Source organism: Curvivirga aplysinae (assembly GCF_009711445.1).
GTDB lineage: Bacteria > Pseudomonadota > Alphaproteobacteria > UBA8366 > Aestuariispiraceae > Curvivirga > Curvivirga aplysinae.
Map to the genome: position 1 here is coordinate 1 of NZ_SMMC01000216.1, position 57,671 is coordinate 57,671.

General features: G+C 42.4%; 51 protein-coding genes (1 of these 51 running past the window's edge). 25 read left to right on the forward strand and 26 right to left on the reverse strand.

Annotated features, from left to right (window positions below; translation table 11 throughout):
• The first annotated feature begins 220 nt into the window (after positions 1-220).
• Positions 221-1,564, forward strand: coding sequence for a D-alanyl-D-alanine carboxypeptidase family protein (locus tag E1160_RS16695; RefSeq protein WP_155157309.1), 1,344 nt, complete (start codon positions 221-223; stop codon positions 1,562-1,564).
• 94 nt (positions 1,565-1,658) lie between these two features.
• On the opposite strand, the gene E1160_RS16700 is transcribed toward E1160_RS16695, so the two are convergent.
• The 3 genes from E1160_RS16700 to E1160_RS17410 all read right to left on the reverse strand — a co-directional run bounded on the left by E1160_RS16700 (position 1,659) and on the right by E1160_RS17410 (position 5,791).
• Entirely contained in the window at positions 1,659-3,842 is a 2,184-nt protein-coding gene (locus E1160_RS16700) for a sensor histidine kinase (protein WP_155157311.1), read from the reverse strand.
• A gap of 97 nt (positions 3,843-3,939) precedes the next feature.
• Positions 3,940-5,328 carry an ABC transporter substrate-binding protein gene (locus E1160_RS16705; RefSeq protein WP_155157313.1) on the reverse strand — a complete coding sequence of 463 codons (1,389 nt, stop codon included), beginning with the start codon at positions 5,326-5,328 and terminating at the stop codon, positions 3,940-3,942.
• Positions 5,300-5,791: an ABC transporter substrate-binding protein gene (locus E1160_RS17410; protein ID WP_218048978.1), complete on the reverse strand. Its 492-nt coding sequence runs from the start codon at positions 5,789-5,791 to the stop codon at positions 5,300-5,302. The genes E1160_RS16705 and E1160_RS17410 overlap by 29 nt, the downstream gene beginning before the upstream one ends.
• A gap of 374 nt (positions 5,792-6,165) precedes the next feature.
• On the opposite strand from E1160_RS17410, the gene E1160_RS16715 reads away from it, so the two are divergent.
• A complete protein-coding gene (locus tag E1160_RS16715) occupies positions 6,166-7,566 on the forward strand; it encodes an FAD-binding oxidoreductase (protein ID WP_155157317.1) in 1,401 nt (466 codons plus the stop codon).
• An 18-nt stretch (positions 7,567-7,584) separates the two neighbouring features.
• On the opposite strand, the gene E1160_RS16720 is transcribed toward E1160_RS16715, so the two are convergent.
• Both E1160_RS16720 and E1160_RS16725 read right to left on the reverse strand, forming a co-directional pair.
• Positions 7,585-9,621 carry an ATP-binding protein gene (locus tag E1160_RS16720; RefSeq protein WP_155157319.1) on the reverse strand — a complete coding sequence of 679 codons (2,037 nt, stop codon included), beginning with the start codon at positions 9,619-9,621 and terminating at the stop codon, positions 7,585-7,587.
• 72 nt (positions 9,622-9,693) lie between these two features.
• Positions 9,694-10,470 (reverse strand): lysophospholipid acyltransferase family protein, encoded by a 777-nt coding sequence (locus E1160_RS16725; protein ID WP_155157321.1) that lies wholly within the window; start codon positions 10,468-10,470, stop codon positions 9,694-9,696.
• 163 nt (positions 10,471-10,633) lie between these two features.
• Here E1160_RS16725 and gloA point away from each other — a divergent pair, with 163 nt between their 5' ends.
• Positions 10,634-11,053 carry a lactoylglutathione lyase gene (gloA, locus tag E1160_RS16730; protein ID WP_155157323.1) on the forward strand — a complete coding sequence of 140 codons (420 nt, stop codon included), beginning with the start codon at positions 10,634-10,636 and terminating at the stop codon, positions 11,051-11,053.
• A 33-nt stretch (positions 11,054-11,086) separates the two neighbouring features.
• Here gloA and E1160_RS16735 read toward each other — a convergent pair whose 3' ends face one another.
• Positions 11,087-11,710 (reverse strand): LysE family translocator, encoded by a 624-nt coding sequence (locus E1160_RS16735; protein ID WP_218048979.1) that lies wholly within the window; start codon positions 11,708-11,710, stop codon positions 11,087-11,089.
• A 154-nt stretch (positions 11,711-11,864) separates the two neighbouring features.
• Here E1160_RS16735 and E1160_RS16740 point away from each other — a divergent pair, with 154 nt between their 5' ends.
• From E1160_RS16740 to E1160_RS16755, 4 genes are all read left to right on the forward strand, one after another.
• Positions 11,865-12,275 (forward strand): HIT domain-containing protein, encoded by a 411-nt coding sequence (locus E1160_RS16740; RefSeq protein ID WP_155157327.1) that lies wholly within the window; start codon positions 11,865-11,867, stop codon positions 12,273-12,275.
• Positions 12,265-12,813, forward strand: a complete 549-nt coding sequence (locus E1160_RS16745; protein WP_155157329.1) for a hypothetical protein — start codon at positions 12,265-12,267, stop codon at positions 12,811-12,813. The genes E1160_RS16740 and E1160_RS16745 overlap by 11 nt, the downstream gene beginning before the upstream one ends.
• Positions 12,814-12,942: 129 nt before the next feature.
• Complete coding sequence (locus tag E1160_RS16750; protein WP_155157332.1) at positions 12,943-13,758, forward strand: pyridoxine 5'-phosphate synthase; 816 nt, start codon at positions 12,943-12,945, stop codon at positions 13,756-13,758.
• 1 nt (position 13,759) lies between these two features.
• Positions 13,760-14,377, forward strand: a complete 618-nt coding sequence (locus E1160_RS16755) for a FecR family protein (protein WP_155157334.1) — start codon at positions 13,760-13,762, stop codon at positions 14,375-14,377.
• A 1-nt stretch (position 14,378) separates the two neighbouring features.
• On the opposite strand, the gene doeB is transcribed toward E1160_RS16755, so the two are convergent.
• The 4 genes from doeB to dgcN form a co-directional block, all read right to left on the reverse strand.
• Entirely contained in the window at positions 14,379-15,368 is a 990-nt protein-coding gene (doeB, locus tag E1160_RS16760; protein ID WP_155157336.1) for a N(2)-acetyl-L-2,4-diaminobutanoate deacetylase DoeB, read from the reverse strand.
• A gap of 4 nt (positions 15,369-15,372) precedes the next feature.
• The gene (gene doeA, locus E1160_RS16765; protein ID WP_155157338.1) at positions 15,373-16,554 is read right to left on the reverse strand and encodes an ectoine hydrolase DoeA; all 1,182 of its coding nucleotides are present in this window, start codon (positions 16,552-16,554) and stop codon (positions 15,373-15,375) included.
• Positions 16,555-16,718: 164 nt separating this feature from the next.
• Positions 16,719-17,702, reverse strand: a complete 984-nt coding sequence (gene dgcA / locus E1160_RS16770; RefSeq protein ID WP_155157340.1) for an N-acetyl-D-Glu racemase DgcA — start codon at positions 17,700-17,702, stop codon at positions 16,719-16,721.
• Between the two features lie 136 nt (positions 17,703-17,838).
• A complete protein-coding gene (dgcN, locus tag E1160_RS16775) occupies positions 17,839-18,837 on the reverse strand; it encodes an N-acetyltransferase DgcN (RefSeq protein ID WP_155157342.1) in 999 nt (332 codons plus the stop codon).
• 352 nt (positions 18,838-19,189) lie between these two features.
• On the opposite strand from dgcN, the gene E1160_RS16780 reads away from it, so the two are divergent.
• The 5 genes from E1160_RS16780 to recQ all read left to right on the forward strand — a co-directional run bounded on the left by E1160_RS16780 (position 19,190) and on the right by recQ (position 25,539).
• A complete protein-coding gene (locus E1160_RS16780; RefSeq protein ID WP_155157344.1) occupies positions 19,190-20,641 on the forward strand; it encodes a DUF1800 domain-containing protein in 1,452 nt (483 codons plus the stop codon).
• Positions 20,642-20,656: 15 nt separating this feature from the next.
• A complete protein-coding gene (locus E1160_RS16785) occupies positions 20,657-21,886 on the forward strand; it encodes a DUF1501 domain-containing protein (protein ID WP_155157346.1) in 1,230 nt (409 codons plus the stop codon).
• 101 nt (positions 21,887-21,987) lie between these two features.
• Positions 21,988-22,836, forward strand: coding sequence for a 3-methyl-2-oxobutanoate hydroxymethyltransferase (gene panB, locus E1160_RS16790; RefSeq protein WP_155157347.1), 849 nt, complete (start codon positions 21,988-21,990; stop codon positions 22,834-22,836).
• 21 nt (positions 22,837-22,857) lie between these two features.
• The gene (panC, locus tag E1160_RS16795; RefSeq protein WP_155157349.1) at positions 22,858-23,709 is read left to right on the forward strand and encodes a pantoate--beta-alanine ligase; all 852 of its coding nucleotides are present in this window, start codon (positions 22,858-22,860) and stop codon (positions 23,707-23,709) included.
• A 6-nt stretch (positions 23,710-23,715) separates the two neighbouring features.
• On the forward strand, positions 23,716-25,539 hold the full coding sequence (recQ, locus tag E1160_RS16800) for a DNA helicase RecQ (protein ID WP_155157351.1): 1,824 nt from the start codon (positions 23,716-23,718) through the stop codon (positions 25,537-25,539).
• Positions 25,540-25,565: 26 nt separating this feature from the next.
• On the opposite strand, the gene E1160_RS16805 is transcribed toward recQ, so the two are convergent.
• From E1160_RS16805 to E1160_RS16850, 10 genes are all read right to left on the reverse strand, one after another.
• Positions 25,566-25,913 (reverse strand): HesB/IscA family protein, encoded by a 348-nt coding sequence (locus E1160_RS16805; protein ID WP_155157353.1) that lies wholly within the window; start codon positions 25,911-25,913, stop codon positions 25,566-25,568.
• A gap of 88 nt (positions 25,914-26,001) precedes the next feature.
• Positions 26,002-26,514 (reverse strand): DUF59 domain-containing protein, encoded by a 513-nt coding sequence (locus tag E1160_RS16810; protein ID WP_235914204.1) that lies wholly within the window; start codon positions 26,512-26,514, stop codon positions 26,002-26,004.
• Positions 26,514-27,764 (reverse strand): aminotransferase class V-fold PLP-dependent enzyme, encoded by a 1,251-nt coding sequence (locus E1160_RS16815; RefSeq protein WP_155157355.1) that lies wholly within the window; start codon positions 27,762-27,764, stop codon positions 26,514-26,516. Before E1160_RS16815 ends, E1160_RS16810 begins: the two co-directional genes overlap by 1 nt.
• A complete protein-coding gene (gene sufD, locus E1160_RS16820; RefSeq protein WP_155157356.1) occupies positions 27,761-29,074 on the reverse strand; it encodes a Fe-S cluster assembly protein SufD in 1,314 nt (437 codons plus the stop codon). The genes E1160_RS16815 and sufD overlap by 4 nt, the downstream gene beginning before the upstream one ends.
• Before the next feature lie 12 nt (positions 29,075-29,086).
• Positions 29,087-29,839 (reverse strand): Fe-S cluster assembly ATPase SufC, encoded by a 753-nt coding sequence (gene sufC / locus E1160_RS16825; protein WP_155157358.1) that lies wholly within the window; start codon positions 29,837-29,839, stop codon positions 29,087-29,089.
• Between the two features lie 70 nt (positions 29,840-29,909).
• Complete coding sequence (sufB, locus tag E1160_RS16830; RefSeq protein WP_155157361.1) at positions 29,910-31,391, reverse strand: Fe-S cluster assembly protein SufB; 1,482 nt, start codon at positions 31,389-31,391, stop codon at positions 29,910-29,912.
• Entirely contained in the window at positions 31,391-31,897 is a 507-nt protein-coding gene (locus tag E1160_RS16835; RefSeq protein WP_328597172.1) for an SUF system Fe-S cluster assembly regulator, read from the reverse strand. The genes sufB and E1160_RS16835 overlap by 1 nt, the downstream gene beginning before the upstream one ends.
• A 200-nt stretch (positions 31,898-32,097) precedes the next feature.
• On the reverse strand, positions 32,098-34,116 hold the full coding sequence (locus E1160_RS16840; protein WP_155157363.1) for a mechanosensitive ion channel family protein: 2,019 nt from the start codon (positions 34,114-34,116) through the stop codon (positions 32,098-32,100).
• Positions 34,117-34,157: 41 nt separating this feature from the next.
• Complete coding sequence (locus E1160_RS16845) at positions 34,158-34,571, reverse strand: YHS domain-containing (seleno)protein (RefSeq protein WP_155157365.1); 414 nt, start codon at positions 34,569-34,571, stop codon at positions 34,158-34,160.
• 102 nt (positions 34,572-34,673) lie between these two features.
• Positions 34,674-35,567 carry a diacylglycerol/lipid kinase family protein gene (locus E1160_RS16850; RefSeq protein ID WP_155157367.1) on the reverse strand — a complete coding sequence of 298 codons (894 nt, stop codon included), beginning with the start codon at positions 35,565-35,567 and terminating at the stop codon, positions 34,674-34,676.
• Between the two features lie 166 nt (positions 35,568-35,733).
• On the opposite strand from E1160_RS16850, the gene E1160_RS16855 reads away from it, so the two are divergent.
• Positions 35,734-36,537, forward strand: coding sequence for a UDP-2,3-diacylglucosamine diphosphatase (locus E1160_RS16855; RefSeq protein WP_407923911.1), 804 nt, complete (start codon positions 35,734-35,736; stop codon positions 36,535-36,537).
• Complete coding sequence (locus tag E1160_RS16860; protein ID WP_155157371.1) at positions 36,525-37,643, forward strand: glycosyltransferase family 4 protein; 1,119 nt, start codon at positions 36,525-36,527, stop codon at positions 37,641-37,643. The genes E1160_RS16855 and E1160_RS16860 overlap by 13 nt, the downstream gene beginning before the upstream one ends.
• On the opposite strand, the gene putA is transcribed toward E1160_RS16860, so the two are convergent.
• Entirely contained in the window at positions 37,624-40,773 is a 3,150-nt protein-coding gene (gene putA, locus E1160_RS16865; RefSeq protein WP_155157373.1) for a bifunctional proline dehydrogenase/L-glutamate gamma-semialdehyde dehydrogenase PutA, read from the reverse strand. The two genes, E1160_RS16860 and putA, sit on opposite strands and share 20 nt — an antisense overlap.
• Before the next feature lie 130 nt (positions 40,774-40,903).
• On the opposite strand from putA, the gene E1160_RS16870 reads away from it, so the two are divergent.
• Positions 40,904-41,386 carry an Lrp/AsnC ligand binding domain-containing protein gene (locus tag E1160_RS16870; RefSeq protein ID WP_155157375.1) on the forward strand — a complete coding sequence of 161 codons (483 nt, stop codon included), beginning with the start codon at positions 40,904-40,906 and terminating at the stop codon, positions 41,384-41,386.
• Here the strand turns inward: E1160_RS16870 and E1160_RS16875 are convergent.
• From E1160_RS16875 to E1160_RS16890, 4 genes are read right to left on the reverse strand one after another with little or no spacing between them, the layout of a single operon-like run.
• Complete coding sequence (locus tag E1160_RS16875; protein WP_155157377.1) at positions 41,379-42,179, reverse strand: trypsin-like peptidase domain-containing protein; 801 nt, start codon at positions 42,177-42,179, stop codon at positions 41,379-41,381. The two genes, E1160_RS16870 and E1160_RS16875, sit on opposite strands and share 8 nt — an antisense overlap.
• Positions 42,176-43,132, reverse strand: coding sequence for a UDP-glucuronic acid decarboxylase family protein (locus tag E1160_RS16880; protein WP_155157379.1), 957 nt, complete (start codon positions 43,130-43,132; stop codon positions 42,176-42,178). Before E1160_RS16880 ends, E1160_RS16875 begins: the two co-directional genes overlap by 4 nt.
• A gap of 32 nt (positions 43,133-43,164) precedes the next feature.
• Positions 43,165-44,208, reverse strand: a complete 1,044-nt coding sequence (locus tag E1160_RS16885; RefSeq protein WP_155157381.1) for an NADP-dependent oxidoreductase — start codon at positions 44,206-44,208, stop codon at positions 43,165-43,167.
• Positions 44,209-44,219: 11 nt separating this feature from the next.
• Positions 44,220-44,405, reverse strand: coding sequence for a DUF1192 domain-containing protein (locus E1160_RS16890; protein WP_155157383.1), 186 nt, complete (start codon positions 44,403-44,405; stop codon positions 44,220-44,222).
• Positions 44,406-44,538: 133 nt separating this feature from the next.
• Here E1160_RS16890 and E1160_RS16895 point away from each other — a divergent pair, with 133 nt between their 5' ends.
• The 4 genes from E1160_RS16895 (at position 44,539) to E1160_RS16910 (ending at position 50,110) form a co-directional block, all read left to right on the forward strand.
• The gene (locus E1160_RS16895; RefSeq protein WP_218048980.1) at positions 44,539-45,534 is read left to right on the forward strand and encodes an NAD(P)H-quinone oxidoreductase; all 996 of its coding nucleotides are present in this window, start codon (positions 44,539-44,541) and stop codon (positions 45,532-45,534) included.
• A 237-nt stretch (positions 45,535-45,771) separates the two neighbouring features.
• On the forward strand, positions 45,772-46,107 hold the full coding sequence (gene clpS, locus E1160_RS16900; RefSeq protein WP_155157438.1) for an ATP-dependent Clp protease adapter ClpS: 336 nt from the start codon (positions 45,772-45,774) through the stop codon (positions 46,105-46,107).
• Between the two features lie 111 nt (positions 46,108-46,218).
• Positions 46,219-48,552 carry an ATP-dependent Clp protease ATP-binding subunit ClpA gene (gene clpA / locus E1160_RS16905; RefSeq protein WP_155157385.1) on the forward strand — a complete coding sequence of 778 codons (2,334 nt, stop codon included), beginning with the start codon at positions 46,219-46,221 and terminating at the stop codon, positions 48,550-48,552.
• Positions 48,553-48,787: 235 nt separating this feature from the next.
• Positions 48,788-50,110 (forward strand): sensor histidine kinase, encoded by a 1,323-nt coding sequence (locus E1160_RS16910; RefSeq protein ID WP_218048981.1) that lies wholly within the window; start codon positions 48,788-48,790, stop codon positions 50,108-50,110.
• A 229-nt stretch (positions 50,111-50,339) separates the two neighbouring features.
• Here the strand turns inward: E1160_RS16910 and E1160_RS16915 are convergent, their stop codons facing one another.
• Positions 50,340-50,672, reverse strand: coding sequence for a hypothetical protein (locus tag E1160_RS16915; RefSeq protein WP_155157389.1), 333 nt, complete (start codon positions 50,670-50,672; stop codon positions 50,340-50,342).
• A gap of 369 nt (positions 50,673-51,041) precedes the next feature.
• On the opposite strand from E1160_RS16915, the gene E1160_RS17480 reads away from it, so the two are divergent.
• The 6 genes from E1160_RS17480 to glcF form a co-directional block, all read left to right on the forward strand.
• Positions 51,042-51,920 carry a LytTR family DNA-binding domain-containing protein gene (locus tag E1160_RS17480; protein ID WP_155157391.1) on the forward strand — a complete coding sequence of 293 codons (879 nt, stop codon included), beginning with the start codon at positions 51,042-51,044 and terminating at the stop codon, positions 51,918-51,920.
• Between the two features lie 280 nt (positions 51,921-52,200).
• Positions 52,201-53,169 (forward strand): class I SAM-dependent methyltransferase, encoded by a 969-nt coding sequence (locus tag E1160_RS16925; RefSeq protein WP_155157392.1) that lies wholly within the window; start codon positions 52,201-52,203, stop codon positions 53,167-53,169.
• Between the two features lie 255 nt (positions 53,170-53,424).
• On the forward strand, positions 53,425-53,550 hold the full coding sequence (gene ykgO, locus E1160_RS16930) for a type B 50S ribosomal protein L36 (protein WP_115936980.1): 126 nt from the start codon (positions 53,425-53,427) through the stop codon (positions 53,548-53,550).
• 248 nt (positions 53,551-53,798) lie between these two features.
• Positions 53,799-55,286: an FAD-linked oxidase C-terminal domain-containing protein gene (locus tag E1160_RS16935; protein ID WP_155157394.1), complete on the forward strand. Its 1,488-nt coding sequence runs from the start codon at positions 53,799-53,801 to the stop codon at positions 55,284-55,286.
• A gap of 39 nt (positions 55,287-55,325) precedes the next feature.
• Entirely contained in the window at positions 55,326-56,594 is a 1,269-nt protein-coding gene (gene glcE / locus E1160_RS16940; protein WP_155157396.1) for a glycolate oxidase subunit GlcE, read from the forward strand.
• Between the two features lie 3 nt (positions 56,595-56,597).
• Positions 56,598-57,671 carry the 5' portion of a glycolate oxidase subunit GlcF gene (glcF, locus tag E1160_RS16945; protein ID WP_155157398.1) on the forward strand. It continues 222 nt past the right edge of the window, so the window shows 1,074 of its 1,296 coding nt (coding positions 1-1,074); the start codon lies at positions 56,598-56,600; the stop codon falls past the right edge of the window.

Below are 57,671 nucleotides of genomic sequence, written 5' to 3' on the forward strand. Positions count from 1 at the left end.
TGGCATATATGTAACCAATTTGGGAATGAAATATTCTACGTCTTAAAATGACTAAAATAAGGCAATATGACAGAAATTATCAAAAAGCCTTGAAGCCTTTGTCCGAAACAGGTTATAGAATTATGTATAGACGCATTTTTCCGATTCGCATATAGTTCAAGAAGATTCGGCAAGTGTTAAGAAAATTTTATAAATATTCCTGAATAGGCAATGGGTTGTCATGTATCGATTACTTGGTTTTACTTTAGTTTTATTTGCGACTTTGATTTTTGGCGCAACAAAGAACACCGCCCAAGCCAAATATGCCTCTATTATTTTGGATGCTGAAACAGGTGAAGTATTTCATTCTGTGAATGCGGATACGCGCAATCATCCTGCATCACTCACTAAAATCATGACTCTTTACATGTTGTTTGATGCGGTGGAAAAAGGCGACTTAAAACTTACCAGTAAACTAAAAGTTTCTCGTAAAGCCTCCCAACAGCGTCCATCCAAACTTGGTTTGCGCAAAGGGACTACGATTTCAGTGGAAGACGCCATTCTTGCGCTTGTAACAAAATCAGCAAATGATGTTGCTGTTGTTGTTGCTGAAGGGCTTGGTGGTACAGAAGCAAAATTTGCAAAATCCATGACACAAAAAGCCCATTCTATGGGGATGAAGAATACATTCTTTAAGAACGCATCTGGCTTACATAAGCGTGGTCAATTATCTTCCGCACGCGATATGGCAACACTGGGTTTACGCATTCGTTCCGATTTTCCACAATTCTACCATTACTTTAGCACTTGGAAATATAAATATATGAACCGTACCTATTACAACCATAATAAGTTGCTTCGTTATTATGAAGGCACAGATGGTATTAAGACAGGTTTTACCAATGCAAGTGGGTTTAACCTTGTCGCTTCTGTTGAACGCCATGGGCGTCGTTTGCTTGGTGTTGTATTTGGAGGTCGCACCTCAAAATCCCGTAATGCCCATATGCAAAAGCTTTTAAATAAGAGCTATCATAAAATTTTAATCGCCTCTTTACGTCCACCTATGAAGCCAGAGATAAAAATGGCTGACAATGGAAAAGTGATTATTCTAGAACGTGAAACACAGATCGCTTTGGCAGACGACGTTAACGGTGAATATTTAAAATCCAAGCCCCAAAAAGAAGCGGAAACAGCCCAACTTGTTACCTCAGAAACTTTGGCTAAAGAACTAGATCAATCGGTGAAAGTCGCTGCAACAATCCCGCAAACTCCTGCATCTTCAAAGAAAACAGAACCCGTTCTTGAATCAGAAACAATATGGGCAGTCCAAGTAGGCGCATTCAGAGAGAAACGACGCGCACATCAAGCGGCAGGTTTAGCAGCAGTGCATGTCCGCTATGTCAGCAAGGACGCTAATATTCAGGTTTCAGAAATTAAAGATCTAAAAAATCGACTATACAGAGCCCGTTTAACAGGCTTAAGTGAAGTTGAGGCAAGAGAAAGCTGTCATGTTTTAACAGAAACATCACTGAGTTGTGTAATAATCCCGCCAGTTCAACCTGATCAAATTGCTATCGTAAATTAAGATAGAACCCAAAAAATTATTTAAAAATGGTAATCCCTGCCTTCTTATAAGAGCAGGGTTTTCTTTATACATAACGAATTTAAACTTACCCGCCTTAAGATTTAGGTAAATTAACAATAAAACTATTGCCTCGTTTTCCATCGACTTCTAAGGCGCTTGCCCCAGACTGACAGATAATATCTCCACCCATGACTTGGGCGTATTCACGACTAAGCGTTAATCCAATTCCTAAACCATCCACAAGGCCACGGTGGCGATCTAATCGCGCCAACGGTTCAAATATCTCCTGACCGTCCACCGGCGTCAATGGGTCCCCCTGATCAGCAACCACAATTTTTATGCCACCTGTCGTTGTCGAGGAAAGTTGAAGCAAAATTGTCTGATTGGCCCCACCATAATGAATAGCATTTGTAAGTAAGCTTGTTATAATTTGCTCAAGAACAGCCGTATCACAATTCAATGTATAATCATCAGGAATATCGAGCTTCTCTAACAAGCTAATATTTTTCTTTTCAATCAAAGATCCGAGTTTTTGCAAAGTCTCTTTGATCACTGATTTCACTTCGATATGTTGTGTATCCAGTTTTAGCTCGCCGGCTTCAATGCGGGCTAAGTCTGTCATCTGATCAACTAGTCGAGCTAAATGACGGCCGGCCCGTGTGATCGTTTCCAACTGCTGATAACGTTGCTCAGATGATACTACATCCACCTGAGCCTGCATAAGTTGACTAAAACCAACAATAGCGTTAATCGGCGTACGTAACTCATGACCTAGTTTAGAAATAAATTCAGTCTTTGCATAATTGGCAACATCAGATTCCATCTTGGCTTCTTGGATCAATTGTTCGGCGCGTCGTCGTTCCATAACACGTCCTAACTGAATACCAATATCCCTCGCGACCTCGAACAATTCGGAATCTTGTTCAATCTCGACCGCCGAGAAAAACTCCATCACTGCCACAACTTCACGCCCAACTAAAATTGGAATTGCGAAAGACCACCCCAATCCTGAACGCTTAGCAATATTCATACGACTATTGTTACTTACCTCTTCCTCCATCCGCAGAAGTTGAGGTCGACCACTTCGTAATACGTTACCTACAAGTCCCTCTCCCATATGTATATCAAATCCAGCCGAATATTCTGCTAAATCGCCATATGCCTCTAAGTCTTCTAAATAAACATTTTCTGACAAACGCATTATATCACGATGCTCACCTTTCAGCGTGAAGACCATTCCAACAGGCCAACGGAAGTGTTTTTGAATGGCATTCAGGCCAACTTTCCACGCCTCATCAATGGAGTTGGTTTCATTGGATGCCACAATAATGCGCTGTAAGAGTTGCATGAAAGCACCTTGCTTCTTCAAGGCGTCAGTCGTTTTTCTGTGACTATCAGCTTCTAACATTAAATCATGCGCAGTTCTGGATAGCTCCGTCGTACGTTCCGCAACACGATTTTCCAAATTCTCATTCACATCTTTAAGTTCTTGTTCAGCTAAATCATTTTTATAGCTTCGCTCTTTCAACTCAAACACCATTTGATTCAAACCACGTTCAAGCACCCCTAGTTCATCATGGGCGGACGCCTTTAATTTTGTTGAGTAATCACCAACCGCCACATTTTCTGCAAAGTCGGCCGCAAAACGTATACGTCTAAAAATAAAACGATGAAGGAAAATATAAATAATAAAACTCGTCAATAAGATACTAGCTAGCGCAGCAAAAACAGTTTCAATAATGATCAATTGTTTTTCTTGAGTTAAACTTGTGCTGTCGAGTTTAATATAAGCAAAAAGGAAAGGGCGTGTTGAATTCAAGGTAAATATGGGAGTGATACTTACAATTGATGTTTCATCACCTTCTTCAAGACGTATAAATTGTGGTTCCACATGGGTTGGATTAAACCAATTCAATTTAAGATGTTTAAGCTTGGAGATAGACTGCCCTAATAAAGATTTATTAAGTGAATGATAAATAGTACCATTCACACCAACAACCATACCATCGAGCAACTCATCGCCCACCAATTCTGTTAATACATCGCGATCAGAAAGTGCCGTATATTTTAACTGAGAATCTTGCAACAAAGCACCAACAGAGCGCAAACGGTTTTCAACCGTCGCATCAATTGATTTAGTTAACTGGCCGACATAAAAATACCCACCAACTGATAAAATCAACAACTGGGCTAGAACGACAATAGACAAAACCTTGAAAGTCAAACTTCCAATGAGTGAGCGTCGTTTGCCGGTTTTTAAATGAGTTTGTTCAGACATATCCCCCCCATAGAATATTTCGATGCCCTGACATCAATTATACTCATATATCTTACTGTTACTACAGCTTCCATTATTGCATAATATATAACTTAAACTACTTAAAGAAATATTGTGGCGGATTTGTCGGTGCAGGTGTTGGATAAGTCCAAGCCGCAGGCATTAATGCAGGCACATTTTCAAATCCCTGACGATAGATTCCATACCGAATTGGTGGTAAACTCACGCCAAATACATAAAACTCTTCAGCTGCAATATTCAGGATTTCTGTCATTAACCTACCTTGTTCATCCTGTGATTGCGTCTTCACAATCTGTCTATAGAGTTCCATCTGTCTTTTGACAGGCTCCGTAGGTTCTTCTGCCTTAGGGTCAGAAGGATCACGATACCAACGTGCCCAATTCACGGCTTGCACAGATTCATAATAAATAGGAAAATAAAAGATCGGAGATTGGATAACAGAAATACCACCATCCCCTCCCCAAGAAGACGCATCATGCTCGTTCAATTCTCGAGTATCATAAAATGTATGTTGTGCTAAATTACGTGCGGTTACATCTACACCGATTGCTCGCCAATCCTTTGCAACCCTTAGTAAAATTTCATAGCGATCATCCCCGACCGTATCAATAAAGAAAGACAAGCGCTTTCCATCTGGTCGACGTCGAATACCATCCTCGCCCCTTACTAACCCAAGGTCATCCAGCATTTGAGCAGCTTTCCCGGGTGTATAATCTAAATATTGTTTTGCTAGTTTTTCATTATAAAATTCAGATTCTGGTCGTGGTGCGGCCTGGAATGGCACTCCAATATTTTCGCCTGCACTTCTTATAATTGCGGCTCGATCTATGGAGATGGATAAAGCTATGCGAAAATCCTTCATATTGAAGATGTCTCTTAAAACAGGGTCCCTATGATTAAGGTTCAAAGCAATCACAGCCTTATTCATATCTGTATCAATCACACCAAAGGTATTGACTCCAGGCCAGTCTTGTGGAGACGCATTAACTTGCTCAGCAAAACTAGGCATTGCACGCGCTTGCATGTCAATTTTCCCAGCACGCGCAACGTCACGAATATCAGATTTGGATTTTACGACTTCAAAATGCAATCGATCAATGTAAGGTAATTGCAACCCGGCAGGATCTACTTTCCAGTAATAGGGATTACGTACTGCACCTAGAGGCTCATCCACTGTATGAGTGCTGTCCAGAACCCATGCATTCAAGGTAGGTAATTCTTTGTTCATCCAGCGTGTTTTATTATCAATATTTCCCGGCTCACCAAATTTAGCAACAAATTGTGCCTTCCACCCTTCAAAACCAGCTGCTTTTGCTTCCTCATCAGCATTTGGATTAAACGCCGGATGGAATTGTTTTAGATAATGCGATGGATATGAAGTTGGCTCAACACCTTCAGGGCCTGCTAAAAATTGCGTAAACAAAGCGTGAGGATGATCAAAAATAAATGCAACAGCGTGATCCACGCTTTTCTACCTTTGCTTTCTCCCCACCAGAGAAAAACCAAATATCGTCGTCCTGGCTCAAGACTGGATCCGTCGCAACATGCTCATACCAAAACATAATATCATCCGCGTCAAAGAAATCACCGTCTGACCAGCGCATCCCTGGACGTAGATAAAAGACATATTCAGTCGCATCATCATTTACAGTATAGGACTTTGCTATATTGGGGATCACACTGGTCCATTCAGGGTTCCAACGCATTAAATTTTCATATCCAATCGTGCGAATTAGCAAAGCATGATCACGACCACGTCGCATGCCCATACGCCATGTACCACCATATTTTCCGAGCATATTTGCCGGCTGCACAATCATTGGGGTTTCTGGTAATCGCTCTTCAATCGATGGTAATACCCCAGCAGCAATTTTTTCTTTTAGCATTGGTGCATCAGAAAACTCAACAGCGCCTGATACTGTCGACATAATCATAGCACTGGATATTACAGCCCATTTAATGCAAGATTGAAAAGAAAATTGCTTTGGTTCTAACAGTGGTAAATTGAGACCCATTTGACGATTCTACCTTAACCCTTAAATATTTGTATATTTATTAAATCGCCAATCCACTTATAGGTTAATATTTAACATGAGGCACATATAACTCGCAAGTAGATATAAACTTTTTCCACGACTTTACCGGAAATTCTGACATCAGAAACAATAACATTTCAACAAAAAATTGTATATTTACGATCAAAAAAAGTGTTTTTCCATCTAAAGAGGTATTCATTTACTGAATTTCGCACTAAACAAGACACAACCATTGAATGTACATAAAAATAGCAAAAGGAAAAAACATGCCAGAAATGGAAAAGCGAACCGAAAACTTAGACATTGTCATTTTGCAATTAAAAGAAAAATTCGGTGAGAGAGCTTCAACTGCCTCCTCCATTCGAGACCACCATGGTCATGGCGAAGGTTACTTTCCTTCTAACTTACCTGATATTGTTATTTTCGCAGAAACAACAGATGAGGTGTCTGAGGTCGTGAAGCTTGCAGCTGCTCATTCTATTCCAGTCATTCCATTTGGCACAGGAACTTCCTTGGAAGGTCATGTAAATGCTTTACATGGTGGAATATCTATTGACTTATCACGTATGACAAAAATTCTGGAGGTTAATCAAGAAGATCTTGATTGTCGGGTAGAAGCAGGGGTTTGTCGGATAGAACTCAACAACTATATTCGTGATACTGGCCTTTTCTTTCCGATTGACCCAGGTGCCAACGCATCAGTAGGGGGCATGTCTGCCACAAGAGCCAGCGGCACAAATGCCGTACGATACGGAACAATGAAAGAAAACGTGCTTGGCTTAACCGTTGTGACAGCTGATGGGTCTGTCATTAAAACAGGTGGACGCGCACGTAAATCAGCTGCGGGGTATGATCTCACTCGCTTATTTGTTGGTTCAGAAGGAACCTTAGGTATCATTACAGAAATCCAATTACGCCTATATGGGATACCTGAAGCCATTTCCAGTGCCGTTTGTCAATATCCAGATTTGGAATCAGCTGTAAATACAACAATCCTCACAATTCAATCCGGCATACCCGTAGCGCGAATTGAATTACTTGATGAGATACAAATGGGCGCATGTATAGATTACTCGAAGGCTGAAGGATATGAACGAAAACCTACATTATTCTTCGAATTTCATGGTTCGTCCGCTTATGTTTCTGAACAAGCAGAAGCGGTAAAGGCTATTTCAGAGGAGTTTGGCGGTAGCGCTTTCAAATGGACCAAACAACAAGAAGAAAGAAGCAAACTCTGGGAAATGCGCCATAATGCCTATTACGCTGCATGTGCACTCGCCCCGGGTAAAGTTGGCATGGCTACAGATGCGTGTGTCCCGATAAGCAAGTTGGCTGACTGTTTATTAGAAACAAAAAAAGATGTCGATGAAAGCGGTTTAATTGCCCCAATTGTAGGTCATGTCGGTGATGGGAATTTCCATCTTTCTTTACTTTTTGATCCAGATAATCCATCAGAAAAATCAATAGCCAAAGCTATTGTTGAACGGATGAACCAACGTGCTATTTCCTTTGGCGGCACCTGCACTGGCGAACATGGAATTGGTATGGGAAAGATGCATTTTATGGAGGCTGAGCACGGAAATGCAATTGATGTGATGAGATTAGTTAAACAAAGTTTGGACCCACAAAACATTATGAATCCTGGAAAAATATTGCCCGCAAATTAGCAGAGTAATAGATCATCTTCAGTTAGCATAAATGACTCTTTCATTTGGAAAAGTCACAATAACAGTAGTCCCCACACCAAGTTTACTTTGAATATCGAATTTAGCTTGGTGTGCTTCTACAAGCAACTGAACAAGGCTCAATCCTAATCCAGTACCATCATAATTCCGATTATAGGTGGAATCCACTTGCCCAAATTTTCCAAGAATTTTGGGTATATCAATTTCTGCAATCCCGATACCTGTATCTTCAATTTTGATTTCTAGATCACCATCTTGCATAGATGCTGACAACATGACTTCCCCAGCACGATCTGTAAACTTAACCGCGTTAGACGTCAGGTTCGTTACGATTTGCTTCACGCGTGTTGTATCGGCACGCAACAATGGCAAATTATCTTCGACATTTAACTTTATAACTAAGCCAGCATCATGTGCTTGTTTACTTAAAAGCCGAGTCACAGATTTAAATATCTGCTTTACATCTACTTCTTCGTCATAGAATTGCAACTGGTCAGCTTCAATTTTGGCCACATCCAAAATATCATTAATAATACTTAATAAATGCGTACCGGCAGCATGGATATCCCCCGCATATTCTTCGACTTTATCCCCACCAATGCCTATTTCACCCGACATATTTAGCAACTCAGAAAATCCAATTATTGCATTTAATGGTGTGCGAAGTTCATGGCTCATATTTGCAAGAAAATCAGATTTTGCTTTATTTGCTGTTTCTGCTTCAATACGCGCATTTATCAACTGTTTTTCAGTAATTTTCTGTCGACTTACATCCTGAATTGTCACAAGTATCTGAGTAAGTTCACCAGTCTTTTCATCAAAAATTGGTTCTGCGAGTTCATGAATATGACGTTCTTCACCTTTCATCGTTAAGATACGAACATCTAACGAATACCCTTTTTGGTTTTTCAGTGCTTTAATGAAGTTTTCTCGATATCTTTCACGGTCATCAGGATGAATAAATGTCAGTTTACCTCTTATCTGATCTGTTAACCCGAGCGCAGAATCTTGAGAGATATCAAAAATCTTAGCTGCTTCTTTCGAAATAAAATCCAACCTATTGGAAATCGTATCCCAAACCCAATACCCAACACCAGATAACTTAACCGCCTGATCATAACGCAACATCTGTTGATGAAGCTCTCGCTCAACTTCCAAAGACTTCATCACATTGCGGCCAATGCACTGAATTTCTAATAACTCGCCTTCTTCAGAGAAGCTTGCTCTATTTTTCCATTGATAAAGAACCAATTGTCCGTCTTTATCAAAGTTATGATCATATCTTACGTTAGAGTTATTTTCAGGACTTAGGTTTTTCATATCCTCGACAAATGTCCCGCGATCTGCAGGGGCAATAAACTCCAAAACGGGTTTATGAAGCACATCGTCACGTCCAAAACCTATATTTTCTATATAGCTGTTATTCACATAAATAAAATTCAGATTCCGATCCAATCGGCAAATAGCGTCATTTTGTGCTTCGGCTAATTGATCTAGATGCATACTTGTGTAACGTAACGCTTCCGCGGTTTGCGCTCGTTCATAAACCAATGAAGCCAGATTGGCCTGCCCTTCCATCAATTCCAATTCAAAGTTCGTTGGATGACGTACTTGGTCATAATACATGGCAAATGTACCAAATAGTTCTGCATCCTTTGTTAGAATGGGTTGAGACCAACACGCATGAAAACCAGTTTTCTTAACGATATCTATAAATGGAGCCCAATTCTCGCTGTTATAGACATCAGCAACAATCACACGTTTCTTATAGTAGGCTGCGACACCACATGAACCCACATTAGGGCCTATCCCAATCCCATCAACAGCATCAGAATAAAATTGTGGCATAGAGGGTGATGCTTGATCAAATAATTGTTGAGTGGAAGGGGCATAACTCAAAACCGTACATCTGACACCCGGAAAGTTTTCTTCGGTATCATGGCAAAGCTGTAAAAGAATCTCTTCTTTTTTAGCCCCTTCAACAATTTGCTGAAGAATAGCGGCACGAGATTTCAAGACTTTTTCATAGGTATACAAGCCTTCATTCCCTCCCTTATTGACGCAGCTATATCCCTTATTATTTTAGAGGTACAGATTATAGGTCAAAAATTAATAATCTTGCAAATCTTTCCGAACTATATTTTCACAATATTTGGCCATATCTTTGCGATCATCAAAATCATGCTTTGTCACAGGATCATGAAAACGCAAACGCACTTCAATACGGCCTAGACCTAGCCAATGCCAAAAGTGGTCACCCAAAGTCATATCGCCGTACCAAGCATAATAATCACGCATGCTTTCTGGCAGACGCTGACCATTAAACTTGCAATAGGTAATACTAAAAGGTTGTACCTTAATTGGCGTCTCAGTTTCAGAAAACACAGCCTCGAACAATGTTGGCTTAAAAGGGGCAACATCAGTTCCGTCCGTACTTGTTCCTTCAGGATAAACGATAAGATTTCGCCCCTGACTTAGTAACTCTGCAAATTGATTTTTTTGATCTGCAGCTCGACGGCTACGTCTTTCAATGAACACCGTCTTTCCAAGTTCTGCCAAGAAACCAAACCCTGGCCATCCACGCACCTCAGATTTCGCGACAAACCAAGCGTTTAACTCAGTTCCCATAACAGGTATATCGATATATGAAACATGGTTAGATACATACATGACATTTTTTTCATCGCACGGTTTACCTTCCCAGACCACGTCTAGCCCGCCATGCTTACACATCAGCTTATGCCAAGACTGAACATGTTTAATAGGGACATCACGTTTTATAACCGCGGGAAGATGACGTAATAAAATTAGCAACGTACCAAACAACATTCCCAAAGCACGACGAAGTGCCAAGAAAAAGCTGAACTTTACAGATGTATCCATCATATGAATCTTTCATAAATCTTGAATTTGCCGAAGCATACTGAGTTATCAAGGCATAAACAACTTTCTCTATATTGTAATTTTATGAAAGTGATTTATTGAAACTTCTTAGGAAGCTCCCTACACTTTAAGGTAATAATAAACTCATCAGGATTTGGAGAGAATTATGCGTTATTTGCATACAATGGTGCGTGTCAAAGATTTGGATGCATCCCTGAATTTCTATTGTAATCTTTTAGGACTTAAAGAAATTGATCGCCGTGATTATGAAGCAGGACGCTTCAGTTTAATTTTCTTGGCTCCCGAGGGACAAGAGGAAGCCCAAGTTGAACTTACCTATAACTGGGATACCGAAGATTATGATGGTGGTCGTAATTTTGGTCATCTCGCTTATAGCGTCGAAAACATTTATGATGCCTGTCAAAAATTTGCCGATGGCGGCGTTACGATCAATCGACCGCCACGCGATGGTCGTATGGCTTTTGTAAGATCACCCGACGGCATTTCAATAGAGCTTCTCCAAGATGGTGACGCACTAGAGCCACAAGAACCGTGGCTCTCTATGGAAAATACAGGGAACTGGTAAAAATAAAGGGAAGCAGTTGCTTCCCTTTTTCTTTTAAGACATTGCTAGCCAAATACCAACAGCAACCATAAGACTGCCAGCTATCCGGTTCATCATCTGCACATTTCCTTTTTTCTCAAGGAAATATCTTAGTGTTTTCCCACCACCCGCATAAAGAGTCATACAGAAAAATTCGCAAACCACAATCACGGTGATAATCGCAATAATTTGCCATGTAACAGGAAGTTCAGTGTTCAGGAACTTTGGTAGCAAAACCACCATAAAAGCCCAGCCTTTTGGATTGGCTATGGCGGTCATGAAGCCTTGCCATGCCAGTTCCAAACCAGACATACTTGCCTCTTTCGGGTTATCCAGATCAATAGCCATCTTACCTTTTGATCGCCACATCTGAATACCAAGCCATGCTAAATAGGCACCACCGACATATTTCACCACGGAAAATATGTCTGGATATTTCAACATGACAGCAGCCACACCAACAATTGCCGCCAAGGCAATCGCAGCAACACCAATCACCTCCCCCCACATCATCGCAAATGTACGCCGCAATCCAATAGTCATGCCAAGCGTCATTGCCAAAGTCATACACATTCCCGGTGTGATCGACACCAGAAAAAAGGTAGGTATAAACAAGGTAATTAAAGTCCAATCGACCATTTGTATCATTCCCTAAACTAAAGTCGAATTTGGCTTGTATCTGAGCTTTTCTTTTCTTGCAATCAAACATGATAGAAAACAGTTTTTCCTATTGGCAACAAACCATTGTTAGGAGTAGAACTAGTTTCATCCTCTCCTCTATCTAGGATCAAATATGTTTCAGCTACACCCTCGTCTAGAAGCCGATACGGTTCATGTGATGGACCTTCCTCTTAGTCGTGTTCTTTTATTGAAAGACGCACGTTATCCATGGGTTGTTTTGGTACCACAACGTCCAAACCTCAAAGAAATCCATCAACTTAACGATGAAGATGGCATCCAGTTATGGCGAGAAATACGCGTTTTGTCAGAGTTTATGGAAAAGAATTTTGATTGCCAGAAAGTAAATGTGGCAGCCCTTGGAAATATGGTGCCACAATTACATGTCCATATTATTGCGCGTGAAGAGGAAGATTTTGCTTGGCCCAAACCCGTATGGGCCATCGGAGATGCAGAAGAATATGATGATCAATCTTTGCGTTACCGTATAGAGTTACTGAAACAAGGGCTGAGTAATGCCTTCTGATTTCTACCGCCTATACTTATCTGACACTGATCGAAAACATCCAATCTGTGATGATCCAGAAGACCTTCTGGAAGCGGTCGATTGTAAAGCAAACAGCTTAAACGGATTAGTTATTTTAGATTGTTTTTGGCAACTTGAAGAACCGATCAAATTTTTAGCACAACTTGAAAAAGCATTAGCACCTGACGCGTCTGCTATTTTTATTGAGCCGTTACTTTCTCCGATGAGTTACGCAATTGCCAAATTGAAACATCCAAATAACCTGAATATCAAAGCCAAGCCATACAAAAATTCAGGCAAGATTAATTTTGCCACATCCAGTTTGATTTTTGACCGAATTGAAAATCGAATTCAGTTTATGAAGGAATTTCCCAACCTCACATTTGATTGTCGAGAACGCATCAATCTTTTTACCGGATGGGTGGATAATGACTCACCTTTGCTGGATAATTTATTCAAACTAGACCAACTTCTAATGCCATTTCTAGGAAATTTCGCGGCTTCCCATATGAAAGTTATTCTTCGGAAAAAGGCATAAAAGTCTTTGTTTATATGACATTGGGCCACTCAGACTCGAAGTTTTTAGTCAAGTGGCCCTGTTTTACTTCTATTTTATAGGATATTTTTAGGCCAATCTTAAAAGCTTTCTAAATTAAGGTATAAGAAGATGTCTGAAATCATCGAAACAAAGCTGAGTGTGAATTTAAACAAGGTTGCCTTGTTGCGAAATCAACGTCATGTAGGTTATCCATCTGTTGTGGATTCTGGTCGTACAATTTTAGCCGCAGGGGCCCATGGTTTAACTATTCACCCCCGCCCTGATGAAAGACATATTCGTCGCACTGATGTCTATGAGCTTGCAGACATGCTTGAAAAAGAAGGACACCGCACCCGTGGTATTGAGTTCAACATCGAAGGTAATCCTTTTGATGACTTCATGAAGCTTTGCGAAGACACACGTCCAGATCAAGCTACATTGGTGCCAGATGATCCAACCCAATCCACATCAGATCATGGATGGGATGTTGAAAAAGACCTTGAGAAACTCAAACCAATTGTCAAAGACTTACAAGCAATGGGATGTCGTGTTTCTTTGTTTATGGATCCTGATACCTCTTTAATGCCATTGGTAAAAGAAACTGGTGCTGATCGCATTGAGTTATATACGGGTCCCTATTCTGATGCATTTGACACAGGTGAGTATATAAAAACACTTAAAGACTATGCGGAAGCAGCAAAAGCCGCCCATGACTTAGGACTAGGAATCAATGCAGGACATGACCTAACCACCTTTAATCTACCTGTATTTAAATCAGCTTTACCTATGTTGGCAGAAGTATCCATTGGTCACGCCTTCATCGCGGATGCCTTATGGTTAGGTTTCGAAGATACGGTAAAAGCTTATTTGAAATCCTTGAGCTATGAAGAAAAAGCGCCTATAGCTATAGCAGGATATAAGGAACAACCCTCAAAAGTGGCTTAATTTGCGTCAGGTATTTTTATCTTTTTTAATCCTTGTGAGCTTGTATTTTACAAGCTCTTCTCTGGTCTTTGCAGAAAGCCGTGACGCTGGTCAAACAATTGTTGTTTATCTAAATGCATTTGCAGACGAGAAGCAGCTTGAAGTTAACAACCAGATCAAAGTTGGCCAAGTCTTAACAACCAAATCCAATGCCCGCTTACATGCACGTATGGTTGATGATACTGTTTTGATGCTTGGTGAAAATGCCACATTTAAAATTGATGAACTGGCATTCAACGACACGCAAGCAACAGCAAGTTTCAATATATTATCTGGTGCTTTTCGGATGGTATCAGGGAAGCTTACCAAACGACCAAATAATCAGGTTACACTGACCACTCCAATCGCAACAATAGGTATTCGCGGCACAGACTTTTGGGGAATCGTAAAGAAAGACAGCCTTTCTATCGCTCTTTTAGATGATAGTGAAATCGTTGTATTGCTTCCAACAGGCCCTGTAACCTTGAACAATCCAATGAGCCTTTTAGAATTCAAAAAAGGCGATCAACGCCCAACGCTTACTCCATTAAGTGAAGAAGCGTTAACCAGCGCAATTAAAACAATCGCTCTACCAAATTGATTTAACATTCCGTCGCAATAACTGCTAAGCAATCGCCCATTTTTACAAGTCCCGGGAAATGGCGCGACGCCATTATTCCTGCTTTCTTGGCTTTATAAACCTGAGGAGGAATTCCCGTTCGTTTAATATCATGAATGCGCGCGACAATATCACCTGCACTGACATCCTCTCCCAAATCTACGCAGATTTCTAACAATCCTTCATCTTCAGATATCATAAAGCAATTTGGATCGTGCATATCTAATTCTATAGATGGATTAAACGTTATCTCACCCGTTAATATGCCTGCATGAATAAGAAAGTTTCTAATACCTCGTTCTGCAATCGCATTAGATTTTGCCGTAGACATGCCACCACCACCAAGTTCGGTTGAAACGAAAACCTTTCCCATTTCCTCGGCGGTAGTATCATACATACCAATGCTATCCATTTCCTTCATCATCATACTATAGGGTGCATTAAAGGCTTTCATGGCCGCAACACTCGAAGCTTCTTGTTCCTTGTTATCCAAAACATGAACCGCAGCAAAAGGAACAAAATCCAATGTTTTACCCCCTGCATGAATATCGAGCACATAATCTGCAAGTGGCAAAAGATAACGTGTAATATAGTCGGCTATTTTCTCTGTCACCGTACCGTCCGGTTTTCCGGGAAAGACACGGTTCATATTGCCTTTGTCAATCGGTGATGTACGTGTACCCGCTAAAAAGGCCGGATAATTCATAGCAGGCAAGATAATCACTCGCCCCATGACATCGTCAGTTCTTAATTCTTGAGCTAACTTGAATAACGCAACAGGCCCTTCATATTCATCTCCATGATTAGCACCGGTTAACAAGACTGTTGGTCCATCACCATTTTTCACAACAGTTATAGGGATCATAATACTTCCCCAAGCGGATTGATCATGGGAATAAGGAAGTTTTAGAAAACCATGCTGAATACCACACAGATTAAAATCAATATCCGTAGAGATCGGACTATCTTTCATAAGCTTAATCCTTCACAAATAATTTGCGTTCCACATTGGCAAGACATTCGCTTCCTGTTTCAGTAATCAAGACGGTTTCTGTGATCTCAATCCCCCAATCATCAAACCATAGGCCCGGCATAAAATGAAACGTCATACCGGGTTTCAACACCGTCTTATCGCCAGCGCGTAAACTTAAGGTATGCTCTCCCCAATCAGGCGGATAGCTTAAACCAACGGAATAACCACAACGGCTATCTTTCTGAATACCGTATTTTGCAAAAGTACCAAATAATGCGCCTGCGACATCTTCTGTCATGTTTCCCGGCTTTGCCTTTTCCAACCCTGCAACAAGCCCCTCTTGCAAGGCCTGTTCAGCGTTAAGCCATGCATCATTAGGTTTACCTAAGAAAATTGTGCGGGACATGGGACAATGATAACGTTTATAGCAACCAGACAATTCAAAGAAAGTCCCTTCACCTTCACGCAACCTTCGATCATCCCAAGTTAAATGCGGGGCACTGGCCTCTTTACCTGTCGGCATTAAGGGTACAATCGCAGGGTAGTCTCCACCAAATTCTTCGGTTCCATCTAACCCTGTTTTATAGATTTCTGCGGCGAGTTCATTCTTTCGTCGCCCGACCTCAGCCAACTCAAACGTTCTTGCATGCATCTTTTCCACCAAACGGGCAGCGCGGCGCATATAAGTGATTTCCTGCTCAGATTTAATAGCCTTTTGCCAATTCACCAGATTAGTCACATCTTTGAAATTTGCATTTGGTAAATTCTTGATCAATGACTGATAACAAGCGGCAGAGAAATAGTAATTGTCCATCTCAACGCCAATTGATTTATTCCCCCATCCATAATTTTCAATCACAGTCGATAAATGATCCATTGGATGGCGTTCAGTCGACTGCACATAAGGATCGGGATAAGATAAAATATGATCATCATTCATGTAGACCGTACATCTGGCTCCATTCGCATCCATCTCGCGACCATACCAGATCGGCAATTGATCTAAACTGACAAGCACAGCCTGATGTACATAAAAAGACCAACCGTCATATCCGGTCAACCAAGCCATATTGGATGGATCACTGATGATCAGCAATTCCACACCTGCAGCCTCCATCGCCTGTCTTGTGGACGCTAGTCTTTGTGCATATTCCTCATCACTGAAACCAAAATATTTATCTGGCATAAGGCCCCCTGATTGATCTTAAGTTATTGATTGTGAGGAAGAGTATTACAAAATATTCACGTTGAATAGAAAAACCAGATCACAAGTGACTTTTCGTTTATGCCTAAAAAAAGGGGCCCCTAGAAGGCCCCTTTAATAATTAGTCAATTTGAATTTGGTATGTATTACCCCCACAAATCGCGCGGGGCAGGCTTCATAATACTACCCTCAAATTCGAAAGCGACATCACGGTCTTTGGCAATCAACAATGGGCCGTCAAGATCAACAACTTCTGCATCCTGACCAATTAAATGCGCAGGTGCCATAGCAAGGGACCCCGCCAACATACAACCGATCATCACTTGCATGTCAGCTTCACGTGCCATTTTTTGAAGTTTCAAAGCTTCGGTTAAGCCGCCAGTTTTATCCAGCTTAATATTGATCATTTCATATTTACCAACCAACTTATGGAAATCGGCACAAGCATGTGCAGATTCATCGGCACATAAAGTAATAGGATGTTCAACAGTTTTTAAAGCTTCGTCATCCGCAGATGGTAAAGGTTGTTCGATCATCTCTGCGCCATAGGCTTGTAGCTTCTCAGAAAACGGCGCCACATGATCTACAGACCAACCTTCATTCGCATCCACAATCAAACGTGTATTTGGCGCATTTTCCCGCACAGCAGCCACACGTTCCAAATCACCATCACCAGTAAGTTTTAACTTCATCAAGGGACGTTCAGCATTATCTGCGGCTTGTTTTCCCATCACTGCAGGTTCGCCCAAGGAAATCGTATAAGCCGTTGTCAGGGCAACAGGTTCTTTTCTCAAACCTGCAAGTTGCCAAACTGGTGTACCGGATTTCTTTGCCTCGAAGTCCCAAAAAGCACAATCCAAGGCATTTCTGGCTGCACATGGCTTCATACGTTCCTGTAACTCTTCACGTGTTAAACCATTTTCAACTGCGTCGCGCAGGCTTTCTAATTCAGCAATAACTGTTTCAACAGATTCGCCATAACGCGCATAAGGGACGCATTCCCCCCACCCCTTTACGCCATCCTCTTCCAATTCCACGACAACAGTCTCACAAGACGTTTTGGAACCACGGGAAATGGTAAAAGTACCAGCAATTGGCCAGCTTTCATGACGAATGGTTAATTTAGGCATGGAACTATCCTGTTCTTTATCTAAAAATCTTTATTAAAATCTATACACTCAAAACACATATAAATAAGAAAGGCCGAAGTCATCAAAAGACAACTTCGGCCTCACCTTAAAATTTAGTCAGCATAGGCCGAAGGGATTATTTTAAACCTTCGATCAAACGTGCTGCACCATGACGGAATGCATCAACGCATGGCAAACCAAGTTCAGCTTCCAATTCAGCCAAATATTTATCGGCTTCTTCATCAGAAAGCATAGATGTATTTACAGAAACACCAACGACTTTACAGTCTGGGTTAACAACACGACCCATTGTTTCGTTAACTTTAATACATTCTTGGATTGATGGCAGATTGAAATCTGGAAGGCCACGCATATGGTCACGTTCCGCAACATGGCACATTATTAACGCATCTGGTTGGGAACCATGCAACAAGCCTAAAGATACACCTGCATAAGATGCGTGGAACAAGGAGCCTTGACCTTCGATTACATCCCAATGATCTTCATCATTTGCAGGTGTTAATGTTTCAATGGAACCCGCTATAAAATCAGCAACGACCGCATCAACAGAGAAGCCATCACCAGCAATGAAGATACCTGTTTGGCCTGTGGCACGGAAAGAACATTTCATGCCAGCTTCTTTCATGGATTTTTCAACAGCTAATGCTGTGAACATCTTACCCACGGAACAATCTGTACCAACAGCCAAGATACGCTTACCAGAACGTTTAGACCCTTTTGCTACAGGATAATCTTCTGTTGGGTGACGTACATCAAACAGGTGACGACCTAATTCATCCGCTTTTACTTTAATTTCAGGAATATCTACAAGTTTATTATGTAAACCAGAAGCCACATCCATACCAAGTTCAAGAGCTTTAATAATGCTGGCTTTCCAGCTATCTGGAATAATACCACCTCGGTTTGCCACACCAATAACCAGTGTTTTCACACCGGCTGCATGTGCTTCTTCGATAGACATATCTGTCAAACCAAGATCCGCACCACAACCGTCAAGACGGAATTGCCCTAAACACCAATCAGGACGCCATTTTGCTACACCGTTTGCAACTTTTGCTGCCAATTGATCAGGCGCATCACCCAAAAACATGAGATAAGGATGTTGAATATTCATAACAGACACTCCAAAAAAGTATATTGCCCATAAACCAGCGACCAAAGAACAAAAACGTCAAAGAATTGCAATAGTCCAGATAGAGCAAATTAAATGGGCCAGTGGCAAGACCGTCGCCCCAATTCGCAATCAATTTGTGATCACATCTTAATTTTGACAACTTTCTAGCAGATGAAACTTAATTCGCCAATGAGAAAAAACGTCATTTTCCCATCATTTTCATTAAATTGGCGAAGTATTTGCATAGCTTATAGATACTATAACCAGACAGGTAAAAATCGCCTTGTTATGAGCTATTGCAGCGTATCTTAGAACGGTCTAAACTCATGACATATTTGGAGTATTTGCATTTATGGCGCAGACAACAATAACTACCACGACAGGTGAGGAAGCTACGCGTGTTACCGCGGCAGAGCTTTTGATTAATTCTCCTGATCCGTCCAGCCCGGAAAATGCAATCAACGAAAGCCAATTTCCTGAGCCACTTTGGAAGGCAGCCATTGCCGCCACCAGATTTGGTTATGGCTTGCGCCCCGGAGAGCTGCAAATCATTGCGCAAGATCCAAAAGGATGGTTGGTCCGCCAAATCAATGACACCTCCACACCGGATGAAATTCAGGGATTAAGCAAAAGCCGTGATCATCTAAAGAATTTTATGAAAGCGCAAAATGAGGGCCGTGAAGGTCTATTCAAATTTCGCGAATCAGCACGCCAAAATGCCATGTGGGAAATTGGCCAGCATGAACTTGCAGCATTTAACAGTCCCAATCCGTTCAGGGAGCGTCTTGTTCGTTTCTTCGTAAACCAGTTTAACTTATCTGGTCAGGATGAAATGATGTATCCGATGACAGTGCAGTTTGAACGCGAAATTATTCGCCCCTATTTGAACCGCACCTATTATCATTTGCTATTAGCGGCTTATCAACATCCAGCCATGCTGATCTATCATAATAACAATCGTAGCATTGCCCCAACATCCCCAACGGGAGATAAAATTAAAGTTGAAATGAACGAATCCATGGCGCGCGAAATTCTTGAACGCCATACGATGGGTCCACAAGGTGAATATACAGAAATGGATATCAAAGGCTTAACAGCCATGCTAACAGGCTGGACCGTTGGTGGATTAGGTTCAAGAAATCCCGGCGGATTTATGTTCAAAAACTCATGGCATGATCGCAACCAAAAAATGTTTATGAAACGTATTTTCCCAAATGCAGGTATGATGGAATTTGAAGCTGCGATGGACATGGTTGCACGCACACCTCGTACAGCGTGGACATTAGCTACAAATATGGCTAAAGAATTTGTTTCTGACAGCCCTACGGATACATTGATCACACATATGGTTCGCGGTTTTTTAAATGCGAGTGGAAACATTATGGGCATGGCACATGCAATGATCGAATCTGAAGAAGCATGGACACCAGTGCCGGGCAAAGTCAAAACACCTCAACATTTGGTTATTTCAACGTATAAGGCCCTTGATCGCAATCCACAAAATGGACGAGACCTTGTTCGTCAGCAAACCCAATTAGGGCAACCACCTTATCAACCTCACATGCCAACTGGTTGGCCCAAACAATCGGCTCATTGGGTGACACCCGATCTTTATGCGGATCGCATTGAATGGTTAACTCAAATTGCAGCGGAAGATCGTCTCAACGCAGAACCTGTAGATCAGGGGATAGCCGTGCTAGGCCCTAAGCTACGTCCTGCAACGGCACGCCATATTGCAATTGCGCCGAGTAAGTTAGATTCGACCGCGCTATTATTGTGCAGTCCAGAGTTTCAACGTGTTTAGGTAAGGAATATTGAAATGGCTAAAAACAATTCGTCCTTCCACTTAAACCGTCGACAATTTCTTGCTGGAGCTGTGGCAACAGCTGCTACATCAGTAATACTGCCAACAAATATGTCATTTGCGGCCATTCCATCTGCCAAGAAGATGGTTTTCATTCATTTAAGAGGTGGTTTGGATAATCTAGCCCTCTTCCCTCCAATGGGTGATGAAAATTATCAAGCCCAACGTGGCAATCTTGCGCTGCCAACTTATAAAGATTCTGGTGCCCCGATTCGTTTAAACAAGCTCTTTGGTTTACATCCAATGGCCGAAGCTTTCTTACCTTTCTGGGCAAGAAAAGAGATGCTATTCATCCCTGCAACAGGTCTACCTATCGCAGATGGAACCCATTTTTCCGCACAAGAGGTTTTTGAGAGTGGTTTTAGCCAACTTGGTGGAGATGGCTCAGGTTGGATGGGCCGTGCTTTACAAGCCATGGGTGCTATTCAAGAAGACACAATCCACTTTGGCAAACAGGTTCCAATGCTTCTACAAATTGCCGGGGGTGGGAACGATGTTGTTCAACATGTAATGGAAGCCCCGTTTGAAGGCTATGGTCGACGCTTAACTGTCGTTCATAATCACGACACGCTGCTTTCACCTGCCCTGAGTCAAGCAGCGGCCCATGTTGAAAAACAACGTCGTAAATTGCCAGAAGATGATCAAACCTATGCGAAATCTGCAGACTCCGTTTTTGGCTTGGAAAAATCCGCACGCGAAGCAGGTAAGGTTCTGACAAGAACAGATGGACATAATATCGCAGTCTTAGAAGCATCCGGCTGGGATACGCATGAAGACCAAGGGTCACGTACAGGTAAGTTAGCGCGTCGTTTAGCGGCATTATCTGGGGCGATAGAAGGTTTAGCAGTTGAAATGGCAGAAGATTGGAATAATACCGTTGTTGTGATCGCCAGCGAATTCGGACGTAGCGTTAAACCAAACGAAGATCGCGGTACAGATAATGGTTATGCAACATCGACCATTGTCATTGGTGGCCCTATTAAAGGTGGTCGCGCACTTGGGACTTGGCCTGGACTGGCAGAAGAACAATTAACCTCAACCGGTGCTTTAAAATCTACGGTAGATATGCGTGCTATTTTCAAAGCGGTCCTGCGCGATCATCTAGGAATGCCATTACAAGCAATCAATAATGCAGTCTTTCCTCGTAGTAATGAAGTTGCCCCAATCGAAGGTTTGTTCAAGTAAGGAAAAACTCTTTTCCCTTCTATTTTGCACTGCAACATGATACAACCCGTGAAATCGAAAAATAGAAATCGACTATAAAGATCATCGCGGGAGATTAAGAGATGAGCAAAGTTCCATCCACAGTACCACGCCGACTTGGCGTTCCGGAAGTTCGTGCAAGAAAAGGCGACACACCGATTGTCGTGCTAACTGCCTATACTGCGCCGATTGCTAAGATCGTTGATCAACATGCCGATATTATCCTTGTTGGCGATTCCTTAGGCATGGTAATTTATGGCATGGAAAATACCCTTGGCGTGACCATGGATATGATGATCAATCATGGCAAAGCAGTCTCCAGCATGACAAAGAACGCCTTGATCGTAGTTGATATGCCATTTGGATCTTTTGAGGAATCAAAAGAAGTTGCTTTTCGCAATGCAGTAAGACTAATGGCAGAAGGTGGTGCAAATGCCGTGAAAATCGAAGGCGGCCGTGATGTGGCGCCAACCATCGACTTTTTAACCCAACGTGGCATCCCGGTAATGGCACATGTAGGATTAATGCCTCAACGTGTTCAGGCTATGGGTGGTTTCCGTGCCCAAGGGAAAGATGAAGCTTCTGCTAACGAGATTCTCAAAGATGCTTTAGCCGTTCAGGAAGCCGGCGCTTTTTCAGTTGTTATTGAAGGGGTCATGGAACCTGTGGGTCGCAAAATCACAGAGGAATTAGATATCCCCACCATTGGTATTGGCGCATCCGCAGCGTGTGATGGACAAGTTCTAGTCATTGATGACATCCTTGGTATATTTGATGAATTCAAACCAAAATTTGTAAAAAGATATGCCAATCTAAATAAAGATATTAACGCAGCTATTGAAGACTTCTGTAGCGAGGTGCGTTCTGGTGCCTTCCCCGCGGATGAACACTTGTTTGGAACCAAATCAACCGCTAAAAAAGACGCATCTTAACGAATAACAAAAGAAACGATCATGTCTGATATTCTTGTGGTGCGTACAGTCGCGGATTTACGTGAAGCAATTGCCGAAAAACGAAAAGAGGGTAAAACCATTGCCCTCACACCAACTATGGGAAATCTTCATATTGGGCATATTTCACTAACCAAGACAGCACGTGATCACGCAGATGTTGTATGCGCCACAATCTTTGTGAACCCAAAACAGTTTGGGGAAAATGAAGATTTCGGAAGCTATCCTCGCACCTTTGAGAATGACAAGAAACTACTTGCAGATGCTGGTGTGGAAATTCTTTACGCACCCACAGTTGATGTTATGTATCCAGACGGCTTTGCCACAAACGTGTCTGTAACCACAATTTCTCAAGGTTTATGTGGAGATGATCGTCCAGGCCATTTTGACGGTGTATGCACCGTCGTGACCAAATTACTTTTGCAAGCGTTACCTGACGTGGCCGTCTTTGGGGAAAAAGATTTCCAACAATTAATGGTCATTAAGCAGTTTACAAGGGATTTGGATATACCTGTAAAGATTATTGGCAGCCCTACTCTACGTGAAGATGATGGTTTAGCTATGTCTTCTCGCAATGGATATCTTTCTTCCGACGAAAGGCAAGTAGCCCCTGCCATGCAACAGATCATGCAAGAAACCGTAAAGCTTGCGCGAGATGCGGATAGCTTTTTTGAAATACTCGAAACAGCAAAGGCCGAAATTATAGAGGCTGGTTTCAATTCGGTTGATTATCTCGAAATTCGTGAAGAACGTGACTTAACTCCCGCTAATAAACCTTCGGGTCAAGCACAACGTCTTTTTGCGGCAGCGCATCTGGGTAAAGCGCGCCTCATCGATAATATTCCTTTGGTGTAATTGAACATGACCTCTAATGAAGCTGCCCGTGCTGCCTTAAAACATCATTTTGGCTATGATCAATTTCGTGCTGGTCAGGAAGAAGCGATTACCGCGATCATAGATGACCACCATGTGATGGCGGTCATGCCGACAGGTGCAGGAAAATCTATATGCTTTCAATTACCAGCACTTATACGAGACGGCTTAGCCATTGTGGTTTCTCCCTTACTAGCGCTCATGGACGATCAGGTAGCTAGCTTAAAAGCGAACGGTATTCCTGCTGAAACAGTTAATTCCAGCCAATCGAATGATCAAAAACGCGCAATATGGGGACGCCTACAAAAAGGTGAGATCAAAATCTTATATATTTCACCTGAAAAACTGCTCACGGCATCGATGATCAATTACTTAAAGTCGCAGAAAATCTCTATGTTTGCCATTGATGAGGCCCATTGTGTTTCTCAATGGGGTGCAGATTTTCGCCCAGAATATATGCAGCTGTCCTGCTTAAAAGATGAATTTCCTAATGTCCCGATCATTGCAGTCACGGCAACAGCTGATCCTGCCACGCGTAAAGATATTGAAGACACCTTATTTGATCGCCCAAATAAGTTGATCACCACAGGATTTGATCGTGAAAATATCTATATTGGTATGGAAGGTCGTACCAAAGATTGGAAGGCTCAATTACTTGAGTTTATTAAGAGTCAGCCTGCTAATTCATGTGGGATCGTATATTGCCTTTCTAGAAAACGAAATGAAGAAGCCGCGCAATTTCTGGCAGAACAAGGATATAACGCTTATCCTTATCATGCCGGGATGAATGATCAGCAACGTAAAAACGTGATTAATATTTTCATGCGCGATCCTGATGCTATTATTTGTGGCACGGTGGCTTTCGGTATGGGGATTGATAAGGCAGATGTGCGTTGGGTTTGCCATGTGGACCTGCCCAGCAGTATAGAGGCATATTATCAGGAAATTGGCCGCGCAGGACGTGATGGACTACCTGCGCAGGCACATCTTCTATTCAGTTTACAAGATATCGTCACCCGACGAAACTTGATGCAAAGCGATACCAAAGACGAAATCACTTCTGTTAAAGAAAATCAGCGATTGAACGCTCTCGTGGCTTTATGTGAAACGCCGGAATGTAGACGCAAAAGCTTGCTTTCTTATTTTGGGGAAAAAATAAGTAAATGCGGTCATTGTGATGTCTGTACCAATCCCAACGAAACAATTGATGGGACAGAAATCGCAAAGAAAGTATTCAAGGCGATCCATGAAACAGGGCAATATTTTGGTAGTGTTTATGTCACCCAACATTTAATGGGGAATGCATCAGCCAAACATGAAAAGAACGGCCATATCAAACTTCCCTCATTTAGTTCCGGTCAAGAATTTAATGAAAAGGAATGGCAAGCTATTATCCGTCAATTACTTGGTGCTTGTTACCTTGAACTAGACATCCGTGCCTATGGTGCTTTGAAACTGACAGATCGTTGTCGGGACTTAATGGAAGGAAATGATAATTTTGCCTATCGCCCCGATGTCGTACATGTCACACGCAAAGCGAAATTACCTAAGAAAACCGCAGCTAGTCTTGCTTTAATCAGTGAAGAAGATAAAGAGATTTTCATGCGCTTGAAGTCTTTGCGTCAGCGTATTGCCCGGGCCAAAGACGTGCCGCCTTATGTGATCTTCAACGATAAATCATTGATCCATATGTCGTTGGAAAAACCGGAGAATAGAGCTGAATTTCTGCGTATTAATGGCGTTGGGGATGCCAAAGCCGACCAATATGCTGATGTTTTCCTTGCCGCGATCGCAGGAAAAGAAGAAGACTGATTGTAAAAAGAAACAGAAGCTTTAGCTTAAGAAACACTAAAGCTTTCACCACAGCCACAACGGGCTGTTTCATTTGGATTACTGAACACAAAACGGCTTTCCATTTTGCTTTCTTCGAAATCCATTTCTGATCCGATTAAAAACATAACAGCAGCGGGATCGATAAAAATTTTAACACCTTTATCTTCTACAACTTCCTCAAACTGCTTTAATTCCTTGGCATAGTTCACCACATAGGAAAGACCAGAACAGCCTTTATTTGACACACCAACACGTAAACCCAGAACATCATTTTCTGCGTTATCCATGATATCACGTACGCGTGCCGCTGCAGCGTCAGTTAATTTCAATACAGGTTCGCCAGTTCCAAACATAATACGTCTCTTAATCCATCAAGGTTATATCTTTAATATAAGGCAAATTTATATTTTTTTAAGTGCCTTTTTAGAAAAGCTTCTATTCTTAGAATAAATCCATTGCTAACATTGCGTCCTCGGACATCATATCCTGACGCCATGGTGGTTCCCAAGTGAGCGTCACTGTCACCTCACCCACGCCATCAACATCAGCAACTGCCTGGGCAACTTGTCCTGGCATCTCACCAGCCACAGGGCATGCAGGTGCCGTCAATGTCATCGTAATATCTACATTACCACCATCTTGCATCGTGCAGTCATAAATCAGTCCCAGATCATAGATATTCACAGGGATTTCAGGGTCATGGACAGTACGTAAAGCCGCAATAAGATCATCAGCCTCAGCCGTTTCAGAGCCTTCTTCCAACTCATATCCCGCTTTGGCTTGCGTGCCTTCTTCCGCTGCGGGAGAAAATCCAAAATCAGCCATACCACCAGCACCAAAGGCACCCATACCGTATGGGTTCATCAAAGCCGCGTCATATGGGCTTGCCATATGAACTTCTGGTGATGTTTCTTCCTGAGTGTCGTTTTCAGCTTTTTTATCTTGGTCAGTCATTAGCCGAAAATCTCCCGTACTTTTTCCAAAGCTGTTGCCAGCGTATCAATTTCTTCCATGGTGTTATACATCGCCAAAGAGGCACGGCTTGTCCCACTTACCCCCATGCGATCCATCAAAGGTTCTGCACAATGATGACCCGCGCGGATGCAAACACCTTTACGGTCAACAATGGTTGCGATGTCATGTGGATGCGTACCATCCATCACAAAAGACAATACAGATGTTTTATTTGTTGCTGTACCAATCAAACGTAATCCATCAACGGCACATAAACGTTGTGTTGCATAATTCAAAAGGCGTTGTTCATGGGCGGCAATACGTTCCAATCCAACTGATTGAACATAATCAATCGCAGCCCCTAGACCAATTGCTTGCACAATTTGCGGCGTTCCAGCTTCAAATTTCGCAGGCAGCTCTGCCCATGTCGACTTTTCATAAGATACTGAAGCAATCATATCACCACCGCCCATAAATGGCGGCATCTTGTCCAACAGATCTTCCTTACCATAAAGAACACCAATACCTGTTGGCCCATAAAGCTTATGGCCGGTAAAGATATAGAAATCGACATCCAAATCTTGCACATCCACAGGCATATGCATCACGGCTTGCGATCCATCCACCATCACCTTCGCACCAACGGCATGTGCTGCTTCGACAACCTCTTGCAAAGGTACAACCGAACCAAGTACATTGGAAACATGTGTGATCGCAACCAACTTTGTCTTTTCAGACAACATAGATTTAAATTCTTCTAACAAGAAGGTGCCATCATCGGAAATAGGCGCGACCGTTAACTCAACACCTTTTTCATCACGTAACATTTGCCACGGCACGATATTGGAATGATGTTCCATCGCAGAGATGATCACCTCATCCCCTTCCTTTAACAATCCACGACCGAAGCTATGCGCCACTAAATTCATGGCACCTGTTGCATTGCCAGTGAAGATAACTTCCTTTTCGCTATTCGCGTTTAGGAAAGCACGTACGATTTCACGTGCAGCTTCATAATTCGCAGTTGTCTGTTCAGAAAAGGCATAGGCCCCACGATGTACATTTGCATAACAATGTTTATAAGTATCAGCAATGGCATCAATGACCGCTTGTGGCTTTTGTGCAGAAGCCCCGTTATCCAAAAAACATAATGGCTTGCCATGAACTAACTCAGATAGGATCGGGAAATCCGCCCGGATTGCGTTTACATCATAATCATCAATGAAACCTTGGGAGATTGCTTCACTCATGCGCTTTCTCCTAATTTATCTTCAAGTTCAGCATGGAATAGTTCACAAATTTCCGAATGACGAATATGATCTACTGCTTCATGCAAGAAAGCTTGGACCAACAAGGCACGAGCACGTTCTTCATCAATACCACGAGATTCCAGATAGAAAAGTTGCATTTGATCCAACGCACCAGATGTGGAGCCATGGGCACATTTCACATCATCTGCGTAAATCTCAAGCTCTGGCTTAGCATTTATCTCTGCCTTGTCACTCAGTAACAAAGCTTTGTGCAATTGTTGTCCATCCGTACCATCTGCACCACGTTCAACATAGGTTTTAGCTTGAAATACGCCTCTACCTTGATCACCTAACACGCCTTTAAATACAGCTAAACTCTTTGAATTAGGTACATTATGGTTCACACGGATTGTTGTATCGTGGTGGCGCTTAACATCGGCATGATAGGCACCATTAATGCGAATATCCGCATGCTCACCATCAATATCACATAAGGTTTCGTTACGAATAATCTCACCACCAAGATTTAAGGTGAAACCATCATAAACTGAACCTTTATCCGCCTTGATAGTTGTTAAGCCATAGGCAGAACTATGATCTGCTTCTTTCTGAAGAATATAATGACCTAAATTCGCATCACGGCCTAACTGAATTTCAGAAACCGCATTACCGAAACTTTGCATTTCACCAGAAACACCTACATGGCTTTCCAGTATTGTCGCAGCAGCACCATCACCCAAGCGGATGGAATGACGTGGATGGAAACTTACCGCTTCATCGCCTGTATAAGTCAAGGAAACCAAATGAATTGGTTTTTCCATCATCACAGCACGATCTAGTTCCAAATATAAGCCATCTGCGAGATAGGCCGTATTTAACGCCGCCAACGCAGAAGCATCTATATCGACAGAAGCGTTTAGCACATTTTCGAAACTATCAGGATCAGCCTCAATAGCCTCTGCTAAACTTCCAAGCTTGACGCCATTTGGCAGTTCACCGATCGCAGACAATTCCGCATCAAAAATACCATTCACAAAAACGATTCTATGTGCATCAATATTCGGAACGGCTTTTGGTAACGCAGCCATAGATATGGAAAAATCTTTTGTCGCCAATGAAAAATCCACATTACGAAGTTTTTTCAAATTTGTGAATTTCCAGTCTTCTAGACGATTAGTTGGCAAACCAAGACGTTCATATGCGTTTTTAGCTTCAATGCGACGGTTGGTCATCCATTCCACCTGTGCCAACGGCAAATCAACAGGGGAATATCCAAAACCGCGCAAGAAGGGATCAATTACTTCAGACATAGGCCTTCTTCCTTACGCAGCAGAACCGAATTCCGCATAACCTGTTTTTTCCAATTCCAGTGCCAAATTCTTGTCACCGGATTTTACAATTTTGCCCTCTGCCAAGACATGCACAAAATCTGGCACTAGATAATCCAACAAACGTTGATAATGCGTGATACAAAGCACACCACGTTCAGGGCTACGCAAACGATTTACACCTTCTGCAACCACACGTAATGCGTCGATATCCAAACCGGAATCTGTTTCGTCAAGCAACGCAAGTTTTGGCTCTAACAATGCCATTTGCAAAGTTTCGTTACGTTTTTTCTCACCACCAGAAAAACCAACATTCACTGGGCGTTTCAACATATCATCCGGCATGCCAAGCTCTTTAGATTTGGAACGCATCAATTTTACAAATTCCAAGCCATCTAATTCAGCTTCGCCATGATATTTACGTTTTGCGTTCAAGGCATGCTTCAGGAAGGTAGTATTGGTAATGCCTGGAATTTCTACCGGATATTGGAATGCAAGAAATAAACCTTCACAAGCGCGTTCATTCGCTTCCAATTCAAATAAATCTTTACCATCAAAAGTAACGGAACCACCTGTTACTTCATAGCCTTCGCGGCCAGATAACACATAAGACAATGTGGATTTACCAGCGCCATTTGGGCCCATAATGGCATGAACTTCACCTGGACGGATTGTCAGGTTCACACCTTTTAAAATTTCTTTACCATGTATTGTGGCGTGTAAGTCTTTAATTTCTAATAGCGACATATTTTTAATCCTGATTTAGCTGTTAGCTATCGCTTAAATAAACTTCTAATTCGTGCTGTCGTTTTATCGACTAACCCACGCTTCCTTCCAGTGAAATCCCGATCAGCTTTTGCGCTTCAACCGCGAATTCCATTGGCAGGGTTTGCATTACTTCTTTACAGAAACCGTTCACAATTAATGAAACCGCCTCTTCTTCATCCATACCGCGTTGCAGGCAATAGAAAAGCTGGTCTTCACTGATTTTTGAAGTTGTTGCCTCATGTTCCAGTTTCGCGCTTGGGTTTTTACTTTCAATATAAGGAACTGTATGAGCTCCACAATTGGAACCAACCAGCAAACTATCACATTGTGTATAATTCACTGCGCCTTGCGCACGTGGGGAAACACGGACCAAACCACGATAGGTTTGATCAGATTTCCCTGCGGAAATACCTTTGGAAATGATCTTGGATTTTGTGTTCTTACCCAAATGGATCATCTTCGTACCAGTATCGGCTTGCTGCATATTATTTGTAATAGCAACTGAATAAAATTCACCAATAGAACCATCGCCCTGCAGAATACAACTTGGATATTTCCACGTGATTGCAGAGCCGGTTTCAACCTGCGTCCAGCTTACTTTGGAATTCGTACCACGACATGCTGCACGTTTTGTTACAAAGTTATAAATACCACCTTTGCCGTCTTCATCACCGGGATACCAGTTTTGAACGGTGGAATATTTCACTTCTGCATCATTTAAAACAACAATCTCAACAATCGCTGCATGAAGTTGGTTTTCATCACGTTGTGGCGCTGTACAGCCTTCGAGATAACTTACATAAGAATTATCATCCGCAACAATTAATGTGCGTTCAAACTGACCCGTCTCTTCTGCATTAATCCGGAAATAGGTGGATAATTCCATCGGGCAATGAACGCCTTTTGGAATATAAACAAAAGACCCATCCGTAAACACCGCGCTATTCAAGCAGGCATGTTTGTTATCTGTATGGGGAACAACAGATCCTAGATATTTTTTTACCAACTCAGGATGTGTTTTTACAGCTTCTGAAATTGAACAGAAAACAATCCCTTTTTCTTCCAAAGTCTTCTTATAGGTAGTCGCGACGGATACAGAATCAAACACCGCATCCACAGCCACCTTTGGTGACCCAACGACACCAGCAAGAACTTCTTGCTCTCTTAAAGGAATGCCGAGCTTCTCATATGTCTCAAGTAACTTAGGATCAACTTCATCCAAAGATTTTGGCTTATCTGCGTCAGATTTCGGTGCCGCGTAATAGTAGATACCATTATAGTCGATTGGCGGTACGTTGAGTTTGGCCCAATCGGGATCATCCATTGTTTTCCAATGGTCATATGCCTCTAAACGTTTTTCAAGCAACCATTCAGGTTCCTCTTTCTTCGCGGAAATAAAACGAATGACTTCTTCGCATAATCCCTTAGGCGCGCGTTCCATTTCGATTTCTGTGACAAAACCATATTTATATTTGTCACCACCAGCATCGATATCTTTTACTTTTTCAATGGTTTCCGTTGTGGCCGCCATTATCCTTGATCCTTCGCTAATGCAGATTGATCTGCTTTTTGTTTTTGACTATTTTTCAGTCCGGTTGAAAGTGGGTTCATATTTATGAAATCAGGTATGCCTGCATCTTTATTAATATCTGCTAAAGATACAGATTCTAACGCGGCCTTAACTGCCATGTTGATCGGATCCCAACGTCCACGCATCGGACAAAGATCTTCCACATCGCAGGCACCTTCAGCGCCATCTACACAAGCTGTCAGGGCCACAGGCCCATCCAGTGCCGCAATAACCTCAGCAACACTCACTTGTTCCGCAGAACGTTCCAGAGCATAACCGCCGCCAGCGCCCCGTTTAGACACAATCACATTAGCTTTCGCCAACAGCTTCAGAATTTTTGCCACGGTCGGTTGAGGTAGCTTTGTTACCTCAGCCAAATCAGGCGCAGTCGTGTTTTCCCCCTTAAGATCAGCCATCTGACCAAGGACGATCACACCGTAATCTGTAAGCTTGCTTAAACGAAACACAATAGCCTCTAACTTTAAACCGTACTAAATTAGTACTGATTGCTTATTTACGCCTTTTTTCGGCTTTTTCAAGAGAAAAAATTGATTTATATCAATGTTAAGAGTCGTTCTTAATTGTGTTAATAATTACTCTTAACTGCATAAAAAAGGCTTCGAAATTCAGATCATTTCGAAGCCCTAAATTGAGAATAATTTTTAGTTTAAGGTTTTGATGTTGAAGGCGGATTATCATCTGGCGGCAAAACTGCACCTGCAATAGCCTGCTTATCCTCTTCCGACAGATTATCTGCGTCTATATTTTTTCCATCTTCCCCGGCCAAACGCACAGTAACTTCACGATGGGCAAACTTAATACCTTCCTTCGCAAATAACTCACGGATTTGCGAATAAACCAATTTACGCGCAACAAACTGCTCTCCCGGTTTAGTCATAAACTTCACACGCAGAATCATCGCCGAATCTTCCATTTTATAGACACCTTGCGATTTTAATGGTTGAAGGAAGGATTCTCCAACTTCGGGATGTTCCAATAACTGCTGCCCCAGATTTTTGATGAGTTTCCGAACTTTCTCCACATCTGTGTCATAAGTCACACGCAATGTAAGCTTCATCATCACCCAATCGCGGGAATAGTTAGTTAGATGCAAAATTTCGCCAAAGGGAATAGTATGTAAAGCGCCCAGATGATGACGAAGTTGCAAAGAACGAATTGAGATACGTTCAACTGTCCCTTTAACGGTCCCTAGATCGATATATTCACCTTTACGAAATGCATCATCAATTAAAAAGAAAGCGCCTGAAAAAATATCTCGAATCAACGTCTGGGCACCGAATCCCACAGCCAATCCAACGACACCTGCACCTGCAAATAATGGTGCAACATCAACCCCCATTTCAGATAAGACAATCATTCCTGAAATGACAAGAACTGTGAATAGTAAGGCGTTTCTAAACATTGGCAATAAGGTAGCAAGACGGGAAGCTGCACTTGCACCGCCCCCCTCATCCCCGGGTTCAGGTTCAGCTACATCACCAAGTTCATCTGCAATTTTATTATCAATCGTAATTTTGATCGCTTCATAAATCATATAAGCAAAAAATAGGACGATAAGAATATCAAAGAATTCAACAACCATTCCATCTTCCGCTAATGGATCAAGCCCCCATGCGCGTAATACGATCCCCAAGAAAACAACAGATACGATGATCCGGGCACCCTTCACACATAATGCTTTTAAACTTTTACGATCTGCCTGCAAAACGCTTTCAGCAATATCCTCAACTTGCTCATCTTGTTGTTCTAACTTAGCAAAAATCCGTTCAATAACGATGAGGAACAACCCATATACTGCCAAGCTTAGATACGCCCAGAAAAACGGAGACAAAGCCAACCCAATACCGGTAGGCCATCCCATTAAAAGGCTAACAGATACTTTTGCCCAAGCAGCTAAAACATAAATGATAGCAAGCAAATGCCAGATACGGCTGATAATCTCTAAAAATGGGCTAGGCTTATCTGCCTTACTTAGAGAACGAATAAAAACTCTGATCTTTCGTGAACGATAAATCACCAATGCCGATGTCGCGACAACAATGATGGTGGTCCCAATCAGCAGGATAAGTTTATAGGATTGACTATGAACACCAATGTCACCAAGCCAAAAGCATATCAGAACAGTCGCTATTCCAAACGAAATCAGAAGAGTAAAGTCACGGTAAAAACCACGCGCCTGTTCATCATTCATTGGTAGAACTCTATATTCAGGCACATCCAATCCAGATAAATTATAAAAGATATAATGAACTAAGACAAAACTACTACCGATAGATATTACCGCTAACTGAGTAGTCAATTCCGCCCCACCTGAATCATTCGTCAGATAAGCTAGTAGCGTCGCGATTACGAATGCAACACCGGTTGCAATTGCCTGCATAAATCCGCGGAACCACAAGAAAGATAGTTTTTCACTAACGTCCTTTGGCTCTTCTTTAAAAAAATGTGCAAACTGATTACGAGCCCAATTATTTACGAAACGTAATCCCAGTAATCCGACACCAAAATATAACAAGGCCAAAGCAAGAGTTGGGAACAACCAAGACATATCCCCCGCCGTTGTTACTTCTCTTAATGCAAACAACACCTGTTCTTGAAAGACTGGAAGCTCATAAAAAAGCTCCCACAATCGATTACGCAATTCGGTTCCGAAAGTGGTTTCCATACCTATCCCCTTAAGATGAAATTTTCACTTTATGAAAAAATTTATTCTGTTGGTTTTACTTTATTCCAATGAGCATCGGCAGCTTGGACCATTTCGTCAAGATTATTACTCTGCCAGCGCTTCTTTCCAACATTCGCACCAAACAAGTATAGCTTCTTTTTGTGGATCAACCAAACCTGCGGATCACCGCCATGAATATTACCTAAACTCATTTGATTAGAGCAGTACCCACCATATTGAGGGGCGTATAGTTTGGGGTCTTTAATAAATGCATCTCGACCTTCTTTAGACGTAAAATGCCAAACCGCGCCATTCCATTTATAACTAAACTCTTCAGTCCCTGCTTCTTCCTGTCCTCTATCGTGATATGACAAAGGATCATAACCTTCAATGGCAGTGTTACTGAAAAATCCTGTATGGACAGGATCAAGCGCAAAAGCAGTAGAGATTTGCATCGACGCAAACATCCCTGCGGTTAATAAGAATATCAAAGAGGCCCGTTTCATCATAGATAAAACTAAACGGAAAACTGATTAAAAAATCAAATCACAAAACTGTCAGGAAGACACCAATATCCCAACACTGCGCTGATCAACGGTTACATTCATCGGCATAATGTATGGCCCATCCCCATCCATTTGAATGTCACTCTCTTTCGCGGTTTCAAATTGAACCTCATTGGTTTTTAACACCGTAACATCACGTGACAAATGCAAACGTCCTAATGCCAAATTCACACCGTAACATAATGCTGCACAATATCCGTATAATGGTAGCAAGATGACATAAAGTTCATCAGAACTTATATCCGCATCTGGCGCCACAATAAATGGCCCCCCATATCTTGCAGCTCTGGTTACGATAACAGTATTAGCTACTAATCTTTGCCCGTTTACCCGAACACGAATAAATGGTGGCTTTTGATTCAGAACTTTAAACGCAGCAACTACATATGCCGCCCCCCCAATAAAACGCTTTAGCCCTGAATTAACAATATTTACAACCCGCGAGTCTATTCCACTGCTTGCCATTAACAAAAATCGACGCTTATCAGCTAACCCCGGATAAACTTTTTTGAAGCGTCCAGATTCTATGATAGGAATGATCTTGTTTAAATCACTTGGTAAAGCGAGCTCCCAAGCCAACACATTAGCTGTCCCCATAGGCAAAACAGCAATACTCGGTGCAGGTTTTGCTTCATCACGCTGACATAGACCATTTACGATTTCATTAATCGTACCATCCCCGCCTGCAGCAACAATGACATCAATATCCTCTGCTTCATAGGCAAGCTTTTCAGCATGTCCCGCACGTTCTGTCAGGATCATGGAAACCTCGTGTCCACGTTCAGTAAGAAGATGCAATAATTTTAGCATCTTGTTTTCACGCCAACGTGTAATGAGAGGTCGCCCTGCAATGGGGTTATGAATAATAAGAATACGTCTTTTCATAAACAAGCTATGCCAAGATTTGTTTTAAGATTTCGTTACAATTCCGTTTCAACCCTATGAAATTTGCGGTTTGACGCAAAATCTTAACAAAGCCCCCCTAGGTTTCGACCACAAAGATTCGAGGAACTGATTCGGTTTGATCCAAGTTCGTTTGAAAGGAAGCGTTATGAAGATGAACACACCGAGAGTCACAAAATATCGCAGTATTTGGATTTCTGACATTCATCTTGGGACGAAAGGATGTCAGGCAGATAAACTTTTGAGCTTTTTAAAGCATAATGAAAGTGACTATCTGTATCTTGTCGGGGATATCATTGACGGTTGGCGTTTGAAGCGAAGCTGGTATTGGCCTCAAAGCCACAATGATGTTGTTCAAAAAATCCTCCGTAAAGTCCGTAAAGGCACAAAAGTAATTTATGTGCCCGGCAACCATGATGAATTTGCCCGTGAATATGTGAACCATCATTTTGGGGGGGTGGACGTTCAGGAACGCGCTTTTCACAAAACAGCAGATGGCAAAGAGCTTCTTGTAATACACGGGGACGAGTTTGATGTTGTTGTAAGATATGCAAAATGGTTAGCGCTTCTAGGTGATGGTATCTACACCATGCTTTTAGTGATCAATAATTGGTATAATAAGATACGCGAAAAAATGGGGCGCCCTTATTGGTCTCTATCCCAATATCTGAAACTTAAAGTTAAAAACGCCGTTCAGTTTATTGCTGAATATGAAGAGGCCATCGCTAAAGCCGCGAAGAATGCGAAGGTAGACGGCGTGGTTTGTGGTCATATCCATCACCCAGAAATGAGAGATATCGACGGCATACTTTATTGCAATGACGGGGATTGGGTCGAAAGTTGTTCCGCCCTTGTTGAACATATGGATGGGCGACTTGAATTGGTCGAATGGACATCAACAGAACCCGTATTCATAAAATCAGAAGAGACGGAAGCTTCATGCGCATACTAATAATTACCGACGCTTGGTATCCACAAATCAATGGCGTCGTAAGAACTCTATCCTCTATGCAGGAAGAATTAATCAAAATGGGAAATGACGTGCGTATGGTTACACCAGAAGCATATAAAACAGTTCCATGCCCTACTTATCCAGAAATTCGTCTTTCTTTGGTAACTCCGAAAGCAATCGAGAAAGTCGTCAAAAAGTTCATGCCTTGCGCTATTCATATAGCAACAGAGGGTCCTTTAGGTCTCGCCGCAAGAAGTTATTGCCGTAAGAAGAAACTTCCCTTTACCACGGCCTTTCACACCCGTTTCCCTGAATATGTTGAAGCACGTTTTCGTATTCCTGAAAACTGGATTTATCCAGTCATGCGTTGGTTTCATAAACATTCGACCAATGTTATGGCGCCAACTCCAACAGTTGTTGAAAACTTGCGCGCACATAAGTTCCACAATGCATGTCTTTGGGGGCGTGGCGTCGATGTTGATCTTTTCAAACCAGGCCCGAAAGCGGCACTCCCCAAAGACAAAATTCAAAAAGACAAACCCATATTGCTATCGGTTGGGCGTATTGCCGTCGAAAAAAATATCGCAGCCTTCCTTGATCTTGATATCGATGCCAACAAAGTCGTTGTCGGTGACGGGCCTATGATGAATGAATTGGTACGTAAATATCCCGACGTTATCTTTGTGGGGGCCAAACATGGCGAAGAATTAGTTTCCTATTATAATTGTGCCGATGCTTTCATCTTCCCAAGCCTCACAGATACTTTTGGATTAGTTATGTTGGAGGCCCTTGCATGCGGCACACCTGTTGCGGCCTATCCGGTTATGGGGCCTAAAGATGTCATCACTGATCCCACTGCGGGTTGCTTAGACCATGACTTGAAAACCGCCGTCTTGAAAGCATTGGGGCTTAAGCGAGAAGATTGCCGTAAATTTGCAGAAAAACAATCATGGAAAGCCAGTGCAGAAACATTCCGTTCTTACTTACATGAATTTGACCCTAAGCTGATCGATCGTAGTTATGTAGAACCCACAACAGCTGAAGAAGAGAATATCCCTGTTTCAGCTGTTGCCGGCATAGCGTCTTCTACAAAGACATCAGACTAGCATTACCGCCTGCTGCTGTCGTATCTGTACTTACGGTACGTTCTGCAGCAAAACGGTATAGATAGCGTGGTCCGCCCGCTTTTGGTCCCGTACCTGATAGCCCCTCACCACCAAAGGGTTGAACGCCAACAATAGCGCCAATCTGATTGCGGTTCACATAGGTATTCCCCACATGTAATCGTGATTTAATATACTCAATGCGGGCTTCGATACGGCTATGAATTGCTAGGGTCAAACCAAAACCTGTGGCATTCACTGCATCAATCACGTCATCAAGTTGGTCAGCCTTATAACGCAAGACATGCAATATCGGGCCAAAGACTTCTTTTTCCAATTGAACAATAGAATCGATTTCAAACATATGCGGTGCAACAAAGGTCCCGTCCTGACATTCTTTTGGCAAGTCTAGCGCCCCAAGCATCTTTGCCTCTTTCTTCATGCGGGCCACATGGTCCATCAAACCTTTACGTGCCTCATCATCAATCACTGGGCCGATATCAGTTTCAAGAATGGATGGATCCCCAAGGCTTAATTCTTCCATCGCCCCTTTAATCATTTCAATTTGCTTATCAGCAATATCTTCTTGCACACAAAGAATACGCAAAGCAGAGCAACGTTGCCCCGCGGATTGGAAAGCCGACATTAACACATCCCGTGTCACTTGTTCCGGCAAGGCAGAACTATCGACGATCATCGCATTTTGCCCACCTGTTTCCGCGATCAACGAAATGATCGGGCCATTGCGATCCGCTAACATACGATTGATAAGACGTGATGTTTCTGTCGATCCCGTAAAGGCAACCCCGCCCAAACGTGGGTCCGTCAATAAGGGCGTGCCAATAGTTGGTCCCTCACCCGGTAGAAGATGCAAAACATCCCCCGGCACACCAGCTTTTAACAACAATTTCACAGCTTCATACGCAATGATAGATGTTTGTTCCGCAGGCTTTGCAATAACCGCGTTACCTGCTGCCAGCGCGGCTGTAACCTGCCCCGCAAAAATCGCCAGAGGGAAGTTCCACGGGGAGATACATAAAAACACCCCACGCCCGTGCAAACTGATCTGATTATCTTCGCCTGTTGGTCCCGGTAGCTGAAGAGGTTCTGCAAATTCAGCGGCAGCTCGTTCTGCATAATAGCGCAAGAAATCAACAGCTTCGCGTAATTCTGCAATGGCATCTTGAAGGGTTTTGCCCGCTTCCTTCATGATAATTGCCATTAACTTACTACCATTTTCTTCGAATAGATCCGCAGCTTTATTCAAGATACGCCCCCGTTCAACCGCATTGATTATATCCCAAGCCGGTTGGGCGCGTAACGCACGTTCCAAGGCACGAGTTGCCATAGATGCCGATGCAAACTGGACAGTGCCGACGATTTCTTTTCTATTGGCGGGGTTTAATACAGGTTGGGGCATTCCTTCCTGATCCTTGCCGCCGATCAATGGGCCCGCAAACCAGTCCTCTTTCTGAGCTAGAACCATTTCTTCTGATGTTTTTGAAATCACATCCGGATGGCGAATATCTAAGCCTTCAGAATTTTTGCGCTCATCCCCAAACATATCTTTAGGAAGTGCAATTTTTGGATGTGCCTTAATCGGCATATCCGCAACCTTACGGATTGGATCAGCAATAATATCAGAAATAGGCGCTGTTTCATCGACAATACGATTTACAAAAGAACTATTCGCGCCATTTTCCAAAAGACGACGAACCAAATAAGCAAGTAAATCTTCATGGCTGCCCACAGGGGCATAAACACGCACGGGACGACCATTTGCTTCACCCTCTTGATCAGCAAAACCCACCACTTGATCATAAAGCGCATCGCCCATTCCATGCAGGCATTGATATTCAAATTCTGTGCTGCATGCGATCTCCATAATCGCAGATAAACTATGCGCATTATGGGTTGCAAAACATGGATAAAAGGCATCTGGCGCAGCCAATAACTTTTTCGCACATGCCAGATAAGATACATCCGTATTGGCTTTTTGGGTAAAGACCGGATAGCCATCCAAGCCTTGTTCTTGTGCCAATTTGATTTCCGTATCCCAATAGGCGCCTTTCACCAAACGCACCATAAAACGGCGGTTATAACGACGGCCCAGATCAGTCAGGAAATCCACCAGTGGCACACAACGTTTTTGATAAGCCTGGATCGCAAGACCAAGACCTTGCCATTTTTCGATAGAAGTTTCCTGACAAATTGCTTCCAGAATATCGAGGGAGATATCCAGACGATCCGCTTCTTCCGCATCAATGCAAAGGCCGATATCATAATCCGCCGCCAGTTTACATAGATGTATAATCTTGGGCACCATTTCAGCCATCACGCGATCTGTTTTGGCAAATTCATAACGTGGATGCAGGGCCGATAGTTTCACAGACACACCGGGGGAATTAATCACCCCGCGCCCATTGGCTTCCTTACCAATGGCATGAATTGCATTTTGATATTCTTCATAATACCGTTCCGCATCTTTCATGGTGCGGGCCGCTTCGCCTAGCATATCGTAACTATAACGATACCCTTTCTTTTCCATTTCCTTAGCACGTTTCAGGGCCTCCCCAATATTGCGGCCCATCACAAATTGTTTGCCAAGGATTTTCATGGCCTGCACCACGGCCTGACGGATAACAGGTTCGCCGGAACGATGAACCATCTTTTTCAAGACAGAGGCCCAGCCGCCCTTACCACTTTCTTCCATCTGCACCACACGTCCGGTCAACATCAAGGCCCATGTGGACGCATTCACAAAAGAGGATTCCGATTTTCCAAGATGGGCTTCCCAATTCGCCCCACCGATCTTGTCACTGATCAAGGCATCTGCGGTTTCCTTATCAGGAATACGCAATAAGGCTTCTGCCAGACACATCAAGATCACGCCTTCTTCGGACGATAATTCATATTCATGCATAAAGGCATCAATACCCGAAGATTTCACCCGCTCTTTGCGCACCTTACTCACCAATTTCAAGGCACGATCATAAATACGATCTTTCATATCGGATGAAAGTTCCGCCTGTTGTAATCTTTCTGCGACACATTTTTCTTCATCCATGGAATAGGCATCACGGATGGCTTGGCGCAGGTTTGTTGCTTCTTTTAATGGCGCACGCAATAGCATGTAGGGATACTCCTTAAATCAAATCCTCCCCTTAAGAATATCAAACCAACAAAAGAATGTGCTTCTATATTTTAAAATTACACGATATATTCACTATTATTTTGATATTTTTATAGTGAATAATTCTGTTATGAATGAAATTGATAAACCATTGGACCAGATTGACCGCAATATCCTGCGTGAATTGCAAAAAAATGGACGAATCTCCAACGTAGACCTTGCCAAGGCAATCAACCTAAGCCCTACCCCTTGCTTGGAGCGTGTCCGCCGTCTGGAACGCCAAGGTTATATCAAAGGGTACCAAGCCATCCTTGATCCCGACAAACTGGATCAATCTTTACTGGTATTTGTAGAAGTCAAATTAGACCACACCACATCTGATGTTTTTGATGAATTAAAAGGCTGGGTAAACCGCACCCCGGAAGTGGTGGAATGCCATATGACCGCGGGCGGCTTTGATTACCTTCTCAAAGTCCGCGTCAAAGATATGAATGCCTACCGCCACCTGCTTGGCGAAGAACTCACCGCACTCCGCGGCGTTACCACCACCTCCACCTTTGTGGTGATGGAAGCGGTCAAGGATGGAAATGAAGTTTGGGTGCCCGCTACTTGATGCTATCAAGCATCTTTTTCAAAACATATGATTTAAAAAAGTAAGACATTCCCGAATGCGCCCCACTTTTACTTTCAATTAAATGGCCTGCATTTATACCGACCAAATACATTTCTCTATATGACGAATCCACAATCCCTTCACCTCGTACACCGCGTTGAATTGCAAAAACAGGACTCCCTGAAGAGCCACTAAAGGAAAAAGCTTCGTATGCCACACAAGTACCATTCACCCCTTTTTCAGGCAATTTATAGTCAAACCTTGGGTCACTAGATATTACTCCTTCTCGCATTAATGGGCGATAATCTTCACCATACCATTCAGGAAAACCAGAAAACACTAATCGGTCAGAACAAATGAATGCACCATCAGAATAAATAGTTTCTGTAGCTATCCAGTCATAAGGAACTATAAAATCTAATTTAATAGGGCCTCCAACATCGCAAGCTAATTGTCCTCCAGTCCTAATAACTGCAACATCTTCATCCTCATTGACATTGTGAAAAACTAAATATTGCGGCATTAACGCGCTAACAAGCTTAACTGGTTTGCCATGTGCGTCATTTTGCCAAAACTTCACCTGAATTCTACCAAGCTCATAACCTTGATGTTTATATTTTGAATGACCGTACTCCAAATCTACAATATGACGATTGGTAATAAAAAAAACTTCATCAGATGAACCATAGACGAAAAACCCTGTTCCCACGCCTGTCTTTGATTGTCCACTCACACCGTTATAAAAGGTTGTTTTAACCCAAACGGCTGTATAATTTAAATTGGGATGAATCATAAGTTTGTCGATATTAAACCGTTGAAGTAATTAATCGTCTCTTTTAAACCATCTTCCAGCGCGACTTTTGGTTCCCAGTTTAGCTCACTCTTCGCCAAAGAGATATCTGGTTGGCGTTGGGTTGGGTCATCTTGTGGTAAGGGCTTATAGATGATTTTGGATGTACTGTTGGGGATCAGTTTCAGGGTGAGTTCGGCTAACTCCCCAATTTCAAATTCCCCCGGGTTCCCCAAATTAACAGGACCAATAAAATCATCACGGCTGTTATTCATCATGGCCTGCATACCGTCTAGCAAGTCATCTACATAACAGAAGGATCGGGTTTGCGTGCCATCGCCATAAATAGTGATGTCTTCGTTATGCAAAGCTTGCCAGATAAAGTTACTGACCACACGACCATCTTGGGGATGCATATTCGGGCCATAAGTATTGAAAATACGGATCACTTTGATATCGGTTTGATATTGGCGGTGATAGTCGAAAAATAATGTTTCTGCACAACGTTTGCCTTCATCATAACAAGACCTTGGGCCAATCGGGTTTACACGTCCCCAATAATCTTCCTTTTGCGGATGGATTTCCGGATCACCATAAACTTCAGACGTTGACGCTTGAAGAATGCGTGCATTGATACGTTTGGCGAGACCCAACATATTGATGGACCCATGCACCGCCGTTTTAACGGTCTGCACCGGATTATATTGATAATGCACAGGGGATGCAGGACATGCCAGATGATAAACCTGATCCACCTCCACATAGAGGGGGAAGGTTACATCATGACGTTGGAATTCAAAATTATGTTCATCCATCAAATGCTGGATATTACGTTTGCGTCCGGTGAAAAGATTATCCGCACAAATCACATCATGCCCTGCCTTTACCAGACGATCACAAAGATGGGAGCCTATAAAACCAGCACCGCCCGTCACAAGAATGCGTTTTTCCAACATAGATCGGCTCCCTACCCCATTGCAATCAAGGTTTAAACAGTTGGGTCATCCCGTGTCTGTACCATCAATTTGCCAAAGTTTTTTGACGTCAGCATATCAATGAATGATTCGGGCATTTTCTCAAAGCCTTGTTTTATATCCTCTTTATGCTGAAGCTTGCCTTCCTTGGCCCAGCTCGCCAATTGTTGACGGGCTTCGATGATATCTTCTTCGCCATAATCGAAAATCAGGAAACCTTGCATTTTAGCACGTGCCACTAGGACCTGACGCATAAAGCGTTGCCCCATATCCGGTTCTTCAAATTTACCTGCTAAGGAAATGGTGCCACAGATAATAATGCGCGAAAATGGTGCAAGATTTTTCATCGCCGCATCATGGATAGGCCCCGCCGTGTTATCAAAGAAAACATCCACACCATCGGGACATGCTTCTTTCATCGCCGCCTCCAGATCATCCACGCCGCGATAATTGATCCCGGCTTCATAACCAAGGCTTGCGCAATAATCCAATTTATCTTGGGATGAAGCCACCGCCACAGGGCGTGCGCCTTTAATCTTGGCAATTTGTCCTGCGATCTGTCCCACCGCCCCGCTTGCCGCAGAAATAACAACGGTATCGCCTGCTTTTGGCTGTCCAATATCACGTAAAGCAAGATAGGCCGTTAAGCCCGGCATACCAAGATAACCGATCGCAGAATGAATAGGACCAAGGGATTGGTCCACTTTATGCAACTTCTTGCCATTGCCTAAATCCACATTCAAAGCCGCATAATCCTGCCAGCCAAAATTGATATTCTCAACAATATCCCCTACCTGATAATCAGGATGGTTTGAGGTTACAATTTCCGCAACGGCCCCGCCATGCATACAATCCCCGATACTAACACCTGCCGCATAATTGGCAGCCGCACTGATCCGTCCGCGCATATAAGGGTCAAGAGAAAGATAGATGGCATGGGCCAACACTTGCCCCTCACCGATGGTTGGTATTTCGCCTTCAACCATTTTAAAATTTTCAACAGATGGCATGCCTGTTGGATGATTTGTCAGAACCCATTGGCGGTTTATTTCAGACATATGATTAACCTTTAGCTTTTGAATAAAGCTTCGGCTGCCCCTTGGGCGCCTTGCTTTTTCAAGATGGCTTCTTCTACACGTTTAATCTCTGCATTTAGGGCATCAATATAGTCACCTAATGCTTCAATCGACATTTCTTCTAAATCAAGTGGTGTCGCTAAATTCGGACGTAGTGGTTCCAGATCATCCGTATCCATTTTCTAAACTCCCTTTGCAGCAAAAAACGCATCGTTTTTATTTTACATTTTTGTCGACTATGCGCAGTATCAAATGATCCGCAAATGGGCGCAAGCAAATAGAATTCACAAGATATCTGAATAGAGGTTATCCATGACAGTTCCATCCATGATGCAAGCCGTAGAAATCAGTGAAGCTGGTGGGCCTGAAGTTTTGAAATCTTGTACGCGCCCTACCCCGGAAATCAAAGCAGGTGAAATCTTGATCAAGGTCGCCGCAGCAGGGGTTAATCGCCCCGATTGTTTACAACGTGCTGGCCTTTACCCTGCACCCAAAGATGCAAGTGACCTGCCGGGCCTAGAAGTCGCAGGTGAAGTGGTTGGCGTTGGTGCAAATGTGCATCAATGGGAAATTGGCGATAAGGTATGTGCCCTTACCCCTGGTGGTGGCTATGCCGAATATTGTATGGCACCTGCCGGACATGCATTGCCTTGGCCCAAAGATTATGACGCCGTAAAAGCCGCGGCCCTCCCAGAAACTTTCTTTACCGTATGGACCAATGTCTTTGATCGTGTTGGATTACAAGCTGGAGAAACATTATTAGTCCATGGCGGTAGTAGCGGTATTGGCACCACAGCTATTCAACTGGCAAAAGCTTTTGGCGCTAAAATCATCATCACAGCAGGTTCAGATAAAAAATGTGACTTTTGCAAAGAACTTGGGGCTGATCTAACCCTCAATTACAAAACCCAAGATTGGGAGGCGGAGGTTCAATCCGCCACGGATGGCAAAGGTGTGAATGTTATTTTTGATATGGTCGGTGCCCCCTATATGCAGAAAAATTTAAACTGCCTTGCCGTAGAAGGACGTTATGCTCTACTCGCTTTCTTAAAAGGTCCTAAAGCGGAACTAAACATGACTCGCGTTTTAACAGACCGCTTAACCATCACAGGGTCAACTCTAAGACCTCAATCTATCGATGCAAAAAATAAAATTGCAAATCGTCTTTATGAGCGAGTTTGGCCTTTGTTGAATAGTGGCAAAGTGAAACCGATCATTCACTCAACCTTTTCTCTTGAAGAGGCAGATAAAGCCCATGCCCTAATGGAAAGCTCAGATCATATGGGGAAAATTATTCTCAAAATTTAGCAATTGAGCATTTTAGTATAAAGGGCGCTTTTTACAGATTGTCATAAATGGTATAAATAAAGAAATCAGCGGGGTGATACTTTAATTTCTTTCAGAATCATCCCATATTTGTGTAAGATGGAAATTATTACGCATTTGAGGAAATTAATGCCTTTGAACGCAGAAGAAAAACATGGTCTGAAAGCTGAACGAGATCAGGCTAAAAATGATGATAAACTTGCTTTAGAGCCACTCAAAATGGCGGGCCCCGATCGCGACAATAATGATGATCGCGATGGCGATACAGGTTTACTTACCAAGACAAAACCAAAAACCAAAAAACCTTCAATGTATAAGGTTTTATTGCTGAATGATGATTATACACCAATGGAATTTGTGGTGCATGTTTTGCAATCTATCTTTAACAAAGGACAAGAAGACGCTGTAACCATCATGTTGCATGTACATCAAAAAGGTGTCGGTGTCTGTGGTGTTTACCCTTATGAAATTGCAGAAACCAAAGTCACACAAGTGATGGATTTAGCCCGAATGGAGCAACATCCGTTGCAATGTACTTTGGAAAAAGACTCCTAAATCATAACTATTAAGATTTGGGATCAAAACTGTCCCTCTTGAAAAGACGTATACAGAAGACAAAGTAAGTAGATAGAAGAAAAATAAAAGAATACGGAAGGAAAAGAATATATGTTGTCGAAAACCTTAGAGGAAACACTCCACCGCGCGCTTGCCTATGCAGCGTCACGTCGTCATGAATATGCAACGCTTGAGCATCTTTTGCTTTCCCTGACGGAAGATCAAGATAGTGTGGCAGTCATGCGGGCATGTGGTGTTGATATTGATCGCCTCCGGAACGACATTATCGATTTCCTGAACAATGACTTAAATGATCTTGTGTCTTTGGCAGATGGCGAACCGTCACCAACAGCGGGCTTCCAGCGTGTATTGCAACGCGCAGCTGTTCATGTGCAATCTTCTGGTCGTGAAGAAGTTACAGGTGCCAATGTATTAGTCGCCATTTTCTCTGAACGGGACAGTCATGCAGTATACTTCCTGCAAACTCAGGATATGAGCCGCTATGACGCGGTGACATATATGAGCCACGGCATTGCTAAATCGGACAGTATGGAAGATGCAGAAGCCATTGGACAAGTTGGTGGCACAGAAGAAGGCATGGATGCAGAAAGCGTTAATGGCAAAGCCAACGAAGCTTTGGAAAACTATTGCGTGAATCTGAATGAAAAAGCGGAAAATGGTAAGATCGACCCGTTGATTGGTCGTTCTGAAGAAGTTGATCGTACAGTTCAAATCCTATGCCGCCGGACCAAAAACAATCCTTTATTGGTTGGTGATCCGGGGGTTGGTAAAACCGCAATTGCCGAAGGTCTGGCAAAGCGTATTGTTGATAAGCAAGTACCCGATGTCTTACAAGAAGATACAATCTTCTCCCTTGATATGGGTGCATTACTTGCAGGGACACGCTATCGCGGTGATTTTGAAGAACGCTTAAAAGCAGTAATGAAAGAGTTAGAAGAATATGAGGGGGGTATCCTCTTCATTGACGAAATTCATACGATCATTGGCGCAGGGGCAACGTCTGGTGGTGCTATGGATGCGTCCAACCTCCTGAAACCAGCATTGGCGAATGGTGGTTTACGTTGCATAGGTTCTACAACCTACAAAGAATATCGTGGACATTTTGAAAAAGACCGTGCCTTAAGCCGTCGTTTCCAAAAGATTGATGTTTATGAACCAAGTGTTGAAGACAGCATCAAAATTTTAACAGGCCTCAAACCTTATTACGAAGAACATCATGGTATTCGCTATACAAATGATGCGATTAAAACTGCTGTTGAACTTTCATCCCGCTATATGACAGATCGAAAATTGCCAGATAAAGCGATTGATGTAATTGACGAAGTGGGGGCCTCTCAAAAACTGGTAGCGCCTTCTAAACGCAAGAAAGTTATTAACACACGTGATGTGGAAGCTGTGATTGCGAAAATTGCACGTATCCCAGCAAAACAAGTGAACCGTGACGACAAGAAAGTTCTGGAATCTCTAGAACGTGATCTTAAGACTATGGTTTACGGCCAAGACAATGCTGTTGAAGCCCTTTCTGCAGCTATTAAAATGGCACGTGCGGGATTGCGTGAGCCAGAAAAGCCAATCGGTAGTTACTTGTTCACTGGCCCGACAGGTGTTGGTAAAACAGAAGTTGCCAAACAGTTGGCGGCAACCCTTGGTGTCGAACTTAAACGTTTTGATATGTCCGAATATATGGAACGTCATACGGTATCTCGTTTGATTGGTGCACCTCCTGGTTATGTCGGATATGATCAAGGCGGCCTATTAACAGATGCCGTCGATCAAAACCCACATTGTATCGTATTACTGGATGAGATTGAAAAAGCGCATCCTGATCTATTTAACATCCTGTTGCAGGTGATGGATTATGGTAAGCTTACTGATAATAACGGTAAAACCATTGATTTCCGTAATGTCATCCTGATCATGACATCTAATGCAGGTGCATCGGATATGGCAAAAGCTGCTATCGGATTTGGTCGTGAAACACGTGAAGGTGAAGATGAAGAAGCAGTAAACCGCCTCTTCACACCTGAATTCCGTAATCGCCTTGATGCGATTATTCCATTCTCTCATCTTGATCAAACTGTTATCCATAAAGTTGTTGATAAATTTATCTTCCAATTGGAAACACAGTTAGCAGATCGTTCTGTAACATTTGAACTAACCGATGAAGCACGCGATTGGTTGGGTAAGAAAGGGTATGACAAGCTTTATGGTGCTCGCCCACTTTCCCGTATCATTCAGGAACATATCAAAAAGCCGCTTTCTGAAGAACTTCTCTTTGGGCATTTACAAAATGGTGGCATTGTTCGTATTGAAACAAAAAAGAATGATGAAACTGGCAAGAACGAATTGCATTTCACTTACCCTGATACAAGGTTACCTGCAAAACGCAAGAAACCTAAAGTTCCGGCTGTGGTAGAAAGATAATATTCAACTTTATTTAAGTATGTATGGCGGCGATTCCCAAAAAATCGTCGCCATTTTCATTTTGCAATTGATAAATTCGAGATTATAAGCCTTATTAAGATACATTAACTTTTTATTTATTACGTTTTTATCACTTGCAACCTTAACACTGACAGTCTGAACCTTTTGCCTTATGACGATTTATAAACGCATAAACATTTTGAATGCGCTTACGGCATCACTTGCAGCCGTGCTCATGATGATTGCGTTAATTTGGTTATATAGCACCGCCTATGAAGAGAAACTTCACGACCTTTCTCAAATGGCAAAAAACCAAGCTCGCCTGATCAATGCTGTTGCACGTTTTGATAAAAGATATAGCCAACACGATCATGTTGGCGGACCAATAGAAGCCACGATCTCCCAGGTAATTGATGCGAATATGACGAGTATTCGTCAAGATGGGACATTAGATGTCCTGATTGCAAAAATTGAAGGAGATAAAATCCAGTTCCTAATGAGATTAGCAGGACCATTACCGACTCCCAAACCATTAGCTGACCATCTGAATGGTCCAATTAGCAAAGCTATTAAAGGTATGTCTGGTGCTGAATCGACACATGACTTCAAGGGCACTGCAATACTCGCAGCTTACGAGCCTATAGATGAACTGAATTTGGGGATTGTGACTAAAATTGACTTATCAGAAGTACAAGCCCCATTTCTTAAGGCCGCAGCAGGTATTTCCGTCATCGCGATTTTCCTTGTCATACTTGCAAGTTTAAGCAACAGGAAAATTTTTCGTCCTGTCATTGACCAACTTATCGATGCAAAGAATGAAGCTGAAAAAGCAGATCGTGCAAAATCCGACTTTCTTGCGAATATGAGTCATGAATTACGCACACCACTCAACGCAATTATCGGCTTTGCAGAAGTAATAAAATCTAATCCTGCTCCATCATCAGAAGAAAAGCAGAAGCATAATGAATATGCTCATGATATTCACACCGCTGGACATCATTTGTTACAAGTCATTAATGATATTCTGGATATGGCCAAAATCGAAGCAGACAGCCTTCAAATTCATGAAGAACTGGTTGATTTGGAATATCTAATCAGAGATTGTCGAACAATGCTTTCTTTAGCGGCAGAAAATCAAAATATAAGCATTACAACTAATCCAACAAACTTATCTTCTATTCCAAATGTTTATGGCGACCCAACCCGACTAAAACAAATCATTACGAATTTGCTATCTAACGCGATTAAATTCTCTAATGAAAATGGTCAGGTGATTATTCATGTTACTGTACAACATAGTGGTAGCCTAGATATCTCCATCGAAGATCATGGCATTGGCATGGCAGAACATGAAATTCCTATCGCTCTCTCAAAATTTGGTCAGGTGCAATCCAGTTACGCTCGTGATCATGAAGGGACTGGCTTAGGATTGCCTCTTGTTCAAATGTTAACCCACATTCATGAAGGTGAATTTAAAGTAGAGAGCTGGATAAACAATGGTACAAAAGCTACGGTCACATTACCAGCTTCACGTGTTAAACAAAAAAATAAGCTCTAAAAAATAGAGCTTAAGTTATTAGAGAAAGAAATTTTACTTTTTCAATTGTTTAATTTCACGTATTTATGGCAAGAATTAGCATAAGTCCTAACAATGAAACTGAAATGCTAAGCCCTATGAGAGATGCAACTTTGCTTCGCCGTTGATAGCGACGCACCTCTGGATGGATATACGTTAAACTATCTATTGCCATACTAAGCCTCCTGAATCATGAGTTATACTATATTTTCTAAGCTATGAGATCGACTTGGTTTCCCGGTTTATTATTCGCTAAAGAGATCACTGTTATTGCGTTATCCCGATAAGCTGCCTGGCTATAAATTTCAGCCAGCTCCTCGGCAGTACTATTTTCGTCTTCTTTGGTATAATCTGACGTATCCGACAAATGTGAAACAGCTGTATATGCGTTATAAGAAAGATGTTTTTCTTTCTTTTCATGTTCAGACATATGAGAACTAAAACCAGTATCAACTAAAATATTTTCTGCAGATACCAAAGGTGATCTCAAGGCTTTATAATTGCTAACCTTCGAATAAATTTCAAATCCGCTAATTGGTGGCATGTCTTTAATCCTTATCCAGAAGACACCTGAAGCTGAGACTGAGGGATGGAGGAAATGTAGAATTACATTCACTTTTCAGCTTCAGGCGTCTTATCTTCTCTTTCGATAAGACATATCTAGTTCCCAATCGCTTTGGTGACGATGAAAGTTACTCCAATTGGACAGAGTATTTCTTGATGGTGACTTCATATAAAAACGTTCCATCCATTATATATACTTTTCAAATACTTACCCATTCGTGCTGCATGAGATGACATCTTGATTTTACGGATATACCTTCCTAAATGAACACGAGAAAAACTTGCAGTATCAAAAATGTAACTGTTAAACTTCACCTGCCATTCAGATTGATCATATGGAATACCTTCTGTGCAAAAAGCTTTACACCATCATTTATTCAGTGCTCTTGGAATTGGTCTCATCTTTTCTGTTACAGAGTTCATTCAACCCAGTAACGGAACATCAGCAGAATTCAGAGACTTACTCCGTCCTTTTGTCTTTGCGATCATCATCTGGACATTTACTCTACCAGTGACCGTAATCATTCTGGATGCTCATGAAAAATATTGTCTCCAGTATTTCAAATTACCCTTAAGTATATTGCTCGCACTTTCTGCTTTCATTGCGAGTTTTCCACTCTCTTTTTTAATCCCATGGCTGATAGCCACATTGGAATTAGGCGGCCTTGAACGTAATTTATCTGTGATGAATATTGATCTATATGAACAATTCATCTTTACGAGATACTTAAAAGTCACCGCAATTGTGACCGTTATCTGGGTACTTGCAAATTATCACTGGTATAAAACACGTCAGGAAAGAAAAGATACTTCGCGATCCCCTAAGGATCATGTAAATGAGGCAAATCAAACAGAGACGAACGATCCCGGAATAAAAACACAATTTGAAAATACAACAAAGAAGCCGACTTTTCTGAGCTTAAGTAAGAAAACACTTGGATCTGACATTTATCTCATCGCAGCAGAGCAGCATTATATTCGTGTCGTTACAAAACTTGGTGAAGATATGATTTTGTATCGCTTTAGTGATGCTGTGCGTGAGATGGAGCAACTTAACTCAGCAGGAAAACAAATTCACAGATCCTTCTGGGTTCATCCTAATGGTATTGTAAAAATAGAACCTCAAAACCGATCCTATCAAATTAGATTAACAAATGATGATGTGATACCCGTTTCACGATCCAGCAAAGCATTGGTAGATCAATCTGGATGGATAAAAACTGATTAATTGATTCGCAAATATTTTTGCCTTATCAATATTACAAAGAGACGAAAAACAATATTTCATTATATTTTCTATCAATTTCACATTTAATTTTCATCTTTACGCTAAGAAACCTTGGCAACAGAGATGATTTTTTATAACGTATAGATGGGTTTATGCTCTATTTGCAAAGAATCATTCAGTTGCATTTTAGGGCGTTTTGATACAAATAGGATGTCCTTTAACGAATAAGGGCCAAAATTTTTGAGTGTTCATGGGGCAAAGACTTTATTGAGAAAGAGCAATGGCGAATTCTGAAGAAGTAGATGAAAAGCCGAAAATTCCTTTCCGCACGCGTTTTCACGCGTGGTGGATTGGCGTGGACCCGGAAGATCTTATCGAAGACAACGATGATGACGTTGTCATCGAAGAGAAACCGGAAGCAATTCATATTGACCCCGAACCAGAAGAGCCTAAAGAATATTGGAATCCTGATCGTATTGATTTTCTAACACGATTATGGGGTGGAGAAGATCAAGATGAGATCATTACACCCGGTGGTTTAGATTATACCTTAATGCTTGCCAAGCCAATGGCATTGGATTCCACAAAAACAGTTTTAGATTTGGCAGCTAGTCTCGGTGGTGGCACACGCGCCCTTGCCAAAGAATTTGGTGTTTGGATCGAAGGTCTGGAATATGATGCCGATCTTGCAGAAAAAGCTAATGAGCTTTCTGTAAAATATGGCATGGACCGACGTGCACCTATCAGCAGCTTTAATCCAGAAAAAATGGGGCTAAAAGACGCTCGTTATGATGCTATTATCATGCGGGAATCCAATTATCTTTATAAACGTAAAGACTTGGTCTTAAAGCAAATTTATGACGCATTAAAACCAAGCGGACATTTCATGATGACAGATTTTGCATTAAAATCGCAGTCGTCACCGGATAATCCTGATGTTGCCAAATGGTTAGATGGTTTTAAAGAAAAACCAATGCTTTGGAGCATGGATGAATACAAACGAAATGTCGTAAAGTTGCGTATGAATCTTCACGTTCACGAAGATCGTACAGATGAATATCGTATTCAAGCCTTAACAGCATGGGCTGACTATGTCGGCACATTAACAAAAGAAGACCTAACGCGAGACATTGTGAATCAGTTAATGGAAGAAGCACAATCTTGGCTCCGGTTGATCCGTGCAATGGAAAGTGGCGAAGTCCGATTCTTACGTGTTCATGCGACAAAAGGTGGCGAAAGTATTCTTTAAATTCCATATTTTGGATTTAAAACTACCCAGATCAAATATCTTTCTGTTTATATTCGGTTTTAACTCAGTTAGCCCTTGCAATCACGGTCCATATCCTATACCTAACGCGCAGTTTTGAATTTTATCGTCAAATTTGCTGACAAAGATTGGGAAGACAGTTGACAAACTGATCTCATCTCCCTATTTTCCGCCAGCAATTTTAGTAGAACCCGCGCGGCCGCTTGAAAATGGCCGGCTGCATGCAGGAGAAAAGCAATGAAAGTAGCAAGCTCTCTTAAAACGCTTAAAAAGCGTGACAAGAACTGCCGCGTAATCCGCCGCAAAGGTCGTGTTTACGTGATCAACAAAACAAACCCACGTTTTAAAGCTCGTCAAGGTTAATTGATACTTTAATCTGTGTGGTCAGTTTTGATTGCAAGTTTTTAAAAACCGCGCTCTGGCATTTGTCACAGCGCGGTTTTTATTTGCTTATAATTCATATATTCTATTTCAAAATATTTTAAGTCTATTGATCTAGATTATTTTAAATATTTTTAAACAGTCTTTTTACCAATCTGATAATTGACCTTCTCTGCTGCATTCGCCATAACAAAAGTAATGAATTAAATTGTTACGGGAAGGCAGATCGCATGAAAATGCCAGAACCCGAAATCGGGATCATAAATCGAAGACAAGAAATTGCTGATGCATTGCGTGCAATCGTACCAGGCGAAGGCGTTATTGTGGATGAAGCAGAACTTCGTCCATATGAATCAGATGGCCTAACAGCCTATCAAACATTACCTTTAATCGTTGTTTTACCAGAAACAGTGGAACAAGTTGCTGCGGTCATGCAATATTGCGGCAAAGAAGGTATCAAAGTTGTACCACGTGGCGCAGGGACCTCATTATCAGGCGGTGCATTGCCCTTAGCTGATGGCATCATATTGGGGTTAGGTAAATTCAAGAAAATCTTGGAAATAGATTATGATAATCGCTGCGCCCGTGTACAGCCAGGGGTCACCAATCTGGGAATCACGCATGCCGTAATGGCCGATGGATTTTATTATGCCCCTGACCCATCTAGTCAGATCGCATGCACGATCGGTGGGAATGTAGCTGAAAATTCCGGTGGTGTGCACAGTTTGAAATACGGCCTAACAACAAACAATCTTCTAGGCATTGAATTTGTCACGATCGAAGGTGAGATCATTCGCGTTGGCGGTAAACATCTTGAATCTGAAGGATATGATCTTCTTGGTCTTATGACAGGCTCAGAAGGCTTGTTAGGCGTTGTGACAGAAGTAACAGTGCGCCTCCTTAAAGCACCCGATACGGCCCGTGCATTATTATTAGGCTTTGAGACACCAGAAGCCGCAGGGGAATGTGTTGCAGCCATTATTGGTGCAGGTATCATCCCCGGCGGCATGGAGATGATGGATAGCCCTGCCATCAACGCGGCTGAGGATTTTGTAAATGCGGGGTATCCGCGCGATGCAGGCGCCTTACTGATTGTCGAACTGGATGGGCCAGAAGTTGAAGTCGACCACCTTATAGAAAAGGTAAACGAGATTGCACAGGCAAACGGATCGACTTATCTGCGAATTTCACAAAATGAAGAAGAACGTATGAACTTCTGGGCAGGGCGCAAGGCCGCCTTCCCTGCTGTCGGGCGGATTTCACCTGATTACTATTGTATGGATGGCACAATCCCACGCAGCCAGATTTCAACCGTCTTGAGTGGTATGCGTGAATTATCTGAACAGTATGGTCTTGGTGTCGCCAATGTTTTCCATGCAGGTGATGGAAACCTTCATCCCTTGATCATGTATGATGCAAATAAACCCGGTGAATTGGAAAAAGCCGAAGATTTTGGAGCTGATATTTTGAAGCTTTGCGTCAAAGTTGGCGGAGTATTAACAGGTGAACATGGTGTTGGTGTTGAGAAACGTGATCTGATGGGTGAAATGTTTACTGAAGATGACCTGAAACAGCAGCAACGCGTTAAATGCGCATTCGATCCAGATCATCTACTGAATCCCGGTAAGGTATTCCCGACATTGCATCGTTGTGCGGAAATGGGACGAATGCATATTCATAAAGGGAAAATCCCTTTCCCGGATATTCCACGTTTCTGATCTTTAACTGATAATCTTAATGAAGATAAGGTAATTTCCGTGTCTCAAAATGAAATCACAACCTTTCAACCTTCCGATGAAGCTCAGTTAAAAGAAGCAATAACTTGGGCAATTTCCGAACGGAAATCGCTTTACCTTCAAGGTGGGAATAGTAAAGCAAATCTTGGTCGCCCGACGGAAGGTATATGTGAAGCAAAACTTTCCATGACCTCTTTTGCTGGTATTCGTGAATATGAATCTGCCGAACTCATCATGCGTACCGGCGCTGCAACAACTATAAAAGAAGTTCAAGCTGCCCTCTCAAAAACAAATCAGATGCTCGCTTTTGAACCGATGGATTATTCTGCTTTGCTTGGATTATCTCCTGACGACGCGATGAAATCGACGATCGGTGGTATCTTTGCCTGTAATCTGGCAGGTCCACGTCGCATTTCTGCCGGATCGGCACGGGACCATTTGCTGGGTTTCCAAGCAATTTCTGGTCGTGGGGAGGCTTATAAATCCGGTGGGCAAGTCATGAAGAATGTAACGGGATATGACCTCAGCAAGCTAATGGCCGGGTCATGGGGAACGCTTGGTGCAATGCATGAAACCACATTTAAGGTACTCCCAAAACCCGAAACCAGTCGTACAATTTTGATTACAGATGTAGACCATCATCTTGCCAGTCAAATCATGTCTCAGGCCATGCAGACATCCTATGATGTTTCTGGTGCGGCATGGTTACCTGATAATCTTGCAAAACATTCTACTATAGACGTTTTGCGTTTGGCGGACAAAAACATTGCAGCCTGCCGACTGGAAGGGCCTGAACCATCAGTTAAAACACGTTTAAAATCTTTACGCGATATGTTCGCCGAACATGGCAAAATAGAAGAACTTCACGAGGAAAATAGTGAAGTTTTCTGGCGAGAAATTCGGGATGTTATTCCTTTTGCCAAGTCTATTGATGAACGGGTCATCTGGAAAGCTTCAGTTGCGCCGACAGATGGTGCTAAGTTGATTGATGCTTTATCCGGTTTAAATAATCCCGATTTCTTTATGGATTGGGCTGGCGGTTTGGTCTGGATTGCTGTAGATGCACCTAAAATCGGAAGTGCCGATATTATCCGTAATGAAGTTAATAAATTGGGAGGTCATGCAACACTTATCCGTGGCTCACATGAACTTCGTATAGAACATGAAGTATTTCATCCTCAAGCAGCATCTCTAGCTGCATTGTCCAAACGTATCAAAGATCAGTTTGATCCACTCGGCATATTAAATACTGCTCGAATGTATTCTACCCATCAAAAGCGGGAGGGATAAGACATGCAAACAAATTTCTCTATCCAGCAGCTCGCAAATCCTGGAATCAAAGAAGCGGAAAGCATCCTGCGCAAATGTGTTCATTGTGGTTTTTGCACCGCAACCTGTCCAACTTATACCCTGTTAGGGGATGAACTAGATTCACCGCGCGGTCGTATCTATCAAATCAAGGATATGTTGGAAAATGAACGTCCGGCATCCCCGCAAGTTACAAAACATATTGATCGCTGTTTATCCTGTTTGTCATGTATGACGACCTGCCCATCTGGTGTTCATTACATGCATTTGGTGGATCATGCACGTGCCTATATTGAGCAAACCCATACGCGCCCTTTACCTGAACGTATGTTGCGTCAGATATTAAAAATCGTTTTGCCAAATCCCGGCTTATTTCGCATCGCATTGGTGGGGGCTTTCTTCGCTAAACCTTTTGCCGGCTTTATGCCGGGGCGCTTAAAGGGTTTGGTAAAAATGGCCCCAAGTCGTATTTTGCCACCGTCGCAATATGACAAACCGCAAAGTTTTAAGGCTGAGAAAAAGAAACGTGGCCGTGTTGTTTTGATGAATGGCTGCGCGCAAAAAGTCCTCAATACAGATATCAATGAAGCGACCATTCGTCTTCTAACCCGTTTAGGTGTGGAAGTCGTGGTTGCTAAAGGAGCCGGATGCTGCGGAGCCTTAGTACATCATATGGGCGATGAAGATAAATCGCATCACCAAGCAGCAGCAAATATTAACGCTTGGATGAATGAGGTTGATGGTGAAGGCTTAGATGCAATCGTTATTAACGCATCAGGTTGTGGCACAACTGTTAAAGATTACGGCTTCATGTTCCGAAATGACGAGAAATATGCTGAAAAGGCAACTAAAGTTTCTGAACTCGCGAAAGATATAACCGAATATCTGGCTGAACTTGATATAGCAGATGACGTAAAGGCACCCGAAGAATTACGGGTAACTTATCATTCTGCTTGTTCCCTTCAACATGGGCAAAAGATCACATCCACACCAAAGGTTTTACTTGAACAAGCTGGTTTTAAAGTGACAACACCAAACGAGTCACATCTATGCTGTGGG

Bases quoted from the DNA above. Each gene is read 5' to 3' on its own strand.
- E1160_RS16695 (WP_155157309.1), top strand. From the start codon at position 221: ATGTATCGATTACTTGGTTTTACTTTAGTTTTATTTGCGACTTTGATT.
- E1160_RS16700 (WP_155157311.1), bottom strand. From the start codon at position 3,842: ATGTCTGAACAAACTCATTTAAAAACCGGCAAACGACGCTCACTCATT.
- E1160_RS17410 (WP_218048978.1), bottom strand. From the start codon at position 5,791: ATGTCGACAGTATCAGGCGCTGTTGAGTTTTCTGATGCACCAATGCTA.
- E1160_RS16715 (WP_155157317.1), top strand. From the start codon at position 6,166: ATGCCAGAAATGGAAAAGCGAACCGAAAACTTAGACATTGTCATTTTG.
- E1160_RS16725 (WP_155157321.1), bottom strand. From the start codon at position 10,470: ATGATGGATACATCTGTAAAGTTCAGCTTTTTCTTGGCACTTCGTCGT.
- gloA (WP_155157323.1), top strand. From the start codon at position 10,634: ATGCGTTATTTGCATACAATGGTGCGTGTCAAAGATTTGGATGCATCC.
- E1160_RS16735 (WP_218048979.1), bottom strand. From the start codon at position 11,710: ATGGTCGATTGGACTTTAATTACCTTGTTTATACCTACCTTTTTTCTG.
- E1160_RS16740 (WP_155157327.1), top strand. From the start codon at position 11,865: ATGTTTCAGCTACACCCTCGTCTAGAAGCCGATACGGTTCATGTGATG.
- E1160_RS16745 (WP_155157329.1), top strand. From the start codon at position 12,265: ATGCCTTCTGATTTCTACCGCCTATACTTATCTGACACTGATCGAAAA.
- E1160_RS16750 (WP_155157332.1), top strand. From the start codon at position 12,943: ATGTCTGAAATCATCGAAACAAAGCTGAGTGTGAATTTAAACAAGGTT.
- doeB (WP_155157336.1), bottom strand. From the start codon at position 15,368: ATGAAAGATAGTCCGATCTCTACGGATATTGATTTTAATCTGTGTGGT.
- doeA (WP_155157338.1), bottom strand. From the start codon at position 16,554: ATGCCAGATAAATATTTTGGTTTCAGTGATGAGGAATATGCACAAAGA.
- dgcA (WP_155157340.1), bottom strand. From the start codon at position 17,702: ATGCCTAAATTAACCATTCGTCATGAAAGCTGGCCAATTGCTGGTACT.
- dgcN (WP_155157342.1), bottom strand. From the start codon at position 18,837: ATGAATATTCAACATCCTTATCTCATGTTTTTGGGTGATGCGCCTGAT.
- E1160_RS16780 (WP_155157344.1), top strand. From the start codon at position 19,190: ATGGCGCAGACAACAATAACTACCACGACAGGTGAGGAAGCTACGCGT.
- E1160_RS16785 (WP_155157346.1), top strand. From the start codon at position 20,657: ATGGCTAAAAACAATTCGTCCTTCCACTTAAACCGTCGACAATTTCTT.
- panB (WP_155157347.1), top strand. From the start codon at position 21,988: ATGAGCAAAGTTCCATCCACAGTACCACGCCGACTTGGCGTTCCGGAA.
- panC (WP_155157349.1), top strand. From the start codon at position 22,858: ATGTCTGATATTCTTGTGGTGCGTACAGTCGCGGATTTACGTGAAGCA.
- recQ (WP_155157351.1), top strand. From the start codon at position 23,716: ATGACCTCTAATGAAGCTGCCCGTGCTGCCTTAAAACATCATTTTGGC.
- E1160_RS16805 (WP_155157353.1), bottom strand. From the start codon at position 25,913: ATGTTTGGAACTGGCGAACCTGTATTGAAATTAACTGACGCTGCAGCG.
- E1160_RS16810 (WP_235914204.1), bottom strand. From the start codon at position 26,514: ATGACTGACCAAGATAAAAAAGCTGAAAACGACACTCAGGAAGAAACA.
- E1160_RS16815 (WP_155157355.1), bottom strand. From the start codon at position 27,764: ATGAGTGAAGCAATCTCCCAAGGTTTCATTGATGATTATGATGTAAAC.
- sufD (WP_155157356.1), bottom strand. From the start codon at position 29,074: ATGTCTGAAGTAATTGATCCCTTCTTGCGCGGTTTTGGATATTCCCCT.
- sufC (WP_155157358.1), bottom strand. From the start codon at position 29,839: ATGTCGCTATTAGAAATTAAAGACTTACACGCCACAATACATGGTAAA.
- sufB (WP_155157361.1), bottom strand. From the start codon at position 31,391: ATGGCGGCCACAACGGAAACCATTGAAAAAGTAAAAGATATCGATGCT.
- E1160_RS16840 (WP_155157363.1), bottom strand. From the start codon at position 34,116: ATGGAAACCACTTTCGGAACCGAATTGCGTAATCGATTGTGGGAGCTT.
- E1160_RS16845 (WP_155157365.1), bottom strand. From the start codon at position 34,571: ATGCAAATCTCTACTGCTTTTGCGCTTGATCCTGTCCATACAGGATTT.
- E1160_RS16850 (WP_155157367.1), bottom strand. From the start codon at position 35,567: ATGAAAAGACGTATTCTTATTATTCATAACCCCATTGCAGGGCGACCT.
- E1160_RS16855 (WP_407923911.1), top strand. From the start codon at position 35,734: ATGAAGATGAACACACCGAGAGTCACAAAATATCGCAGTATTTGGATT.
- E1160_RS16860 (WP_155157371.1), top strand. From the start codon at position 36,525: ATGCGCATACTAATAATTACCGACGCTTGGTATCCACAAATCAATGGC.
- putA (WP_155157373.1), bottom strand. From the start codon at position 40,773: ATGCTATTGCGTGCGCCATTAAAAGAAGCAACAAACCTGCGCCAAGCC.
- E1160_RS16870 (WP_155157375.1), top strand. From the start codon at position 40,904: ATGAATGAAATTGATAAACCATTGGACCAGATTGACCGCAATATCCTG.
- E1160_RS16875 (WP_155157377.1), bottom strand. From the start codon at position 42,179: ATGATTCATCCCAATTTAAATTATACAGCCGTTTGGGTTAAAACAACC.
- E1160_RS16880 (WP_155157379.1), bottom strand. From the start codon at position 43,132: ATGTTGGAAAAACGCATTCTTGTGACGGGCGGTGCTGGTTTTATAGGC.
- E1160_RS16885 (WP_155157381.1), bottom strand. From the start codon at position 44,208: ATGTCTGAAATAAACCGCCAATGGGTTCTGACAAATCATCCAACAGGC.
- E1160_RS16890 (WP_155157383.1), bottom strand. From the start codon at position 44,405: ATGGATACGGATGATCTGGAACCACTACGTCCGAATTTAGCGACACCA.
- E1160_RS16895 (WP_218048980.1), top strand. From the start codon at position 44,539: ATGACAGTTCCATCCATGATGCAAGCCGTAGAAATCAGTGAAGCTGGT.
- clpS (WP_155157438.1), top strand. From the start codon at position 45,772: ATGGCGGGCCCCGATCGCGACAATAATGATGATCGCGATGGCGATACA.
- clpA (WP_155157385.1), top strand. From the start codon at position 46,219: ATGTTGTCGAAAACCTTAGAGGAAACACTCCACCGCGCGCTTGCCTAT.
- E1160_RS16910 (WP_218048981.1), top strand. From the start codon at position 48,788: ATGATGATTGCGTTAATTTGGTTATATAGCACCGCCTATGAAGAGAAA.
- E1160_RS16915 (WP_155157389.1), bottom strand. From the start codon at position 50,672: ATGCCACCAATTAGCGGATTTGAAATTTATTCGAAGGTTAGCAATTAT.
- E1160_RS16925 (WP_155157392.1), top strand. From the start codon at position 52,201: ATGGCGAATTCTGAAGAAGTAGATGAAAAGCCGAAAATTCCTTTCCGC.
- ykgO (WP_115936980.1), top strand. From the start codon at position 53,425: ATGAAAGTAGCAAGCTCTCTTAAAACGCTTAAAAAGCGTGACAAGAAC.
- E1160_RS16935 (WP_155157394.1), top strand. From the start codon at position 53,799: ATGAAAATGCCAGAACCCGAAATCGGGATCATAAATCGAAGACAAGAA.